Origin of the sequence: Rhizobium sp. WYCCWR10014, assembly GCF_001657485.1 — a bacterium.
Taxonomy (GTDB): domain Bacteria; phylum Pseudomonadota; class Alphaproteobacteria; order Rhizobiales; family Rhizobiaceae; genus Rhizobium.
In genome coordinates, this window is the sequence record NZ_LXFU01000046.1 from 1 (window position 1) to 56335 (window position 56335).

A 56335-nucleotide genomic window follows, 5' to 3' on the forward strand; every position below is an offset into this window, starting at 1 on the left:
GGCCGACCGCAGCGCATCCGCGCGGCCCGCAGGCAGCAGCACCGCAGCCTCTTGGGCCGCAGGCCGCCACGCCGCGGCGTGCGGCTTCGGCCGTCGCCGGAACCAGAAGGGGTGCACAGACCATCATCAGCACGGCAAGTGTCGAAAGCATGTGCGATAGGATGACCAGGATCTTCATTTCATTTCCTCCCATTGCTCGTGTCTTGTTTATGGCCTGAAGGGTTTCGGCCTTCAGGCCGGGTTTGCGGCTGCGGCCGCGTTGTGTGCTGCGAGCGTCTGCTGGGCAGCGGCTGCAACAGCGTCGTCCTTGCCGCCCGAGACCTGGACGGTCGGCACGGCGAGCTTGATGCCGTTTTCGTTGAACGCCTCATGGATCATCCGCAGAGCCCGACGCTTCAGCGTGAACTGCTGGCCGGGAAGCGTCATGACCTTCATGCGTAGCAGCAGGCCGGAATCGCCGAGGCTGTCGATCCCCTGCATCTTCAGCGGCTCGATCGTCGTCGGCTTGAACTCCGGATCCTCGAACAGCTCCAGGCCGATCTTCTTGATGATCTTGCGGGCCTTCTCGATGTCGGAATCGTAGGTGATGGTGATCGTCATCTTCTCGATCACCCAGTCGCGGCTCATATTCTGCACGGCGCCGAGCTCGCTGAAGGGCACGATATAGACCGCGCCGCGGTGATGTCTGAGCTTGATGGATCGCAAGCTGAAGGATTCGACCGTACCCTTGTAGCTGCCGCTCTGGATATACTCGCCAACCCGGAAGGCGTCGTCGAGCAGGTAGAACATCCCGCTGATCACGTCCTTGACCACCGTCTGTGCGCCGAAACCGATCGCAACACCGACCACGCCGGCGCCGGCGATCAACGGGCCGATCTCCACGCCGAGCGACGACAGTGCCATCATGATCGCGATGGCGACGAAGAGGATCATGAGGAAATTGCGAAGGATTGGCAGCAGGGTTCTGAGACGTGTACGCCGCCGCTCCCGTTCACTGCCGATTTCGAGGACGGCTTCGGTGTCGCCGAGCTTGCGATCGATCAGCACTTTCACGACACTCCAGGCGAGATCGACGACGAGCAGAATGATCCCGGCGCTGAGGAGGCCGCGAACGAGGCGCAGAAGCGGCGAATCCTGCATGGTCATCTGCGTCAGCCTGACGTCCAGAGCGTCCGCAAGCAGAACGATGGCGCCGACGATCAGCGCTGCCCTGATGCCACGCTCGACGATCACCGAGACAACGGTGCCTTTCTTGTGTCCGTCCTCTTCGGCAGCGGAAGACCGCAGAATATTGTTGACCGACGCCTTGGTGAGGGCGATTGCACCGGGCAGGGCGGCACAGACCACCGCGATCCAGAACAGCTTCATGGCTCCCACCACCCACAGCAGCCAGACGGCGACGAAGTAGACCGTCCAGAGCCAGTTCCGCGCCCGCAGGCCTATCCGGCTGGCCTGGCCGCCAGACAATCCGGACGGACGCCTCCAGACGGCTTCGATGCCGATGACGAGGAGCACGAGGCCGAGGGAATAGGCGACGAGTTGCCGGGCCGGGTCGGAAAAACCGAGGGTGCCGAGCAGGCGGATTGTCACCCAGCCAAAGGCATACCAGCCGACGAGATAACCCAGGCGTTTCGCCCAGTGGCCGGCGGCATCCTTGGTGATCGGGACGACACGGAACCGACCCTCTTCCTCTGCTCGCGGTGCCAGAAGCACGTCGAAAAGCGCGCTCGCCAGACGGAAGACGACGATCGCGAACAGGTATCCGACGACGATCTCCCTGATAACAGGCGGCCACTGGAACAGCAGGAAGAAGCCGATGCTGCCGAGGCCGAACGAAAGGACGTAACATGCCGCCCACAGAAGCCTCGCAGCCAGTGCCATCAACCTGTCGCGAACCGTGGCAAAGGGCGCGCGCGCCATCCATGAGCGCCAGCCGGCGCTGATCCACCAGAACAGCCATTGTGCGGCCAGTCCGACGGCGACGAAGGCGGCGACCAGGAAGATCGGCCGCGTCCCGCCGTTCGCCTGAATGTCCCGTTCGAGCACGGCCCCACCGCGCATCGTCTCCAGGGGAAAGGACTGGATGGCCCCGAGAAGACCGGAGGCGTGGGCACGGAATCGCATCGCGAATTCCGAGAATGAAGGGTCGGCGTTCGTGGTTTCCAAGGGCGGCTCCGCCGCGGTCTTGGCTGCTTGCGACTGCTGCTGCAGGAAACGTTGGACATCAGGATCCGAGAGCATCCCGATAAAGCGCTGGACGCTTTCCGGCTGTGGGCTCGCTGGCGTCACGCTCTGTGCCACAGCAATCGAGGCACAAAGGAGAACGGAAGCCACGGCGGCCCCCGTGAAAAGCGGTCTAAATATGCGGATCTTGGAAAGTAAGAGCATCGTCTATCCTGATCTTTATGAACCTGTCAGCTTGCCGATTCCTGGGTTATTGCCTGCATGACTCCTTCGATCGGCCTGCGGCAGTGCAGTCGGGCGCTCGTGGCTGCGTACCCACAGGACCCGTGAGGCCGCTCACCTGGCCGGCGTAATTATCTCTGGTGTCGGCATCGACGACCGCGACCGGGGCGGCAAGGATCAGGCCGGCGGCGCTGCCCGCGGCGGCCGCCGTGCTCGTCGTTGCGGCAAGGATCTTGTCCCCGAGCCCGACCTTGCTGTCGGTCAGCGTCTGGCCGTCGGAAATCCGCGCGCCGATGAGCTGGACGACTTCGGGTGATTCCGCGAATTTTCCGTGGTTCAGCCTGTCGCCCGCCTTGACCTTGGTGAGGTCGATTACCGTGATCTGGCTATCGGCAAGTTCCTTCTTGAAGGGGGCCTGCTCGGGATCGATGGCACCGAGTCTGGCGACGTCGCCCCATACCCTGCGGGATACCGCGAGCGCGCGATCGTCTCGGGAAACGAACAAGGTGAACTTCGGATGCTGCTTGCCCATGTCGACGATCTGCTGACGGAAGACATCGACATCCACGTCGGGCGAGGCCAGCATGACATTCTCGAACTTGGCAGGGAGGCGGCCGTTGCGGATCGCCATCTGACGAAGCGCTTCCAGCGCCAGCCAGTTCCCCATGGAATGCGCAAGGATCGAGACTTCCTTCACCTCCGGGTCCTTGGCGAGATACTGGAAGAGCGTCTCCAAGGCGTTGCGTGTGTAGTTGGTGCTCTCCCTGTCATAGCCATATGCGAGCAGACTGCCCCGCGACGGCCATGTCACCAACACGGGCGCGCTATGCACGCCGGAATCCTTGACGATCTGAGCGAAGCGATAGACGGAATCTTCGAAACGGTTGTTGAAGCCGTGAATGAACACCAGCACGCTGCGGTCGCGGCTCTTCCTGACAGAGGCGCTCAGCCATTTCTTGGCTTCGTCGCGTGTGATCTCCTCGGCTTTCAAGGTTGCGAAGTCCGTTGCCGGATTGGATGGAAGCCTCCTCGGCCAGGCGACTTCGCCGACCTTGCGGACGTTCGCTGGGGGAATGGAGACGGTGATGTCGGCAAAGGCAGGGGCGAGTGCGCGCTCGCCTGTGAACATTTCGCCTTGGATCGTGGAGCGGCTGCGCGTCGTGGTCACGAGCATGTCGACCTTGGTGGCGTTCGGCGCGCTATCGGCAACGGGGATGAGCACATTCTTCGGGTGGCCGCCACATCCGGCTAATGCGCAGAGCAGCAGCAGAGCCGAGATCCATTTCAGACCTGGGGAAGGGCTTGGTCGAATTCGGCCATCGCGACATTTTGTGCTCACTGCTGTTCCTCATAGTCCTGTCAAGGTCGGGCAGGCCTCGACGCCGCACGCCGCGGCGGTCGAAGTCGGCACTGGGCGAGACTATGTGAAGATGAGATGGCTTACCCGTATGATCGGGTATGTTACGGTCGGGGAGACAGGATTAGCGGGGTTGCAGATCCGAGGTGGCGGCGGTCGACGCGATTGCATCGGGATCGGGCACCGTCATCCCCGCCTTGCGAAGTCCTTCGATCAGGCGGTCGCGATCTTCAGGCTGCATGTTGCGCATTGCGAGTTCCGTTACAAGGTTCGGCAGGAAGTCAGGTCGCATGCTGACGAACACCTGGCCTTCCCGGCGGGCGTCCTCCATCATGCCAGCCTCCGCGTAGATGATGGCGGCGACAACATGGAAGAGAGGGAATTTCTGCATGTTCGCCTGCCGGATCTCCAGCACGGCGGTGTGGTTGTCGTGGAGCATGTAGGCGGCCAGGGCTCGCGTCCCGTGGTAAAAGCCGCCGCTGCCCGGATTGAGGGCGATGGCTTGGTCCAGGAGGGTTGCTCCGCGCTGCCACTGTCCGCCGATCGCCAGCCGGGTTCCGAACTCGCCCATCAGTTCGGTGTCGTTGGGGTTGGTGGCGAGCGCCTGCTCGCCCACACGAAGTGATTCAGCGAGCTGCCTGTCGAAGAACAGCGCCGTCATCAGCGCTTGAAGTCCGCGCGTATTGCTTGGATCGATCTGGGTTGCGCGCCTGGCGGCATCGAGCGCCCGCTGTATGGCTGAATCCTTGCCTGGTGTCGGATTGAACTTGTAGCGGTCCTCATCGAGATAGACGATCGACAGCATTGCCCAGGCGGTCGCGTAGCTCGGAAACCGTGCGACCGCAGCCTCGAGGCAATCCCGGACGCGCGCATGCGCTTCGGGGCTCAGTTCCGAACGATAGGCATAGAAGCGCAACGTGCATTCGTACGCGCCGAGGTCGTCCGGCGGCGGACCGGCGGAGTCGATCTGTGCCATGATCCCGTAGGGCTGGGCAATGGCAGTCGCGACCTTTCTGGCGACATCCGTCTGGATCGCAAACAGGTCTCCCGATGCGAGATCATTGTCATAGTTCTCCGACCAGAGGATTTCGCCGTCCGACGTATCCAGCAACCTGGCCGTCACACGAAGACGCTTGCCCGACGTGCGTACGCCGCCGGCAAGGAGATAGCGTGCACCGAATTCGGCCCGGATCTCCGATGCGCCCACATCCGCGGGGAGGGACTTGGACGTTTCGCGGCCGAAGACCTTGATCTCCTTGAATCGGGGCAGAATGGTCATCAGTTCCTCGGTCAGGCCAGCTGTATAGAGCTGTGCCTCTGGCCCTTCGCCGAGGTTGGCAAAGGGAGCCACCACGAGGGCAGGCCGATCGGGCGACAGGCTTGCAACGCGTTCGGCAGACGGATCGGGAGACCGCGCTCCGATCCAGTATAGCGAAGTTACCACTGCAGCAAGCGCAGCAGCCCCCGGCAACAAGACCCGCTTTGCGCGCCACCAGCGTCCGGGGCGAACCTCAGAGGGCGATGTTTCGCCAGCGTCATCGTCTCCAATGTCGACTGACGCCGGACAGGACCAGGCGAAGGTTGGAATATATCCGCCTTTGGGAATGTCGATCCTGACGGAGTCATGCTGCCCGGCGACGAGATAATAGCGCTCGAGTGATCGCCGCAGCCGTCCGGCCTCGATCCTGACCACCGGATCGTCCTGGGTGAAGCCAGGGTCCCGGCCGAATACCTCGATCGCGATCGAATAGGCTTTGATCCGGTTGCCCCGACCCTCGAGGGTTTCCGAGACGACATAGCGGAGAAACGCAGCCGCGCGACCGACCCCTGGAAATTCAGGGCTGGAGATGACACGTTCCAGTTGCTCGCTGATATCGTCGGCTTGCGGCGCCGGCCTTGAAGAAATGGGTGCGGCAGACCCCTCTGCCGGTATCGATGTCTGCATGTCTGTCCCCAATCCCCCGTGGAGTCATGTCACTGCCAGACCGTATGTTACGGTAACATACTCCACGAACCGATCGTCGTCCATGAAGATCGGGATCTGGCACACGTTGCAGTGGCGACGTCTCGAATGCCGGTAAGGAGTGGACCATGGACGAAGGCGTGACCGCAGTCCGTCGGCAGTTTCCAGCCAGGATCAAGGCGATCGACGATCTCACTGCCCGCAGTGAAGACTTTCGGGAAATCTGCAGGGACTTTGCAGACGCTCAATCGGCGCTGCAGAAATGGAACGTCTCAACCGATCCGAAACGCGACGAGCGCGTCGTCGAATACCAGGAGCTGATCGCCGAACTCTCCAAGGAGATAGAGGGCGCGCTTGACGCGTCGGTACCGCCAATCGCTCGCTGATAGGTGCGGCTAAAGCGCGTCGCAACCCTTCAGGTTCGCTCTTCGCGCTTTAGGTCTTTATTTCTACGCATGTCGTTATCGCAAAACCGCTGCACACTTTTGCGCGACATGCTTTAGCCCAGCGGCAAGCCGTCGCGAGGCGTATGTTACGGTTACCTACTTGCCTTCCATCGCCCGGTACCGACCATCGCGACAGACGTCCGGCGCTGAAACTTGCGCTTCCACGAAACGAAACGCCTCCGAAGGATATTGCCGTGGTTTCCGAAAACTTGGACGAGCCTGCCATTTCCCCAACGCCTCGGAATCCCCTCCGCAGGATAGCGCTGATCGTCCTCCTTCTGGCGCTCGTCCTGTTCGGCCTCTCCATCTTCATGGAGCGGCGGACGCCATCGACCTCGCAGGCTCAGGTCCAGGCCTATATCGTCGGTATCGCACCCGAAGTCACCGGCCGGGTGGTGGAAGTCGGCGTCGCCGACAACTCGCGCGTCGAGGCCAATCAGATTCTCTTTCGTATCGATCCCGAGCGCTACGAGCTGGCGGTCAGTGAGGCCGAGGCGAGCCTTGCAAGTGTCGGCCAGTCAATGGGCGCGTCAACGGCTGCTGTCGATGCGGCGCAGGCAAAACTCGTAACGGCGCAGGTCGATCGGGACAATCTTCGTGAACAATCTGCGCGCGCCGCAGAGCTGGAAAAGAGGGGCGTGTATTCCAAAGCGCGGGCTGAATCAACTAGGTCGGCTTTCGGTCAGTCAGAGGCGGCCGTCACCGGTGCTGAAGCTGAGCTGGCCAAGGCCAAGGAGCAGCTCGGGCCGAGCGGAAATGACAATCCGCAGCTACGGGCGGCTCTGGCAGCGCTCGAAAAGGCACGACTCGATCTGCTGCGGACCACCGTTCAGGCACCTTCGGCCGGGGTCGTGACCAACCTCCAACTTACAACCGGTAAGGTCGTGTCGGCTGGACAGTCTGCCATGACCTTTATCGATGTCGGAACGATCTGGATCACCGCCGCATTCAAGGAGAATAGCCTCGAGAAGGTCGCAGTCGGCAACCGGGCGGAAGTCCTCTTCGACGCGCTTCCCGGTCGGTTGTTTCCGGCGCAAGTCGAGAGCGTTGGTTTCGGCGTGTCGCAGGGCAGCACGGACCCGAACACCGGATTGCCGACGATCCGGAGCGATAGTGGCTGGGTCCAGGAGCCGCAGCGGTTTCCAGTCCGCCTCATCATCGAGGAGGCGCAGCGGCCCAAGGGCGGCGTACGCTACGGCTCGCAGGCGACCGTCGTCATCTATACCGGCGACAACCCAGTCACCAATGCCTGGGGGTCGCTCTGGATCCGCATCATGTCGGTGCTGACCTATGTCCGCTGAGAGGAGCCCTGCGGTCGAAGAGCAGAAACGCAAGGGGCTTCGGGTTGCGTTCGCGGTCTCCCTCGGCTTCACGCTCGCCGTCCATGCAGGGGCTATCGTGCCCTTCCTCGGTCCGCTCTTTGCCGCTCAGTTTCTGCTCGGCAGTTCGCGGCCGATGCCGCTCGGCAAGACCCTCGGCGCGGCGATGGTCATCCTGATCGCCGGGATGGCGATGATGGTTCTGACCAACGTGCTCGGCGACCGTCCGGCACCTTTCCTTCTGATTTTGGGGCTGACCTATTTCGCGTGCTTCGCCGCACAGTCCACTGGAAAGGGAGGAGCGGCGGTCTTTCTCGTGCTCGTCGTTTCGATCATCGTGCCTCTGCTCGGCATCCTGAACAAGGAACTCGCCAATTCCATCCTGTCCATCCTGGTCACCGGGGTATTGTCGGGCACGGTTCTGATGTGGTTCGCCCATGCGGTCTTTCCCGAGCCGTTCTCCCCGGAGCTCGAGGCGGTGGCGATCGACGAGCGGCCGCCGTCCCTGCTTCGGGCGTTGGCAAACACGGTCATCCTTCTGGCGTCCGTCGTGATCTGCCTGACGAGCGACGATCTGAACGCTGCGGCGGTCATTCCCATCACCGTGGCGTCGTTGCTCGGGCAGCTCGACGTTACCGCGAGCGCGCGGACGGCGATCGGGCTCGTGCTCGTCAATCTGTTCGGCGGCGTGCTCGCCTCCGTTGCCTATGCCGCGCTCTCGCTGCGCCCCAATCTCCTCTCCATCTTTCTCATCGTTCTCGTCGTCGTCCTCTTCATCGGAGGGCGCGCGGCTGCTCGCTCGAAGGACGCCCCGGTTTTTGCCGGCGCCCTGACGACATTCCTGATCCTCTTCGGCCTCGGGGTCTCGCCTCTACCGGGCAGCGCTGCAGAATCCTTCGCCACCCGCATTGTCTATGTCGCAGCGGCCTTGATCTACGCGCTGCTGTTTGCCGCCATCCTGTGGCCGCGGACAAGGGAAACGAAGAGGATATCAGCATGAGCCGTCCGTTCGCCGCGACAGATCGACCGATTGGCAATCTCGCCTCCCTGGGTGCCTGAAGGAATGGCGCTCCGGATCGGCCATGCTTGATGGAAAGGCTGGCGCAGGAGCGACACGAGTGACGTTTTTGCTGTCATTTCCTCGCCACTGGCGAGAATGTAAGTATATGTGAATATACTAAAGCCGGCAGTCTACACCATGTCTGACCGCAAGGAGGATTTGAGATGGCTAGACCTCACGCATTGTTACTCGCCACGGGCCTCTTCCTGCCTTTTGCAGGGTTCCCGTTTTCGCCACATCTGACACTGACTGCCACAGCGCAGGAGCCTGCCGCCTCCAGTCCCGTCGCGGTGGAAGACGACACGCCGGCGCCGCTGAGCGAGGACGAGCTCGAAATCCTGGTGGCGCGGATTGCGCTATATCCGGACGAACTGGTTGCGCTTGTCACGTCGGCCTCGCTCTATCCGCTGCAGGTGGTGGAAGCAGCCCGGTTTCTCGAAACCTTGAAGAAGCAACCCGGGCTCAAGCCGAAGACGACGTGGGACGGCAGCATCGTATCGCTACTGAATTATCCTCAGATCGTGACGATGATGAGCGAGGATCTGGACTGGACGCAGTCTCTCGGAGAGGCGCTCTCCTATCAGCAGAAGGACGTTCTGATCGCCATACAGCAACTGCGCGACAAAGCGGTCGCCGATGGCATCATCAAGACCGACGACAAGATCAAGGTCAGTCAGGAGAACGACAACGTGGTGATCGTCTCCGCCAGTCCTGACAAGATCTATGTTCCGCAGTATGCGCCGGAGATGCTGTATGAACCGAACTATGTGGCCGCGCCGATCGGCTACTATTCCGAGCCGTATCCGAACTACTACTATCCGACCGCCACCTTTTTCGCGGGCGTGGTGACGGGAGCGGTGTGGGCCGCTGCCGTTGACTGGAACCGCTGGGGCGTGTGGGGCGGGCGCTGGAACGGCAACGTCGATATTGATTGCAACAACTGTTTGAACAACATCAACGGCAAGGTGAATATCAACGACGTCGACTGGAAAAACGTCGACCGCAGCAAGATCAGGTTCGACAGCGCGCAGTTCAACAAGATCGACCGCAGTTCTTTCCGGACCAGTATCGAGGCGAATGCCGGTAACAAGGTCGGAGCAAGAGGCAACGATCGTGCGAACACGATCCGCAACCAGCCAGGCACAGTCAGTGTCAACGATGTCCGCAAGAGCAAGATCGATGCGGACAGGGTAAATGCCGGCCGCAACCAGGCAGGCAATACCGGAGCGGCTCTTGGGGGCGGGAAGGGAGTGCAGGCTGCGCAGAACCGCAGGCCTGAGGCAAGGACGCCGAACAGGGCTGCCGAAAACGCAAGGCCCGAGGTCAACGCCAAACGTCCGGTCGCAAAGCCGAAGCCTGCGGCACGGGTCGACAGCCGGCCCAGAAAGCCTTCGGCACTCGGTCAGGTGGACAGCGGCAGGCGCGCTCAGATGCAGTCCAGCCGCGGCAGACAGGCCATGGCCGGAGGCAACCGCGGTGGTGGCGGTGGAGAAATGCGCCGCGGCGGTGGCGGCGGCCGCCGTCGATAACCGGAAGAAGGAGGAAAGTCATGACGAAGTCAGTCAGAAACATGCTTCTGGGTTCGGTGTTCGCTTTTGCGGCTCTCGCCACCAATCCGGTTCCAGCATCTGCAGCAGAGCCATCCGATGCGACCGTCATCTCGGGATTCGCTTCGCAGAGTGATCCGCCCGTATTCGAGATGCCGGAACAGGCCGTTGACGCCTTCAAGGCGGCGCTGGCGGCCGATGATTTCGACAAGTTCGCGGCGCTGCTCGGTATCGATGCAGCGAAAGCAAAGGCAGGTGAAGGGGTGATGGACACTTATGCACAAATCCGGGAGGGCACTCAGAAGAAGATCGTCGTGAAGGATGTCGATGGCGGCAAGATCATCGAGATCGGCGACAGATTATGGCCTTTGCCATTTCCGATCGTGAAGGGCGACGATGGCAAATGGGGTTTCGACACCTATGCCGGATTCGAGGAGATCATCAATCGTCGCGTCGGCGAGAACGAATTGCAGACCATCGACACGATGCAGGCCTATGTCGACGCCCAAAAGGAATATTCTTCAGCCGACCACGACGATGACGGCGTTCTCGAATATGCCCAGAAACTGATCAGCAGCGACGGCAAAACCGACGGTCTCTATTGGTCGCCTGAGTTGGGCGAGGGGGATAGCCCGGCGGGCAACGCTCTCGAAGACAATGCCGCGCTTGATAAGGCCAAGGCCGGGGAAGGTTATTACGGCTATCGCTACAGGATCATCGACGGCCAGGGACCGAACATCGCGGGCGGAGAGTTCGACTATGTGATCAACGGCAACATGATCGCAGGATTCGCCCTTATCGCCTGGCCGATCCGATATGGCGAAACCGGCGTGCACACATTTGTCGTGAACGCGAACGGCACGGTCTACCAAGCCGATCTCGGCCGGGAAACCGAAAAAATAGCTGCTGGCGTCAGGACCTTCAACCCGGGTGACAATTGGGATGTGACTCCTGATTGAACGGGGTCTCGTGTGTTGGGAACCAAGTTTGCTCCACCTCGTTGCCGCTTCGTACCTGACAAAGATGCAAAGGAGGAAACGATGATTTCCGCAGATCAGATCCGTGAGCATATGGAAGTGCGGGCTGCCGACGGCACCCATGTCGGCTCAGTCGATCATCTCGACGGCCCGACGCGCATCAAGCTGACCAAACTCGACTCGGAGGACGGCAAGCACCACTTGATCCCGATCGATTGGGTCGATCACGTGGATGCTCACGTCCATCTGTCGAAAAACGCCCGGGATGTCCGGATGCAATGGGCTACCATCAACTGATAGCCGATCGGCTGCGGCTTCCGGCCGCAGCCTTCTTCGAACAGGATGATCGGAGCATGATGCCGTCCGGAAACCGCTCACACTTTTCGGCATCATGCTTTTAAAGGAGCCGGGAATGTCGAAGCAATTAAAGAAGGGCGATGAGGTCAGCTGGAATACCAGCCAGGGAAAGACCGAGGGCAGGGTAGTCAAGAAGCAGAGCGGTCCGACGAAGATCAAAGGCCACAGCGTGAAGGCATCGAAGGCCGAGCCGCAATATATCGTCCAGAGCGACAAGTCGGGAAAGCGCGCTGCACACAAGCCCGACGAACTCAAAAAGCTTTGACGCCGGCGGCCGTTCTGTTCGAGCAAAAGGAGATCGATATGCCAGCCAAGTCCAAGGCCCAGCAGAAAGCGGCAGGCGCCGCACTTTCGGCAAAGCGTGGCGAGACGCCGAAGAGCGAACTCAAAGGCGCCTCGAAACAGATGGTGGAATCCATGAGCGAGAAACAGCTCGAGGAATTTGCCTCAACCAAGAGGAAAGGCAAACCTCAGCACGTCTCGAAATGAGAGATGTCGAACCGCCATGTATGCCGGACGTTCCCGCCGCTTAACAGCAACGGGCCGTGAACTTGAAAGCGTGCCTCTGCCACCGGCGGCGGCTGCCTGTGAAGCAAGATTGGCGGTTCGTTCACGGTCGGTGTATGGATTTGACAATCGCTTCGAGGCAATTGCCCCTCAGCTAGAAGAGCGCATCGCGCTAAAACGGAGTCCGAGATTGGCCGTCGCTTTTACCAAGGAAGAGAGTTTCGAAACCGCTTCAGAAACCCTGCTGCCCGATCGTCCGATTTCGGCGCATCCGAACCTTGTTACGGAAGCAGGACTGAAGGCTCTCGAGCTGCGCTTCAAAGAGGCTCGCGAGGCCTATGATGGCGCGAGCACCATCGAAGACGTGAACGAACGGCGGCGGCAGACAGCCAATCCCTTGCGTGATCTTCGTTACTTAGCCGCAAGACTTCGCACCGCCCAGCTCGTGCCTTACCCCACGTCAATCGACACCGTCGCCTTCGGCAGCACAGTGACTTTCCGCCGTGACGACGGGCGCGTGCAGACCTATCGTATCGTCGGAGAGGATGAAGCCGATCCCAAGGCCGGATCGATTTCCTACGTTTCCCCGGTGGCGCGGTTGCTTATGGGCAAGGCTGTCGGCGATGTGGTGGAGACAGGCGGCCAGGAACTGGAAATCATTGCCATCGCATAGGAGAGTGCTATTCGCGTAACTCTCATTATTTTGGTACCGTTTGGTACTTTATTTATCGAACCTTTACCATCCGTGGCTAAAACGATGGCACTCCATCATCGAAAGTCATGCTCATGGTCAGCGCAATTTCCAGTTCTGCATCCACCATTTTGAGTTCAGCCGCTACAACATCGTCTTCCAGTTCGTCGGATCAGCTTGCCTCTCTCGAGGCACAGCTTGCCGAAAAGAAGGCAGCCCTGTCGGAAACGCAGGACGAGCAGGAGAAGGCCACGATCGAAAAATCCATCGATACGCTGGAAGCGAAGATTGCCAAGCTCGAAGCGAGCGAGAGCAGCCAACCTCAGGCGTCTGCTGCATCGAAGCCTGCCGGTGACGCTCCGAAAGAACTTTCCGGCGAAAGCGAGCGTATCGGCACGACGAATTTTGACGAGACCAGCGAGTTCGGCAGCCGCACGGCTTACGTCTGATAAAAGCGACCCGGTCACCGGGATGATGCTGCATTTTTGAGGGATGCATCAAAGACGGCGCTTGGCCACGGTGACGACTTCGCGTGTCAGATCCGCCAGGCGGTCGGCGGCGAGGCGATTTATCTGCCAGTAGAGCGGGACGTCGAGCGGCGTGTCGGGCACCAGCTCGACCAGCCGTCCGGATGCGAGGTGCTCGCAAGTCAGCTGGGTCGGGTTCATTCCCCAGCACATGCCCGAAAGGCTGGCCTCGACGAAGCTCTGCGGTGAAGGCAGCCAGTGGGTGGGATAATCGAGATCGCGTCCGAATGTTCGCCTGATCCAGCTGCTCTGCAGCCTGTCCTTTTGATTGAAGGTCAGCGCCGGAGCGTTGCTGATCGCCTCTGATGTCACGCCCTGCGGAAAATAGCGTGCGACGAAGTCGGGGGTTGCCGTTGCATGGTAACGCAGAACGCCGAGGGCAAAACGCCGGCATCCGCGGACCGGTTTTTCCAGGCTGGTGACGGCGGCGATCACCCGTCCGCGCTGGAGCCATTCGGCAGTATGGTCCTGGTCGTCGACGGCGACGTTCAGCAGATAGGAAGAGCTTTTGGCAAAATTCGAGATGGCTTCGACGAACCATGTCCCGAGGCTGTCGGCGTTCGTCGCGATTTGAAGCGTGACCCTTTGGCGTGGTTCGTCGGGATCGACGAGGGCCGGCAGTTGCCCGAAGAGTTCTGCTTCGAGCATGCCGACATTCTCCATATGGCGGCAGAGCCATTCTCCCTTTTCCGTCGCCGTGCACGGCGTGCCTCTGACGATGAGGACGACGCCGAGACGCTCTTCGAGCTGCTTCACGCGCTGCGAAATGGCCGAAGGAGTCACGTTCAAGGCGGTCGCAGCTCTTTCGAAGCTGCCTGTCTGGACAATAGTTGCGACGGCGCGAAGAGCGGGATAGTCGAGCATCGATTAGTTTCACTTAATCTGGGTAAGCTGGATTAATTAGCCTAATTCTCGAAATAGCGATAGCGCAACCTCACCGAAATGAGGGGCGTTGGCCGAAGCGATGAATTTTTCGATCTATGGAACCGGCCTGATGATGGGCCTCAGCCTGATCGTCGCCATCGGCGCGCAGAACGCCTTCATCCTCCGCCAGGGCTTGCGCAACGAACATGTCTTCGCAGTCTGCCTCGCCTGCGCGGTCTCGGATGCCGCGCTGATCGTGCTGGGCGTGACCAGCCTCCATCAGATCGCCAGGTTCATGCCCTGGCTTGATCCCGTCATGCGTTACGGCGGAGCAATATTTCTGGTCTCGTATGGGGCAAAAAGCCTCTATTCCGCCTTGCGGTCGTCCGCCGCACTAACTGCCGGGGAGGCCAAAACATCGAGCTTTCGGCAGACGCTGGCGACCTGCCTCGCACTCACCTGGCTCAATCCGCATGTTTATCTCGACACCGTGGTGCTGCTCGGCACGATATCGACACGATATCCGGGAGAGCAGGCTTCTTTTGCAGCAGGGGCAGTGACCGGTTCCTTCCTGTTCTTCTTTTCGCTCGGATATGGCGCGAAGCGGCTGCGGCCGATCTTCTCGAAACCCTCATCCTGGCGCATGCTGGAAACGCTCGTCGCTTTGACGATGTGGATCATAGCGTTCAAGCTGCTGGGCGGGTTGTGACCGCCGATCCGCTCACGGCGTTTCGGTGGCAGGCTCCTCGTTCGACGAGACGAATCTCAGGAATTGTTCCTGTGCGCGCGTCGGCATCCAATTGATGCGCAGGGTAAGGCCGATCGGCCGCGCGGTGTGGCTGAGGTCGAGCGGCAATGCCTTGAGGAGGCCGCGTGACAATTCCGCCTGGGCCTGCAGGTAGGAAATGCAGCCGAGATGCTCCGTTCCGTTCAGCAGTTCGCGCATCAGGATGAGCGAGCTCGACTCGACGATGCTTGTTGGCGGGTGGTCCAGGCCTTCGAACAGGGTGTCGAAATGCTGCCGGATCGGCGTGCCGCGCTGGCCGACGATCCATGGATAGGCCGCGAGTTCCTCGACCGAGAGCTCGGAGCGTGCCGTCAGCGGATGGTTGCTGCCGGCGACGACGACCAGCGTATCGTTGAACAGGAAGCGTTGCTCGACGTCACCGATCGGTGCAGGATCGCGCAACGCGCCGATCAGGAAATCGATCTCACCGCGCCTCAGGCCGGCAAGCAGATCGGCATAGGGACCTTCCAGAATGTGGATCGGCGTGTTTGGACGGAACTTCCGGAACTCGGCGATGGCTCTCGGAAGCACGAAGGAGCGCGAAAGCGGCATCGCACCGACGACGATCCGGCCCGCTTCCTCTGAAAGCGTTTCGGCGAGATCCACCTCCGCCTGCGCCAGTTCGGCGAAGGCGAGGCGTGCGGCCTGGGCGAGCGTTCCGGCGGCGCGGGTGGCGACGATGCCGTAGGAGGTCCGCTCGAACAGCGGGCGGGCGGCTTCCTCCTCGAGCTGCGTCACCGCCCGGTGAACGGTCGGTTGGGCCAGGCCGAGCCTGCGAGCGGCAAGCGTGAAGTTCTCGGCCTCGCGAACGGCAATGAGAGCCTGTAGTTGAGAGGACGTCGCGACCATGCGAAGGCGTGGGCTGAGTTCATTGAGGGCCGGATCGAGGAAGCCGAAGGCTCTTCGCACGCGCTTTGCCAGGACATCCCCTTGTGCGTTGGCGAACAGTCCTTGCGAGGTCCTGGTAAAAAGGGTTGTTCGCAGGGCGCGCTCGATCTTGGAGACTGCCTGCGTGACGGCAGGCTGTGAGAGATGGCAGACATCTGCCGCCCTGGTGACGGAATTGGTGTCGACCACTGCCAGGAAAACCCGGAGGTGGCGGAGGTTGTGCTGGACTTGCGATGCCTGAGATGCTGTCAGATTCAAGTCAAATTGCGCTCCAGAATGGCATCCGCCCGCGCTTCCAGAGAATTCTCCTCCGTGCGGATGTCCAATTCACCGATCTGCCGCTGCCAGTCGGTCGTTGCCGAGGCCATGCGGTCGGGCAGGCCGAGTTCCCTCAGTGTCGCGGCGACTTCCTGCATCTCCGCCGCCCGCCGCTTCCCATGGGCCATCATGCGTTCAAGGTTGTAAGCTGCGCGCGCGGTCCAGTCCATCCCCGGATCAGAAGCCTGGAGAGAGGCGAGCACTGCCTTCTCGACCCCGGCGCGGCGCGCGGCAAGCAGGCATTCCGCAGTCAGCGCTTCGAAACCCTTGATCATCACCGATCGGAGCATCTTGATCGAGGAGGCTTGCCCGACCTCGTCTCCCGCCGTCTCGACCTTCATGCCGAGGTCGAGGAGCACGCGTTGCGCGCGGTCTGCCTGCGATCCGGAGATCAGCAGCGGCGTTCGATGACGGGCGGGGTGGACGGGCGACATCACGGCGACGTCGACATAGATGGCGCCGGCGGCTTCGACGAGCTTGGCGGCGGCCGCCTTCGTCGCGGGGGAGCAGGAATTGCAGTCGAGATACAAGGTGTCCGTGTCGAGGAATTCGGCGACCCGGGTTGCCGCTTCCAGGGCACGGTCTGCGGTAACCAGGCTGAAGACGGCGCCGGCGTCCGTCAATGCCTGTTCCGGAATTTCGGCGCAGTCGACGCCGAGATCCGAACAGGCCTGGAGCAAATCGCCACGCAGGGATGGATCCTCCACCTTTATATCGAATGTGGAGATCCTAGCGGGGGACGCAGCGCCATTCTCGGATTTCCAGCCCGACACAAAGGCCTGCGCTGCTTCGCCGAATCCGATCGTTGCAATCGCCGACATCGGTTTTTCCCTTTCCCTATGCTGCCAGGCAGCTCGTTCCTCGACGTTAAATTGGGCAGGCAGGCGCGGTCCCGGCCGCGTCTGCCGCACGGCGACGTCTACCTTGTCGGCGGAGGCGTCGATATGTGATGCCTCGACATGAGTCTTCGAGCCCTGATCGTAACCTTAGGCTGTCCGGATGTGAGGGAAATGCCCATTTCAAAATGATCGGCGACATATAAGAAAAAGCTATAGTTCGCCGCCCGAGGGGATCAACTGAGGCTATCCTATAGCGAAAACTTATGAGATCGGCGCAATTCCAAATTGGCAAACGGCAGGCTGAGGCATGAAATCTCGTCAACTAGGAACGCGATATTCATGTCGGAAAAAAAAGGCGGCGCTCGTCATCAGCGTCCATGTTGCGGATTTCGTCTGGCGCTGCGGCGGCGCGATCGCGCTGCACGCCAAAGGAGTTACGACGTCACAGGCGCCTGTCCTTCGGAGAGTGCGGAAGTCCGGCGGTCGCGCCGCCAAATATGCGGAGGGTTTTCAATCGGTTTTCCCGCGCACGGTCGATGAGCTCTAATCGCCATGCGGAGAGATCGGAGGAGGAGATAGATGGAACCTTGTTTCGACATTGCCCACTTGGCGCATGTCGAGATGTATTCGGACAAGTTCGAAGAAAGTCTCGACTTTTTTCTGCGGGTCTACGGCCTGAGCCTTGCCGGCCAGGACGAGAATTCCGCCTATCTGAGGGCATGGGACGACTACGAGTTCCATACGCTGAAGCTGACGCGCCACCACACGACCGGCGTCGGGCACATCGCCTACCGGGCCTCTTCGCCTGAGGCGCTCGCGCGGCGGGTGAAAGCGATCGAGGCCAGCGGCTACAAGGTTCTGGGATGGGTCGACGGCGATCTCGGCCATAACAGCGCCTTCCGCTTCGAGGATCCGTTCGGGCATGTGTTCGAAATCTATTACGACACGGTCCGATACCGACCGCCCGACGGTGAAAAGCCGGCTCTGAAGAATATCGCACAGCGCTATCACGGTCGGGGATGCCACCCCCGGCGTCTCGACCATCTCAATCTTCTGGCGTCGGATGTTTCCGAGTTCAGGCGGTTCATGGAGACCTGCCTGGGGTCCCGGGTGACCGAGATGATCCAGCTCAATAACGGGCGTGTGGGCGGCTGCTGGTTCACCATCAACAACAAGGGCTACGACCTTGCATGTACCGAGGAGCATGGCCGCGGCAACGCCCGTCTTCACCACGTCACCTATGCGACGGACACGCGAGACGACATTCTGCGGGCGGCCGACATCTTTCTCGAAAACGGCGTCCACATCGAGACCGGCCCGCACAAGCACGCCATCCAGGGCACGTTCTTCCTCTACGTCTGGGAGCCGGCCGGCAATCGCGTCGAGCTTGCCAATGCCGGCGCGCGTCTCATCCTGGCGCCAGATTGGGAGCCGATCGTCTGGACCGAGGCCGATCGGAAAAAGGGGCAGGCCTGGGGGCTGAAGACGATCGAAACATTCCACACCCACGGCACGCCGCCGGCGGACAAGAACGGAGCATAAGCATGGGCATCGTCGTAGAGAACATACCGCGGGCGGAAGCTGATGTGATCGACAGGCTTGCCAAAGCCGGCGTCGCGACGGTCCACGAAGCCCAGGGGCGCAAAGGCATGCTCGCCAGCCATATGAGGCCGATCTATTCGGGTGCGCAGATCGCCGGCTCCGCCGTCACGATCTCAGCGCCGCCCGGTGACAACTGGATGATCCATGTGGCGATCGAGCAGATCCAGGCCGGCGACATCCTGGTGCTTTCGCCGACCTCGCCTTGCGACAACGGCTATTTCGGCGACCTTCTCGCCACCTCGGCGCGGGCGCGAGGTTGCCGCGGCCTCGTCATCGACGCTGGTGTCCGCGATATCAGGGATCTGACCCAGATGCAGTTTCCGGTGTGGTCCAAGGCCGTGTCCGCGCAGGGGACCGTCAAGGAAACGCTCGGTTCGGTCAACGTTCCGATCGTCTGCGCTGGCGCCTTCATCGAAGCCGGTGACATCATCGTCGCCGATGACGACGGGGTATGCGTGGTGAAGCTCAACGAGGCCGAGGAGGTTCTGACTGCTGCCGAGAAGCGGGTGGCGAACGAGGATGCCAAGCGCCGACGCCTCGCCGCCGGCGAACTCGGGCTCGATATCTATGACATGCGGCCGAAGCTCCAGGAGAAGGGGCTTAAATATGTATGAGAACGGCATTCCCTGCCTCTGGATGCGAGGCGGAACGTCGAAAGGCGCCTATTTCCTGGCCGGGGACCTGCCTGGGGATCCCGGTGAACGGGACGCCCTGCTGCTTGCCATCATGGGCTCACCGGACCCGCGGCAGATCGACGGGATCGGCGGAGCAGACCCGCTGACCTCCAAAGTCGCGGTGATCTCCGCCTCCTCCCGTGAGGATGCCGACGTTGACTATCTCTTCCTACAGGTGTTCGTCGACAAGGCGCTTGTGAGCGACGCGCAGGGGTGCGGAAACATCCTTGCCGGCGTCGGTCCGGCCGCCATCGAGCGGGGACTCGTCGAGGTGTCGGGCGCGGTCACGCCGGTCCGTATCCATATGGTGAATTCCGGCGAGGTGGCGGTCAGCAGGATCGAGACGCCGAACGGTAAGGTCAACTACCAGGGCGAGGCCGAAATCGCCGGCGTGCCGGGAAGCCATGCTGCCATACCACTGCTCTTCGTCAATATTGCCGGCTCGATGTGCGGCGCCCTTCTTCCGACAGGAAACGAGGTCGATGTCATCGACGGCATCGAGGTGACGCTGATCGACAACGGCATGCCCTGCGTGATCATGCGGGCCTCAGACTTCGGGCTTTCTGGCGAAGAAAGCCGCGACGCCCTGGAAGCAAATGAGGGCCTCAAGCAGCGTATCGAAGCCATTCGCCTCAAGGCCGGCCCGATGATGAACCTCGGCGACGTCAGTGCTGTGTCCGTTCCCAAAATGACCCTGGTGTCGGAGCCCCGAACCGGCGGATCGATCGGCACGCGCAGCTTCATCCCGCACAGGGTTCACGCCTCGGTCGGCGTGCTCGCCGCCGTCACCATTGCGACGGCGACGCGGCTCGGCCGTTCTCCGGCGCATGCGCTGGCGCATGCTTCCACAGACGGCCGTTACCGGATTGAGCATCCCACAGGTGATATGGAGGTGTTCCTTGATCTTGCCGCAGACGGCTCGGTCCAGGGAGCGGGGACGATCAGAACGGCGCGCAAGCTGTTCGACGGAAGGGTGTTTCCCAATTTGCCGGCCCGCCCGAGCCTTGGTCAAAACCGTCTCGACTGACTGGCCGTGGCGTGTCCATCTCGCGCAGACAATCTGCCAGCAGATGTGGCGGAAAGCGCCTTAGCTCCCGGAGCGCGTGCTCATGGTTCGCATCCCTGCGCCTCTGCGACTTGAATGCGGAAAGGGCCTGTACGATATTCCAGATGCTTGTTTGAGACATGTCGGGCCTCCTTTGCTGCATTTAGCTGCCGACGCGTGAAATATGAGGCTCAATTGACATTCAATCAAACAAAATGATATGGGGTTATAAATCAGAAAAATTGAAAGATGCGACGATGAGCATTCCATTTCGCCGTCCCATTCCGCTGCTTGACAACGAAGTGCTGCGTACCTTCGTGGCGATCGCCGAGACCGGCAATTTTTCGACCGCCGCAGAGGCGGTCTTCCGCACGCCATCGGCAGTGTCGATGCAGATCAAGAAGCTTGAAGAACAGCTTGGGGCAACGCTCTTTCTGCGCGACGCCCGCTCGGTATCGCTGACGCGCCACGGCGAGATGTTGCTGTCCTATGCGCGCAACATCCTGGCGCTGTCGAACGAGGCGGTGTCGCGCTTCATCATGCCGGAGCTCAGCGGCGTCGTGCGGCTCGGCGCGCCGGAGGATATCGGCGAACGGCTGCTGCCGAGCATCCTGAAGAGTTTTGCCGAAAGCTATCCCGGCATCATGGTCGACGTGACCATCGATATGAGCATCGGCCTGAAGAAGCGCATGGAGGAGCAGCGGCTCGACCTGGCCTTGATCAATTGTGCGACACGGCCGTTCCCGACGGGCGGTGAGGTGGTGTTCCGCGAGCGGCTGGTCTGGGCCGGAGCCAAGTGCGGCTCGGCGCATCGGCGCGATCCGCTGCCGATCTCGATCTGGGAAGACGGCTGCATCTGGCGCCAGGAAGCACTTTCCCAGCTTGAACGCAATAAGCGGCATTATCGCGTCGCCTATCTCAGCGGCCACACGATGGCGCAGCGCGCCGCTGTGCTTTCCGATCTCGCCATCGCGCCGTTGCCGCTGTCCTATGTCAACGAGGACATGGCGATCCTCGGGCCTCAGGAAGGGCTGCCGGAGCTCGGCGCCTTCGATATCCGCCTGCTGACCGCCTCGCAGGTATCGGGGCCGATCGAGACGGTGGCCGACAGCATTCGCGGCGCCTTTGCCGAGAGAGCGAAGGCGGTCGCCGCCTAGCTGCATCGGACAGGATTATGCGCCGATCGAAAGTGATGGCGCGTCCTATCGGACGCGGGGCTGTAGCGGTATCCTTATAGCTAGTGAACCTTTTGGTTTGTCGTGCGTTATTGGCGCGGGACGGCAATTGTCGCCGTTCGGGGTTGATTTCAAACAAGGATATCCGAGATGACGACAACGGCCAAAATTGCCGCAGCTTTTATGGTTCTTCTTGCCCTTTCCTCCTGCGGCAATACGATCCGCGGCATAGGAAAGGATACGGCAAACACCGTGAACGCCACGCAGGATGCCGGCCGCTCAGTCGACCGCGCCGCGAAGAAGTAACGACCGTTCAGGATCGCTGCTAGAATCGCCGGATCAGATGCTGACCCGGGGATCAAGTATTGGCCGGGTCCGGATCATCCTAACGAATGACCGGGGGGTATACCCTTTCCAGCCCGCCGGATCGGCTGAGGCCGGTCCGGAAGGCCTGGTAGGCGGGGTGCTGGCTGGAGCGAGCGGTTTCCGTCAGCCGGATCTGTAACCGGTCCGGCGCATGGCTTCCGAGCCAGGTTCCCAGATTTTCAAGCTTCAGCGAGTTCAGGAAACGCGATTCGGCGGCAAGATCGAGATGGCGGCGCAGGCCGTCGAGCAGGTTGTCGTCCTGGGCGGCGTTTTCCATGAGCAGCGCCAAGTAGGACTTGTCGGTCTCCGACAGCCCGGCGAGCTTTTCCGCAACGGTATCGCGGTCGGGAAAGGGAACATTGCCTGTCATCGAATCGTCCATGCTTGATCGTGTTTTGGCCGTTATAAGCTCGCCTTGACCTTCTCGGCTACATCGACTGGCACCCATTTCGTCCACAGACTTTCGTAATTGCGAAGGAAATAGATCGCGGCATCCTCGTTGCTTTCGCGGTTTTCGTCCTGCCAGGCGAGCACCTGGTTGATGGTCGCATTGTCCCATTTGCGGGTCTTGAGATAGGTTGTGACAGGTACGGCGCGGCTGGCGAAGGACCTGGTCATCAGCGTGAAGGCGCGCGAGACCGGGTAGGAGTTGAGCTCGGGCCTGACGCAGCCGGCAACCGCGGTACAGCGGTCCCATTCATTCTTGTTGTGGCCGACGCCGAAGCTCAGGCGCGTCATGTCGTATTTGCCGAGGATGGCTGTCGGGGCCCAGTAATAACCGAGCCAGCCGATCTTGTTGTCGAAGGCGCGGGCAATCGACGCATCGAGCCGTTCTGGACTGCCGGTCTCGACGAGCTCGAAGCCCTTCTTGTCGGCGGCAAGCGCCTTGAACAGGTTGGTGGTCGATATCTGGCAGCTCCAGTCGGCGGGGCAGTTGTAAACTGCGCCTTTCGATGGGTCGTCCTCGGCGGGGAAGAGTTCGGGATGTTTCAGCGCGTCCTCGACCGAGCGGATGTCGGGGTGGGCGTCGGCGATAAATTTCGGAATCCACCAACCCTCGACGGCGCCGTCGGCCAGGATTTCGGCCCCCTGTACCAGCCGGCCGCTGTTGACGGCCTGATCGAGCAGGGACCTGACGGAATTGATCCAGTATTCCGAGGCGATGTCGGGGATGCCTTTCTCATTCATCGAGGCGAAGGTCGGCAGGGTGTCGCCATCGACGATGGTGACGGAGCAGCCGTAGCCCTTTTCCAGGATGATCTTGTCGAAACTCGCCGCAATGCCTGCCGAGGCCCATTTCATTTCGGCGATCGAAACGCTGCCGCATTCGGCGGCTTCGGCCGGCGCGGCGGTAGAAAGAGCCGCGGCAAAGACGGCCGGAATCAGAAACGTCTTCATCGTCATTCCCCGAATTCTTCTTAGGCGGACGTGCAGCAGGCTCTGAAATTCACCGACAAATCTCTCCGGCACCCGAAGGGAAAATGCCTGCCGGGCGATACCGCAACAGGCTTTCCGGTTCATGGGCAGGCCATGTTCAACAATGGCGCGTTATGACGGAGCCTACGCGTTCGCTCGCAGAAATCAACCATCTTCTGCTCATGGTTGCGTGACTAAATTATTGAATTCGAAGAATTTATGTCAGCATTCCGAAATTGGCGCCCTCGGACGAAAAGCACGCTCTTGGCGATCGGCGGCGGATCTTCGGCAGAAATTTCGGCCAGAATGTCAAAAAAGATCAAAATTAACATTTGCGTAAGCCTTCAATAACTCTCCGGTAAGAATGTGCCGTTATCAGTTGGGTCGTGGCAGCAATGACCGCCGCTTCTCCGGTTCAGGTAGTGCGTACCGGAGAAAGCGAGCTTCGTCGTGTAAGGGCGAAGACGCCTGAGTTTTCGGCAAACCGCGCAGAGGCAAGGCCATGCGCGGTTTTCGCGTTTACGTGGGACCGTGACTGGGGCCAAGTCTTGACCTGGGCAAAGTCTTGACCGGGCCAAGTCTTGACCCGGGATTACCGCCCATTGTAGGCCTCGCCTGAACGAGAGGCGAATGCGGGCCACCATGGCAAGAGCGATCATGCTGCAGGGAACCGGCTCCGATGTCGGCAAGACGGTTCTGGTCGCAGGGCTCTGCCGGCTGGCGGCCAATCGCGGGCTGACGGTCCGGCCGTTCAAGCCGCAGAACATGTCGAACAATGCGGCGGTCGCCGATGACGGCGGCGAGATTGGCCGGGCGCAGTGGCTGCAGTCGCTGGCCGCGCGCACGCCATCCTCGGTGCACATGAACCCGGTGCTGCTTAAGCCGCAATCGGAAAATGGCAGCCAGATCATCGTCCAGGGCAGGGTGTTTGGCCAGGCGAAGGGGCGCGACTACCAGCGGCTGAAGCCTGAGCTGCTCGGCGCCGTGCTCGAAAGTTTCGAAAAGGTGGCTGCGGGGGCCGACCTCGTTATCGTCGAGGGTGCGGGATCGCCGGCCGAGATCAATCTCAGGCCCGGCGATATCGCCAATATGGGCTTTGCGACGCGGGCCGACGTGCCCGTCGTGCTCGTCGGCGATATCGACCGCGGTGGCGTCATCGCTTCACTTGTGGGCACGCATGCGATCCTCGACGAGGGCGACCGCGCAATGATCTCGGGCTATATCATCAACAAGTTCCGCGGCGATGTCTCGCTATTTGACGACGGAATCCGCGCCATCGAGGGCTTTACCGGCTGGCCGTGCTTCGGCGTCGTGCCGTGGCTGCCGGGTGCGGGACGCCTGCCGGCCGAAGATTCGGTCGTGCTCGAGCGGCTGGCGAGGGGCGGGACGGGCGCCCTGAAAATCGCCGTGCCGGTGCTGCCGCGTATCGCCAATTTCGACGATCTCGATCCGCTGAGGACCGAGCCGGATGTCGAGCTGGTGTTCGTGCGATCAGGCGAGCGGATGCCTGCCGATGCGAGCCTCGTTGTGCTTCCCGGCTCGAAATCGACGATATCGGATCTCGCCGACTTCAGGGCTGAAGGCTGGGACCGCGATCTCCAGGCGCATGTCAGGCGCGGCGGCCGGGTGATCGGCATCTGCGGCGGCTACCAGATGCTCGGCCGGACGGTGCACGATCCGCTCGGCATCGAGGGCGGGACGCTCGATACGCCGGGGCTTGGGCTGCTCGACATCGAGACCGAGATGGCGCCGGAGAAGACCGTGCGCAACAGCCAGGCTCGCTCGACCGAATATGACGCGCCGCTTGCCGGCTACCAGATCCATCTTGGCATCACCCGCGGCCCGGATTGCGATCGGCCTTCGGCGATCATCGACGGCGCGCCCGACGGCGCGCTTTCGGCCAACGGCCGGATTATGGGCACCTATCTGCACGGCCTCTTCGGCAGCGACATCTACCGCGCCCGGCTGCTTCAAAGCTTCGGCCTATCAGGCGAGCGGAGGAATTACCGCGAGAGCGTCGAGCAGGCGCTCGACGAGATCGCCGGGGAATTGGAACGTCATCTCGATCCGCGCTGGCTGGCCGGGCTGCTCGGTTAGGTATTCGACTATTGCCAAATTAGTTGACTGAGTCCATTAGTTGTCGCGGCGGACCCGGTTGAGAGCGACGAAAACTATGAGCGTATTGGACAGATTTTCACTGGTAGGTCAGGTGGCGCTGGTGACCGGCGGTGGCCGTGGTCTGGGCTTCGAGATGGCCCGCGCCCTGGCCGAGGCCGGCGCGCATGTCATTGTCAACGGACGCACGGCGGCGACGCTGGAAGGCGCCGTCAGGACCATCCGGGCCGCGGGTGGCACGGCGGAGGCCGCCGCATTCGATATCGCCGACCGCGACGCACAGCGTGCTGCGATGGCCGATATCGGCAAAATCCATGGCCGTCTCGATATTCTGATCAACAATGTCGGCGCCCGCGACAGGCGGCCGCTGGCCGAATTCGACGATGATGCGATCATCGAGCTGCTGCGCACCGACCTGGCGGCGGCCATGACTCTGTCGCGGGACGCTGCCGTGTTGATGAAGCGACGCAATCACGGCCGCCTGATCGCGGTGACCTCGATCAGCGGCCATGTCGTCATGCCCGGGGACTGCGTCTATCCGGCAGCAAAGCAGGGCCTGACCGGACTGATGCGCGGCATGGCGGTCGAATTCGGCCCGCATGGGATCACCAGCAATGCGATTGCGCCCGGCTGGTTTGCCACCGAGACGAACGCGGCGATGGCTGCGAACGAGGAATTGATGCCCTTCGTGCGCCAGCGCATCCCTGTTCAGCGCTGGGGACGCCCCGAGGAGATCGCCGGCGCGGCGCTCTTTCTTGCAAGCGACGCCGCTTCGTTCGTCAACGGTCACGTGCTGACGGTGGACGGCGGCATGACAGTCAGGATGTGAGATATCCGCAAGCGCTGCGGCACCGTCTTTCATTTCTGCGGCACCCTCCAGTGCTTCTCGTCGGAGCCGAATGACGGTATCGGCAGCTATCATTTGCTCTCAGCCTGCCTTGTGGTCGTCGTTGCTGGAGTCCATGGCTAGAAATATCTACGTGACTCGACTATTGGTTGATTTGGCAACGCCCCGGTTGGTCATCGCCGTCCATTGCCCGATTTCCGACCATAAACTGCGTCGGTCATTTGGAGGTTCGGAAATTAACAATCATATTCAGTGGCTTATAGAACATGGAATCACAGCTGAGCATATCGCCGAGCTGATAGCCGGATTGTGTGATCGGTTGATCGCGGATGGCTTTCCGATCTGGCGGGGAAGCATTTCAATGCCGTCTATTCATCCCATGTATGGCGGCGTCTCGGCCAATTTCGTGCGCGGCGGTGCGACCACGATCGAGAATGCCGAATATGGCACTGCGGGAGTGCTGAATTTCGAGAAGACCCCGATCTATTTTCTTTTGGGCCGGGGCGAAACGTCAGGTCGCTGGAACATCGCTAACGGTGAGGGTGTCGATGACTACCCGCAGCTTGCGGAATTCGCGCATGGCGGCGGCACGGATCACCTGGTCAGCCTGCTGGAATTCCCGAAGGAGGCTGCACTGCGCGGGGTCAGTCTGTCTCTCACAAGCGACAGGCCGGGCGGATTTTCTGATGATCAACTGGCGATCGTCGCGAGGCTCTTCCCAGCGCTGGGGCTGGCTTGCTACCGCATCGCGGCGTCGAAAACCGCTGCGGATATCCTCGCCGTCTACACGGGCGCCAAAACAAGCGTACGGATCCTTGCAGGCGATATCCAGAGAGGAAAGGGTGGCTCCATCAATGCTGCGATCCTGCTTGCGGACCTGAGAAACTTCACGGCGTTGACCGAAGTCTATCAGCCAGGCGAAATCGCCGGGTTTCTGGACGAACATTTCGAGCTGATCGGCCGGCATGTCGAGGAGAATTCCGGCGAGATCCTCAAGTTCATGGGCGACAGCGTGCTGGCGATCTTTCCGACCGATGCCGAAGACCCGCAAAAGGCGTGCATGGCCGCACTGGCTTCGGCAAGGAATATTCTGGAAGCCAACAAGGTGCTGAACGGTGAGCGGAGGAGCGCTGGAGGTCCTGACATCGGCGTCGATGTCGTGCTGCATCTCGGCGAGGTCTTCTATGGAAATATCGGCGCGCGCGGCAGGCTTGATTTCACGGTGATCGGCAGCGCCGTCAACGAGGCCTCACGGCTTGAAAAGCTCTGCGGCACGCTTGAGCAAGAGCTGCTGATGTCGGAGAGCTTCGCGACCACCTGCGCCGTGGCCTGCGAGTATCTGGGTTCGTTTGAATTGCGTGGCGTTTCGAAGCGGGCCGACGTGTTCAAGCTCGCCAACACCGTATCTTGAAGCGCCGATCCGGCGGCGCGACGGCGCTCAGATCTCGCCTGAGACCTCGCGGCGGCGGCGGTCGAGTTCTTCGCTGTAGCGGCGTAGCGTATAGCTTTCGCTGAGCTGGCCGATCACCTTGCGTTCGATCAGGTTGTTGACGACGGCGAGCGCTTCGCTTTCGCTCTTGTCGAAGATCGCCGCCGCCTGCCTGGCATTCATCTGCGGCTGCAGGAAGTCGTTGCGGTAGTGGATGAAATCGGAAAGCGTCTTGCCCTCGTCCTGGGCGTCGGTCGGGTTGGCGTAGATCTCCGGCACCAGCACAAGGCCTGCATATTTGTCGCTCTCCTCGACGAGGATGACGCGCTGGGTCGAGCCAATCGGGAAGGCCTGCTTGAATTCCTCTAGAGAGATGCCCGCCCTTGCCGTCTTGACGTCGGCGCGCATCAGCTTGTCGACCGTCAGGTTGCGGATCCAGCCGACATCATGGGCGCTGCGGATGCTTTCGCCGCGCAGGTGGAAGCGCCATGTGGCGAAGGAGTAACCGAAGGTCGAACGGACGACGAGCGAGGAGGTGATGACGGCGGCAAGCACCAGCGCGGTGATCGGAAAATCGCCGGTGATTTCGAGCGCCAGGAACGTCATGGTCAGCGGTCCGCCGATGACGGCGACGGCGAGCGAACTCATGCCGACCACGGCATAGATGACGGGCGTCAGCGTCGCATCGGCGAAATAGGGGCCGCAATAGGCAAAGAGTTTGCCGAGCAGGGCGCCCATGAACAGCGAGGCGAAGAACAGCCCACCTCTGAAGCCGGAGCCGATCGAGATCGCCGAGGCGACGGATTTCAAGAGGAAGAGGCCGATCAGCGTCGGGATCGCCACCTCATGGGAAAGGTTGAGATGCAGCGCGCCGTGGCCGGCCGAGAGCACCTGCGGCGAGATCATCGCCAACAGCCCGACGATGATGCCGCCGAGCGCCGGGCGGAAGGGTGGGGCGATTGAACTCTTGCGCGCCAGCTCCTCGACAAAGGCGACGCCCTGCATGATCAGGATGCCGACACCGGCGCAGAAAGCACCGAGCAGCAGCGCCGGGATATAATCGGCCGGCACGACCGAGCCGAAGCTACCGATATCGATGGTGAAATCGCTGCCGGCGAGCAGCCGTGCGATCAGGGTGGAGACAAGGGCGGAGACGACGACCGGGGTCAGCGACACGATCGTATAGGTGCCGATGATCAGCTCGAAGGCATAGAAGGCACCAGTCAACGGTGCGTTGAAGGCGGCGGCGATGGCGCCGGCCGCGCCGCAGCCAACGAGGGTGCGCAGGTCCGACCGGCGAAGCTGCAGCTTCAGGCCGAATTTCGAGGCGAGGCCGGCGGCAAGCTGGGTATAGCCGGCCTCCAGGCCGACGGAGGCGCCGAAACCGTTGGAGATCAGGTTTTGCACGGCAACGATGATGCTGTCGGTCAAGGACAGGCGGCCGCCATGCAGCGCATTGGCCTCGATCGGGTCGACCATCGGCTTCTTGCGTCGTTTCGCCAGCACGAAAAGCAGCAGACCGAGCAGGGCGCCGCCGATGACCGGGGCGGTGAGCAGCAGCAGCTTGTTCTCGATCTCGGAGGAGCTCAACCGTTCGCTGTCGGCGATGCCGAAGACCAGCTGATGCAGCTCGTTGGAGACGTAGCTCATGCCGGTGACGGCGAGACCCGAGATGATGCCGACGACGGCGCCCGCCAGCGACAGGCCGACCTCGCTACGGCGGGTCAGCGCCCGCAGGCGTCCCGGATCGAAGAAAACACGCAGCGCACGAAAACGGCGCCGATCCAATTTCATAAGCATGGCTAGACAACTAGGCGGGGAGAGGGCCGGTCAAGGGCAGAGATGGTCGCGCAGTCCGCATGCGACGCAATTGCGGCGAAAAGCCGGCGGCGGGGATAAATTTTTATGACGTAAGTCTATGATAAATGACGATATTTTAGGTAGAGTAAGTCGTGTTGGCGGAATTGGTTCCTCTGGCCGGCCATTGCCCCGTCGCCAAGGCCGGTTGACTTCACCTCTGAGCTTGCCTAACCATCCCTCAACGGATGGTCGCCCGACCATCCTGACATAACGGATGGTTCCGGATCGGTGTTACGCCCTTCCGGATGAAAAGGGAATGTGACGGGGCGGACCCAAGCCGGGCGCCTTCATCACAGCCGACCCCGCGACTGTAGAGCGGTCAGGGTCGTCCATCCGGCGTGAAGCCTTTTCTGCCGACAGCCTGCAATCCTGCAGGCGGGTGGGGCGGACGACATGCCGGAAAAGCCACTGGATATGCATGGTGATCAACCGGGGTCGGACGCCTCTCAAGTCTACGAATCGTCCACCTTTTCACTGATGCAGCCGGGAAGGCGAGGATGATCCGCTGGCACGATCAGGGCGACCGGTTTCCGGTCTGCCCCGATCGCGGCCGATAACCGCGAGCCAGGAGACCTGCCATGCGTGCCGGGCGAGAAGCCCACACCTGGGCACTATGCCCGTTGCCAGCACGGAGGTTGTCTTGGCTGAACGATTGAATTCAGCGCGGCCTGGTGCGGCGCACGCCACGCCTCCAAGCAGCTCTGCAAGAGGAGTGCTTTCGGCCGCTTATGTCGAATGCTGGGTACCCCCCTCTGTCCTGCCGGACATCTCCCCCACAAGGAGGGAGATCCGCAAGCAGCACGACCGTCGTTCTACATCAATTGTTTGGAGAAAAGCTCTCGGCGATTCAATCTCCCCCCTTGTGGGGGAGATGTCCGGCAGGACAGAGGGGGGTGTCCCATCAGTAGCCGAGAAAGGTGCACTCGGAACAGGCCACGGCTACGCACTCTCCCTGAGGGGCGTTTGAGTATGACCGCCACCTTCATCCTCGGCGGCGGACGTTCCGGCAAATCCCGGTTCGCCGAAGACCTCGTGACGGCGACGGGCCTAGACCGCCACTATCTCGCGACCGGGCGGGCATGGGACGAGGAGATGCAGGCGCGCATCACGCAACACAAGGCCGATCGCGGTCCGTTCTGGACGACGCATGAGGAGCCGCTCGATCTGGTCGGCAAGCTTACCGCCATCGACGGCGAAGGGCGCATCGTGCTGATCGATTGCCTGACGCTGTGGGTCACCAATCTGATGATGGAGAAGCGTGAGATGGCGGCGGAATTTGCCGCACTTGCCGATTTCCTGCCCGCCGCGAAGGCGCGGCTCGTTTTCGTTTCCAACGAGGTCGGTTTCGGCATTGTGCCGGATAATCGTATGGCGCGGGATTTTCGCGATCATGCCGGCCGGCTGCACCAATCGATCGCAGCGAAGGCCGCCGAAGTCTATTTTATCGCGGCAGGCCTGCCGCTGAAAATGAAGGGTTAAGTCCATGAACCAGCAGAAGATTCCCGCAACCGTCATCACCGGCTTCCTCGGTGCCGGCAAAACGACGATGATCCGAAACCTGCTGACCAATGCCGGCGGCAAGAAGATTGCGCTGATTATCAACGAATTCGGCGATCTCGGCGTCGACGGGGACGTGCTGAAGGGCTGCGGTGCAGACAACTGCACCGAGGACGACATTATCGAGCTCACCAATGGCTGCATCTGCTGCACGGTCGCGGACGACTTCATCCCGACGATGACGAAGCTGCTCGAACGCGAACAGCGGCCCGACCATATCGTCATCGAAACCTCGGGCCTTGCTTTGCCGCAACCGCTGGTCGCCGCCTTCAACTGGCCCGACATTCGCACCCAGGTGACTGTCGACGGTGTCATCACGGTGGTCGATAGTGCTGCCGTTGCCGCCGGCCGTTTCGCCGACGACCATGATGCGGTCGATGCGCGCCGTGCCGAGGATGAATCGCTCGATCACGAAAGCCCGATCGAGGAGCTGTTCGAGGACCAGCTGACCTGCGCCGACCTGATCGTGCTCAACAAGACCGACTTGATCGACGCTGCCGGCCTTATCAGGGTGCGCGACGAAGTCGCCTCCCGCACGGTACGCAAGCCGGTGATGATCGAGGCGCGGAATGGCGAGGTCTCGGCTGGCATCCTGCTCGGCCTTGGCATCGGCACGGAGGACGATGTCGCCAATCGCAAGTCGCATCACGAGCTGGAGCATGAAGACGGTGCGCCGCACGACCATGACGAATTCGACAGCTTCGTCGTCGATCTCGGACCCATTGAGGATCCCGCCGGCTTCGTCGAAGCGCTGAAGGGCATCATTGCCGCCCATGACGTGCTGCGCCTCAAGGGTTTCGTCGATGTCTCGGGCAAGCCGATGCGCCTCCAGATCCAGGCCGTCGGCAGCCGCATCGACCATTATTTCGACCGCGCCTGGGGCGTGAGCGAAAAGCGCGCCACGCGCCTTGTCGTCATCGGCCTGCACGAAATGGATCAGGACGCGGTGAGGGCGGCGATCGAAGCGCTGGCGTAACCCGATGCATCTGCTTCTGGCCCAGCAGGGAACGATCAGCGATGGCGAGGAGGCAATCGACCTCGGGCAGACGCCGGGCGATATCCTGTTCCTGTCGGCGGCCGACAGCGAGCTTGCCGCGATCGCAACCGCCCATCGCGAGCGCGGGGCGGCACCTTCGCTGAGGCTCGCCAGCTTGATGAGCCTCAAGCATCCGATGTCGGTCGACACCTATGTCGAGCGCACGGCGCGGCATGCCAAGCTGATCATCGTCCGCGCACTCGGCGGCGCCAGCTACTTTCATTATGCGCTGGAGGCGCTGCATGCGGCTGCGGCCCGCGCAGGGGCACTGATTGCGGTGCTGCCTGGTGACGCCAGGCCGGATGCGGGGCTGGTTCCTTTTTCCAATGTTGATCTCGACGATCTCAACGCGCTCTGGGCCTATCTGATCGAGGGCGGCGATGCTAATGCGCGGGCGTTTCTCGATTATGCCGGGGCCATGCTGTCGGGCACAGAGAAGCCGGCGCCGGCGGTGCCTTTGATGAAAGCGGGGATCTGGTGGCCGGGGCGGGGACTGATCGGAGTTGAGGAGTGGCGGCGGGTTGTTGCTGCGGAGATGTCTTCGCGTGTGGCTGCCCCTTCGTCCGTCGCGCTAGGAATACCCCCCTCTGTCCTGCCGGACATCTCCCCCACAAGCGGGGAGATCGGCAAGTCGCTTGGGCTTCCCATGAGAGAAACGTTTGAAGATGCCGCACCTTCTGCCGAGGAAATGGAACGAGGCCTCTCATCCCTGATCTCCCCCCTTGTGGGGGAGATGTCCGGCAGGACAGAGGGGGGTACTGCGAACTCGACGCAACAGGCATCTCCGACAGTCGCCATCAGCTTCTACCGCGCCCTCGTTCAAAGCGGCGAGACCGGGCCGATCGAAGCTCTGATCGAAGCGCTGATGGCACTCGGCCTCCGCCCGCTGCCGGTCTTTGCCTATAGCCTCAAGGATTCCATCTCCACAGGCATTCTCGAAAGCGTGTTTTCGACGCTGAAACCTGATGTCGTCATCAATACGACCGGCTTTGCCGTCTCCGCACCGGGTGCAAACCGGCAGCCGACGGTGCTGGAGGCGCATGAGGCGATCGTGCTGCAGGCGATCCTGTCGGCCTCGTCGAGGGAGGCATGGCTCTCTTCCTCACAAGGCCTGTCGGCGCGCGATCTCGGCATGAACGTGGCGCTGCCTGAAGTCGATGGCCGGGTGCTGGCGCGGGCGGTCTCCTTCAAGACGGCGGCGCGCTACGATGCTGCCGTCGAGATGAATATTGTCGCCAGCGAACCGGATGCTGGCCGGGTACGTTACACCGCGAAGCTTGCCGCCAATTGGGCGCGGCTGCGGAAGACTTCCGCCGGCGACCGGCGCATTGCGCTCGTCATGGCGAACTATCCGAACCGCGACGGTCGGCTCGGCAACGGCGTCGGTTTGGATACGCCGGCCGGCACCATCGAGGTGTTGAAGGCTATGCGGGCGGCGGGGTATCCCCTGGCCGAGATTCCCACCGACGGCGATGCGCTGATCCGCTACCTGATGGAAGGGCCGACCAATTCCGGTTCCGACGGAAAGATCATCCGCGAGACGCTTTCCCTGAGTCGCTACAACAGCTTCCTGGAATCTCTTCCGAATAAGATTCAGGATGAGGTGAGAGCCCGCTGGGGCAATCCCGAAGACGATCCGTATTTTCGCGAGGGCGTCTTCGCCCTATCTTTTGCGCGCTTCGGCGAGGTGCTCGTCGGCATCCAGCCGGCGCGCGGCTATAATATCGATCCGAAAGAAAGTTATCATTCGCCGGATCTGGTGCCGCCGCACGGTTATCTCGCTTTCTATGCTTGCCTGCGCTGCGAGTTCGGCGCCCATGCGATCATCCACATGGGCAAACACGGCAATCTTGAATGGCTGCCGGGCAAGGCGCTGGCGCTGTCGGAGACATGTTATCCGGAAGCGATTCTCGGGCCGCTGCCGCATCTCTATCCCTTCATCGTCAACGATCCGGGCGAGGGCACGCAAGCCAAGCGCCGAAGTGCGGCCGTCATCATCGACCACCTGACGCCGCCTTTGACGCGGGCCGAGAGCTACGGGCCGCTGAAGGATCTGGAGGCGCTGGTCGACGAATATTACGAGGCCTCCGGCGGCGATCCCCGCCGCATTCGTCTGCTCAGCCGTCAGATCCTCGATCTCGTGACCGATATCGGCCTCGACAGGGATGCAGGCATCGCCAAGGGCGAAAGCGAGGGCGAGGCGTTGAAAAAGCTCGACGCCTATCTCTGCGACCTCAAGGAAATGCAGATCCGCGACGGGCTGCATGTTTTCGGCGTGTCGCCCGAGGGGCGGTTGCTGACGGACCTGACCGTGGCTTTGGCGCGGGTGCCGCGCGGGCTGGGTGAGGGTGGGGATGCGAGCTTGCAGCGGGCGATTGCGGTGGATACGTTCGTAAACCCCTCCCCAACCCCTCCCCACAAGGGGGAGGGACTTGCTGGGCGCACCATCTCAACATCAGCTTTGGTCGCAGAGGTTGCCGCAAGCGCAGCGGTAAGCCCCTCCCACCTGTGGGGAGGGGTTGGGGAGGGGTCTTCTTTCGATCCCCTCGACACCGACATGGCAGCCGTTTGGACCGGTCCACGTCCTCATATCCTCGCAGATATTCTCGATGCCCCATGGCGAACGAACGGCGACACCGTCGAGCGCATCGAACTGCTCGCCGCAAAATTGGTTTCCGGCGAGATCGACTGCCCAGCGGACTGGAAGGCAACGCACGCGGTACTCTTCGAGATCCAAACCCGCCTCAAACCCTCCATCCTCGCCTGCGGCCCCGCTGAGATCGCGGGTCTGCTCGCTGGCCTCGACGGTCGCTTCGTCGCACCCGGACCCTCCGGTGCACCAACACGCGGGCGGCCCGATGTGCTGCCCACCGGCCGCAATTTCTATTCGGTCGACAGCCGCGCCGTGCCGACGCCGGCCGCCTACGAACTCGGAAAAAAATCGGCGGAACTGCTGGTGCGCCGCTATGTGCAGGATCATGGCGAGTGGCCTGTCTCCTTCGGGTTGACGGCCTGGGGCACGTCAAACATGCGCACCGGCGGCGACGATATCGCCCAGGCGCTGGCGCTGATCGGCGTCAAGCCGCTCTGGGACATGAGCTCGCGCCGTGTCACCGGCTACGAGATCATTCCGCCGGCGATGCTCGGGCGGCCGCGCGTCGACGTGACGCTCCGCATTTCCGGCTTCTTCCGCGATGCCTTTCCCGAGCAGATCGCGCTATTCGACAAGGCGATCCGTGCCGTCGGCGCGCTTGAAGAGGACGAGGCCGACAATCCGATCGCAACGCGCATGTGCGGCGAGGCGGCAAGGCTTGGCGCCGCCGGCCTCGACGAAGTCTCGGCAAAGCGCCGGGCGGGCTATCGCGTCTTCGGTTCGAAGCCTGGTGCCTATGGTGCCGGGCTGCAGGCGCTGATCGACGAAAAGGGCTGGGAGCGGCGCGCCGATCTCGCCGAGGCCTATCTCGTTTGGGGCAGCTATGCCTATGGCGCCGGGGAGGAGGGCAGGGCCGAACGCAGCCTGTTCGAGGAGCGGCTGCGCTCGGTGCAGGCTGTGATCCAGAACCAGGACAATCGCGAGCACGATCTGCTCGACAGCGACGACTACTACCAGTTCGAGGGCGGCATGACCGCCGCTGCCGAGCAACTCACTGGTGCGCGTCCTTCGATCTATCATAACGACCATTCCAGGCCGGAAAAGCCGGTGATCCGCTCGCTGGAGGAGGAGATCGGCCGGGTTGTGCGCGGCCGCGTCGTCAATCCGAAATGGATCGCGGGCGTCATGCGCCACGGCTACAAGGGCGCCGCCGAGATCGCCGCCACCGTCGATTATCTCTTCGCCTTTTCGGCGACGACGGGCGCAGTTGGCGAACATCATTTCGAGGCGGTCTACCAAGCCTTCGTCGTCGATCCCAGTGTCGCCGGCTTCATGGTCGAGAAGAACCCGGCGGCATTCGACGAGATGAGAGAGCGGCTGCTTGAGGCGATCGACCGCAGCCTCTGGACGCCGCGCAGCAATTCGGCCCGATTCGAGCTTAATCAAAGAACGAGAGCATGATGTCGTCCGAAAAGCGCTTACACTTTTCGGCATCATTCTCTAGCCGCCAGACAACAGAATGAGGTGAACCAATGAGCGACGAGACCACGAACAGCGAGATCGGAGAAGCCGGGAGCGGCAAGGACGATGCGCGCCACGCCGAGAAGATGGCGAAGAAGAAGGCCGCGCGCGACAAAATCATGGCGACCAAGACCGATGGCAAAGGCCTGATCATCGTCCACACCGGCAAGGGCAAGGGGAAGTCGTCGGCCGCCTTCGGCATGATCTTCCGCCACATCGCCCACGGCAAGCCCTCGGCTGTCGTGCAGTTCATCAAGGGTGCGATGTGGACCGGCGAACGCGACCTGATCGAGAAGCATTTCTCCGACCTCTGCCAGTTCCACACGATGGGCGAGGGTTTCACCTGGGAAACGCAGGACCGCGCCCGCGATGTCGCCGCAGCCTCTGCCGCCTGGGAAAAGGCCAAGGAGCTGATCCGCGATGAAAGCAACTCCATGGTGCTGCTCGACGAGATCAACATCGCGCTGCGCTATGACTATCTCGACATTAACGATGTCGTCGCTTTCCTGAAGAGCGAGAAGCCCGCCATGACCCATGTCGTGCTGACCGGGCGCAACGCCAAGGAAGAACTGATCGAAATCGCCGATCTGGTGACTGAGATGGAGCTCGTCAAGCATCCCTTCCGCTCCGGCATCAAGGGCCAGCCGGGCGTGGAGTTCTGAGAGGGTCAGTTGAGCGCGAGGCTGCGCAGGATGGCAGCCGTTTCCTCATCCGCCGGAAAGAAAGATTCGACTGCGAGTTCCGACAAAGTGATGTCGACGGGCGTGCCGAAGATCGTCGTTGTCGAGATTAGGGAAAGCAAGCCGGCCTTGGTCCCAAGCTGAAGGGGAACGGCGATGCCGGCATAGTCGGTGTGGACCTCGTCAGCGGTTTTAGGCGCTGGATAGGACAACAACTCCTTTAAAAGCTTGTCCAACATTGGATCGCCCGAAGCCGAGAACTGTTGGCGCAGCCTGCCGATAAGGTGGGCGCGCCACTCGGAAAGGTTTTTGATATGGGGGGCCAATCCTTGTGGATGCAGGCTGAGGCGCAGTACGTTGACGGGTGCCGTGAGCAGAGACTGGTCGGCAACGGCTGAGAGCAACGGAGCGATGGCCGCATTGGCCGCGATGAGTGTCCAATGTCGGTCGACGGCGATTGCTGGGAAGGGCTCGTGCCCTTTCAGCACGATGTCGATGGCGCGACGGGCCGGTTCCATTGCGGGATCGTCGAGCGCGCGTTCGGCAAAAACAGGAGCGAAACCCGCCGCGAGCAGCAGCGGGTTCCGATCGCGAAGGGGCACATCGAGCCGTTCGGCAAGATGCAGCAGCATGTCGCGGCTCGGTGTCGAGCGCCCGCTCTCGATGAAGCTCAGATGCCGCTGCGAGATCTCCGCCTCCAGCGCGAGCTCGAGCTGGCTCATGCGGCGGCGCTGTCGCCATTCGCGCAGATGGTCTCCAAGCGAGCGGGCGGTCGGCGTCATCAGGCGGCTTCCGGCAGCAAATCTATGAACCCGCGGACGGATTTCAGCTTGCCGCCCTCGAGCTCAGCGAAATCCGTGCCCTTGATCAACGCTTCGCCTTCTTCCGGACCAAGGCCCCAGGAGAAGCGCAGGTTGTCGCCGTAGCCGTCGGCCGCCCCGATCAGGGCGAAGCGGAAGCCGGGGAAGCGGCTTTGCACGGCCTCGACCAGCGAATTGATCTGCTCATGGCCCTCGCCGCGCATCAGTGGGTCGATATAGGTCGCGGCTTCGCTCCAGCTCTCGGCGATGAGAGCGCGGCGGCGAGCGGCATCCGTCTCATTCCAGATGGCGAGATAGCGCTCTGCGTTGGTGTTTGCTTCGTTCATCGGGTCATCTCCTTCTGATCGCCCATCAGTTCCAGGCAGCCCGATCATGCGGGAAGGCGGTGCACCTTATCAATTACGCCAGAGGTAATGGAAGATGGTCGAGGGTTTGGGTCAGACGCCGAGCCACAGGCGCAGCGGATTTGCCGGGTCGGCGAGCAGCTTTACCGCAAGGGCGACGCAGACGATCACAAGCAGCGGCTGATGGGCTTTGCGCCGATGCGTATGGCAAGCCGCGAGCCCAGTTGAGCGCCGAGGAATTGGCAGACACCCATCAACAGGCCGATCTTCCAGAGTATCGCGCGATATCGGGCAAGGTGGTATTCCGGGCAGGGATTTCGGACGGCCTTGTTGCATTTGCCGTCCCAAGCTGCAATGGCTGCAAGGACATGGGCAGGGCGTATTTGACGGTTTCCATGAGCGATATCTCTTTCGATACGGCGAGGCGCCATGTGCTCGGCCTCGGCTGCGAGCGCGGGATGTCGCCTGCCGAGATGCTGGCGCTTGCGATCGAGGCGCTCGACTTAGCAGATATCGGCGCGGCGGAACTCGCAGCCATTGCCTCGATCGACAGCCGAAGACTGGAGCCGGCGATCCTTGCGATTGCCGCGCATTTTTCCGTGCCTGCCGTCTTCTTCGACGCGCTGCGGCTGGAAGCGGAGACGCCGCGGCTCGCGAATCCCTCTGCAATCGTCTTTGCCCGCGTTGGCTGCCATGGCGTCGCCGAGGCCGCTGCGCTGGCGGCTGCGGGGCCGGATGCCGAGCTTGCTGTCGCCAAGATCAAATCTGCGCATGCGACGGCGGCAGTCGCCCGCATCCTGTTGCAGAATGGCTGATGGGCGTTATGGTGGCGGCATTTCGTAGCGCGGTGCGGCGCCATCGCGAAGACAGCATATAAAGGAACATTCATGCATAAGGTCATCTATGACACCGACCCTGGCGTCGACGACGCCATGGCGCTTCTCTTCCTGCATCGTCATCCCGAGATCGACCTTCTCGGTATCACCACGGTCTTCGGTAACGCCTCGGTCGAGACGACGACGCGCAATGCGCTCTTCCTCAAGCGCGAATGGAATATTCCGGCACCCGTTTCCAAAGGCGCCAGCGTTACCATCGATTCCTCGCGCGCGGAGCGGCCATGGCCGGCCATGGTGCATGGCGAGAACGGCCTCGGCGATATCGACGTGCCCGAGACGATCGACCTGCCGCTCGATCCGCGCCCGGCGCATCGCTTTATCATCGACACGGTGCGCGCCCATCCGGGCGAAGTGCGACTCGTCGCCGTTGGCCGAATGACCAATCTGGCGCTGGCGCTGAAGGAAGACCCCGAGATTGCGACGCTGGCCAAGGACGTCGTCATCATGGGCGGCAATTTTTATGTGCCGGGCAATGTCTCGCCGGTCGCCGAGGCCAATATCCACGGTGATCCTGAGGCTGCCGACATCGTCATGACCGCGCCCTGGAAGGTGGCAGTGATCGGCCTCGACGTCACCGCGGTCACCACGATGAGCCGCAGCTATCTCGGCGAGATGGCGGCTAGGGGTGACAAGGCGGTCAAGCAGCTCGATGCACTCTCGCAGTCCTACATCGATTTCTACAAGCACGCGGTTGAAGACGGCATGATGGTGCATGACAGCTGCGCCTGCGTCTATGTCGTGGTGCCGGAGCTCTTCTCGTCAATATCGGGTGCGGTGCGTGTCGTCTGCGGCGGCATCGCCGATGGCCAGACGATCGTCAGGCCAGATGGGCGGCGTTTTCCGCCTGATGGCGCTTGGGATGGCTTACCGAGCCAGGTGGTCTGCACCGGGATTGAGTCGGAGAGGGTCCTGGACCTCATCCGCAATACGCTGCTTGTGGCCTGACACGCTTGAAGGCCGGCAGCATCGCGGCCGGCCTTCTGGATATATTGCAATATATTCATCGCGTTGTGCGGGTTCTCCGAGGATTTGAATCCGGCACTTCACAAAGTGAGTCATGGTCATCTCAGCAACTTCAAGTGAGGTGATAGGCGCGGCGTTGACCTTGCCCTTTGCGGGGCCTAGATCAGCAGGATGATCGATGCCGCATTCTCCCATCTTCCGGCGCTTGAGCCGGGCAGTGTCTGGCTCGTCGGCGCCGGTCCCGGCGATCCCGGGCTTTTGACACTGCTCGCCGCCAAGGGGCTTTCCGAGGCCGACGTCATCGTCCACGACGCGCTGGTCAACGAGGAATGCCTGGCGCTGGCGCGGCCGGAAACGCTGGTGGAATATGCCGGTAAACGCGGCGGCAAGCCTTCGGCGAAGCAGCGCGACATTTCGTTGCGGCTGGTGGAGCTTGCGCGCACCGGCAAGCGAGTGCTGCGGCTGAAGGGCGGTGATCCCTTCGTCTTCGGCCGCGGCGGCGAGGAGGCGCTGACGCTGGTCGAGCACAATATTCCCTTCCGCATCGTGCCCGGCATCACCGCCGGTATCGGGGGGCTCGCCTATGCCGGCATCCCGGTGACGCATCGCGACATCAACCATGCCGTGACCTTCCTCACCGGCCATGATTCCTCCGGCATCGTGCCTGATCGGATCAACTGGGATGCGATCGGCCGGGGCTCGCCCGTCATCGTTATGTACATGGCGATGAAGCATATCGCCGAGATCAGCGCCCGGCTGATCGCCGCGGGACGGCTGGCGGCGGAACCCGTCGCCTTCGTCTGCAATGCGGCCACTGGCCGGCAACAGGTGCTGGAAACGACGCTCGGGGAGGCGACCGAGGCCGTCGCTGTCTCCGGGCTGGAGCCGCCGGCGGTGGTCGTCGTCGGTGAGGTGGTCCGGCTCCGAGCCTCGCTCGACTGGCTTGGTGCGCTGGCGGGGCGGCGCCTGGAACCCGATCCATTCCGCCGGTCCGGCAAGGTGCTGATATGAGCGGCCTCCTGATCGCAGCCCCTTCCTCCGGCGCCGGCAAGACGACGGTAACGCTCGGGCTGCTCCGAGCGCTTCGCCGGCGCGGCATCGCGGTCGCGCCCGGCAAGGCCGGCCCTGACTATATCGATCCCGCCTTCCATGCGGCAGCGAGCGGCACGCTCTGTCTGAATTTCGATCCCTGGGCGATGCGCCCGGAACTGATCTCGGCCAATGCGGCCCTTCACCGCTCCGGTGACCGCATCCTCGTCATCGAGGCGATGATGGGGCTTTTCGACGGGGCGGCCGACGGAAGGGGAACGGCGGCCGATCTTGCCGCCCAGCTGGGGCTTTCCGTGGTGTTGGTCGTCGATGCCTCGCGCATGTCGCAGTCGGTGGCGGCGCTGGTTACTGGTTTTGCTGGTTTCCGTGCCGATGTGCGCGTCGCCGGCGTCATCCTCAACAAGGTCGGCAGCGACCGGCACGAGGCGATGCTGCGGCAGGCGCTCGAAGCTATCCGTATGCCTGTCATCGCCGTCATCAGCAGCGACAAGGCGCTTTCCCTGCCGGAGCGGCATCTCGGCCTCGTCCAGGCCGGCGAACACGCAACCCTCGACAATTTCATCGACCATGCGGCGGATGCCGTGTCGGAGGAATGTAATTTTGAATTCCTGCTGCGCATCGCCAGGCAGGGGCTCAACCGGCCGTCGGCCGCTAATATCGACCGGTTGCCGCCGTTGGGTGCCCGCATCGCCGTGGCGCGCGATGTCGCCTTTGCCTTTTCCTACGAGCATATGCTGCTCGGCTGGCGCCGCCGGGGTGCTGCGATTTCCTTTTTCTCGCCGCTCGCCGACGAGGCGCCGGCTGGTGATGCCGATGCGATCTATCTGCCCGGCGGTTATCCCGAGCTGCATGCCGGGCGGTTGGCAGAGGCGCAGAATTTCCGCGCCGGCATGCTCGATGCGGCAGCGCGCGACATCCGGATCTATGGCGAATGCGGCGGCTACATGGTCCTTGGCGAGGGTCTGATCGATGCGAAGGGGCATCGCCACGAAATGCTCGGCCTGCTGCCCGTCGTCACCACCTATGCCGAGCGAAAGCGCCATCTCGGCTATCGCCGTGTTGTGCCGCTCGACGGCGCCTTCTTTGCGCGGATGATGACGGCCCATGAATTCCACTATTCCAGCGTCGTCTCCGAGGGCGAGGGCAAGCGGCTTTTTCAGGTGCAGGATGCGCTCGGAACCGATCTGGGTGCCGCCGGTCTCAGGCGCGACCAGGTGGCAGGCTCCTACATGCACCTGATCGATCTTGCCGGAGCCGCCGCATGAGCGCACCGATTGTCCACGGCGGCGGCATCACCGCGGCTGCCGCTGCCTTCGGCGGTAGCCCGGAAGATTGGCTCGATCTTTCCACGGGCATCAATCCGTGCCCCATCGCCCTGCCTGACATTCCGGCAATGGCCTGGCATCGCTTGCCGGACCGGCATCTCATCGATGAGGCAAGGCGTGCGGCGCGCGACTACTATGGCAGCGGTGAGATCCTGCCGCTGCCGGTGCCAGGTACGCAGTCGGTCATCCAGCTTCTGCCGCGCCTCGTCGAGGCGGGTAGGCTGGTTGGCGGCACGGACAACAGGATCGCGGTGACGGACAACAGGGTTGCCGTGACGGACGACAGGGTCGCCGTGACGGACAACAGGGTTGCCGTGGTGTCGCCGACCTATGGCGAGTATGCGCGCGCCTTCGCCTCGGCCGGTCTTGGCGTCGATGCGGTCGACGATATTGCCGTGATCGGAGCCGGACATCGGCTGGCTGTCGTCGTCAATCCGAACAATCCTGATGGGTTGATATGGCCGGCCGAAACGCTGATTGCCCTGCACGACAGGATGAAGGCTGCAGGCGAGTTTCTCGTCGTCGACGAAGCCTTTGGCGATACCGATCCGGCGCTCAGCCTTGCATCCCGTGCGCCGCAGCTTTCCAACCTCATCATCTTCCGCTCCTTCGGCAAGTTCTTCGGGCTTGCCGGCTTGCGGCTCGGTTTTGTGATTGCGCGCAGCGATATTCTCGCGCGTCTCGAGGACTGGCTCGGCCCCTGGGCAGTCTCCGGCCCGGCCCTTTCGATTGCAGATTCGCTGCTGCGCTCGGACGTTTCTCCGATCCGCGGCCGCATCGATGAGCGCAGCACCGGCCTGCATGCGGTGCTGAAGGGCGCCGGGTTGCAGATTTCCGGAGGGACGGCACTCTTCACCCTTGTCGCCGATGCGAGAGCCGGCGACATTTACACGCATCTCTGCCGCCATCATATTCTCGTCCGCAAGTTCGACTATGCGCCGGAGTGGCTGCGTTTCGGGCTGCCGCCCGATCCGGCGGCAGACAGGCGGCTTGGCGAAGCCCTTCAGAGATTTGAACGATGACGATCGACGAAAACCTTCTCGTGCTGCTTCTGGCACTGCTGCTCGACCGGATCGCCGGCGATCCGCAATGGCTGTGGACACGGGTGCCGCATCCCGTCGTCATGTTCGGCGCGGCGATCTCCTATGCCGACCGGCAGCTCAACCCGGCGAGCCTCACGGGATCGCAACGCCGAATGAACGGTATCGCCGCTATCCTGGCGCTGCTTCTTTTGGCGGTGGCCGCAGGCTTCGTGTTCAATCGTTTCTTCGCGCTGTTCGGCCTTGTTGGCATCTTGCTGGAGACCGGGCTGGTGGCGATCTTCCTGGCGCAGAAAAGCCTTGCCGATCACGTCGCGGCCGTCGCCGTCGCCTTACGAGACGAGGGGCTTGCCGGCGGGCGGAGCGCCGTTTCCCGCATCGTCGGACGCGATCCCGAGACGCTGGACGAGCCAGCCGTCTGCCGCGCGGCGATCGAAAGCCTTGCCGAGAATTTCTCCGACGGTGTCGTGGCGCCGGCGCTCTGGTATGTCGTCTTAGGCCTGCCGGGGCTCTTCGCCTACAAGATGCTGAACACGGCGGATTCGATGATCGGCCATAAGTCGGAAAAATACATCGACTTCGGCTGGGCGGCCGCCCGGCTCGACGATGTCGCCAACTGGCCGGCCGCGCGCCTCTCCATCCTGCTGATTGCCGCCGGAGCCTGGATCCGGCGGGGAACAAGCGCCGGCCGTGAGGCGATCCGCGTGGCGATGCGCGACGGGGCCTTGCACCGCTCGCCGAATTCCGGCCGGCCGGAGGCGGCCATGGCGGGCGCGCTGAACGTCCAGCTCGCCGGGCCACGCATCTATGGCGGCGTCATCGTGCGTGAACCGATGATCAACGACACCGGCCGCGACGTGGCGACCTCGGGCGACATCGAGGACGGCGTATCGGTATTTTATGCCAGCTGCATGGTGCTCGCCGGTGTTACGTTCGGGCTGTTTTTGTGTTTTCTGTAGGGTTGTGCCGTGTATGCCCCCAGTGGACAGGCCAGGCTCAAACGTTTATTCCGACCGCCTCATATCTCCATCAGACCGGAAGCAGAGCGATGACAGTTCAGGTTGAATTACCGTGCCCGAAGTGCAAGAGCACCAAGATGAAGTTCGAGCGGCCCGAGATCCGGGAGACCGACATCATCACCTGTGCGGCCTGCGGGCATAATCTCGGCACGATGGCCTCGATCCGCGAGAAGATGAACAAGGCCTACCAAACGCTCAATCAGGCTGGGGCGAAGCGCAAGCTTCAATAAGCCTGTGGCGCACCCGCTTGCTGCCATGCCGTTAAAATTGTGATTACCATTCGGATTAAAGCAATCTAATAAGTATTGCCGTAGTCTCTCTTTCGTGAGGGCGCAATTAAGCTGCGCGAGTTCGAAGAGGGGTTATGATGAAGACGATTTTGGCGGCTGCGGCCGCAAGTTTATTGCTGCAGTTTTCTCCCGTTGCCGCTCACGCAGCAACGCTGGTCGCCAATATCAGCATCGGCAAGCAGACAATGACTGTTTCCGAGAACGGCTTCGTCAAGTATCGCTGGAAGGTTTCGACCGCGCGCAACGGCTATGTCACGCCGACCGGTTCGTGGAGCGCCAAGTGGCTGTCGCGCGATCATCGCTCGCGCAAATACGACAATGCGCCGATGCCGTACGCCGTGTTCTTCAACGGCGGTTATGCCGTTCACGCCACCTTCGACCTGAAACGCCTGGGTCGGCCGGCCTCGCATGGCTGTGTTCGCCTGCACCCCGACAATGCCGCGCAGTTCTTCTCGCTGGCGCGACAGGCCGGCCTTGCCAATACCCGCGTGGTCATTACGCGCTAATCTAGGATCAGCAAATCGACAGCTGATCCCTTTTATGCGCTGATCATCCGCTCCAGCTCATCCATGTCGGGGACGATGATATGCCGGAAGTTCTCGATGCGAATGACGCCGCTCTTGCGCAGTCTGGTCATCTGGCGGCTGACGGTTTCGATCGTCAGACCGAGGAAATCGGCGATCTCGGCGCGGGATAACGGCAGGTCGAAGGCGGTGCTTGTGGCCGTTTGCGGTTCGGCATGGGTGGCGATGAGGTGGAGTAAGCTTGCGACCTTCTCCTCGGCGGTGCGCCGGCCGAGCGTCAGCATCCATTCGCGCGCGGCATCCAGCTCCTTCAGCGCCTGATCGTGCAGGCTGCGCTGCAGTTCCGGCGTCTCCGATATCATGCGGTCGAGCAGGTTGCGGGGGAAGACGCAGATTTCGGCATCGGTCGCAGCCTCGGCCGACAGCGTGCTTTCGCGCACGAAAGGCCTGCCGACGAAATCGGGAGCGAATTGCAGACCGACGATCTGCTGGCGCCCGTCCGGCATCACCTTGCAGAGTTTCACGACCCCGCGCATGATGTTCGAATAGTAAGAGTTTTCCGACCCTTGTGCGATGATCTCGCTGCCAGCATCGACCTTGCGGCGCAGCGAGTGGCGGCCGAGGTCCTTCAACTGACCGCTCGATAGAACGCCGCAGACGACGCCGTGCCGTGCCTGGCAGGAACGGCACGCGACGGGGATGCCAACCTCAAGAACCCCACTATGTGCGACGTCCATATCCTGATCCCTTCGAAATCCGCGTGTGCCGGGCGTAGCTGCGCATGCCGGGCATGCCCGGGCATACCGTAGACGATTACGCCGCGATTGCGGGTTCGGCTATCCCGATTTCTTCCAGCGCGGCTTGATGATTATCAATTTTGGCCGGATAGCGATTTGATCCAGATCAAAGTTTGCGTGCCCTGGCTGTTTGGACGTGCGGCGTCGAGACGAGGCCGTCTGCGGGTTTGATTCGGACGGCTTCTTCGCCCTCGCCGGCGAGACGGGTTTTCTGCAGCGGCGACGTCACGCGCCTTGGGTGAGGGCAAAGGCCGGCATTCCATTGCTGTTTAGGCAACACCCAGCCGGCAAATTGCCGCAACGCCGGGACGAAAGCATTGGCTTTTGAAATGGATTTGCCTATGAGGGGGTTTAAATCGTCATTTCATGAGGTACAGCGCGTGACCGCTACATTCGATAAAGTTGCCGACATTATTGCAGAAACCAGTGAGATCGACCGCGCGACGATCACTCCGGAGAGCCATACGATCGACGACCTCGGTATCGACAGCCTCGATTTCCTCGACATCGTCTTTGCGATCGACAAGGAATTCGGCATCAAGATCCCGCTCGAAAAGTGGACGCAGGAAGTCAACGAAGGCAAGGTTTCCACCGAAGAATACTTCGTGCTGAAGAACCTCTGCGCCAAGATCGACGAGCTCAAAGCAGCCAAGGCCTGAGCGATATAACAGTCTTTTTTGAACGCCCTGCCGCCCTGAATATGGCGGCCGGGCGGTTTCGTTCCTAACTAGTGCGTGCCGCCCAAAAGTGCGCAGCGGTTTTGGGCGGCACGCATAAAAACAAAGACCTAAAGTGCGAACCAGATGCGCTTTAGGCGTCACCGGCGGGCGGATCTGGCCTGTCGGGCCGGAGGATCCGAATGCTGCTGGAATATTTCCAGATGATTGACCGCGTCGAAGCGGTGGACCTGAAGAAGGGCACGCTTAAGGCGCGATCCGTCGTACCGGCGAAGAGCCCTGTCTTCGAGGGTCATTTTCCCGGCATGCCGCTCGTTCCCGGCGTGCTCTTGATCGAGACCATGGCGCAGGCCTCCGGCATGTTGGTGCTTGCCGTCACCAATTTTGCCGCCATGCCCTTCCTGATGACAGTCGACGGCGCCAAGATGCGCACCTTCGTCGAACCGGAAGCCGTGCTCGACATCGAGGCGGTGCTCGAGCATGACGGTTCGGGTTTCGCGGTCACCAAGGCTAAAATCACCAGCGGTGGTAAGAAGGTCTGCGATGCGCAGCTGAAATTGCGCACCATGCCGTTTTCCGAGGTGCCGCTCGGCGATATCGTGAAGAAACGTGCCGGCGAGATCGGGCTTCTCGAAGCGATCGCGGCGCAGGGAGTGATTGGATGAGCAAGGCTGCAAACGACGTCGTCATCTCGGGCATCGGCATAGTCACCTGTCAGGGCGTCGGCAAGGATGCGCATATCGCGCTGCTTTCGGCCGCCAGTGCGCCGAAAGCGATCGTCGAGACCGAGAAGTTCAAGCCCTATCCGGTGCACCCGCTGCCCGAGATCGACTGGTCGCAGCAGATCGCCAAACGCGGTGATCAGCGCCAGATGGAGAACTGGCAGCGCATCGGCGTCTTCGCCGCTGGCCTTGCGCTCGATGATGCCGGTTTCAAGGATGATATCGAAGCCTGCGGCACAATGGACATGATCGTCGCGGCCGGCGGCGGCGAGCGCGACATCAATGTCGACACACTGATCGTCGACGAAGCGCTGAGGCGTAATGACCGCGAGCTGCTGCTCAACGAGAAGCTGACGACCGAGTTGAGGCCAACGCTGTTCCTCGCCCAGCTTTCCAACCTGCTCGCCGGCAATATCTCGATCGTGCACAAGGTCACCGGTTCGTCGCGCACCTTCATGGGCGAGGAGGCGGCCGGCATCTCTGCCGTCGAGACCGCCTTCTACCGCATCAAATCAGGCGAATCCTCGCATGCGCTCGTTGGAGGCGCCTTTGCCGCCGAGCGGCCCGATATGATTCTGCTCACCGAAGCGATCGGCGCCCATGCGCGCGGCGACTGGGTGCCGCTCTGGTCGCGCAGGCCCAGTGACGGTGGCGGCATGATCACCGGTTCGGCAGGCGCCTTCCTGGTGCTGGAATCGCGCAAGCATGCTAGAGCCCGCGGCGCCCATATCTATGCGGTCATCGACGCGGTCGAGGGTGACCGCGGCAACCGCAATTCCGGCAATCTCGAAGTCCGGCTGGAGCGGCTTTTGGCGCCGGCCGCCGGGCTTGCGGCCGAAAGCACGGCGATCTTTTCCGGATCGACCGGCATGCATGATTTGGCCGCCCGTGAGCGGGCGGTGCTCGAACATCAATTGCCGGACGTTGCGATCCGCGGCTTCGGCGGTGTCACCGGCCATACGATCGAGACGCAGTTCACGCTGGGTCTTGCGCTCGCAGCCCTTGCCGTCGACGGCAAGGCCAAGGTTCCGCCCTTCGATGCCGCTCATGAGGCGCCGATGCGGTCAGGCACTACCGCCGCCGTCGTGACCACGGTCGGACACCAGCGCGGCGAGGGCGTCGCCGTTCTTTCCGCAGATGCGTGAGGAGTGAGAGATATGACAGCTTCCGCTTACCAGGATCATCTCGGCCGTCCGATCGTCGCCGTAACCGGCATGGGCATCATCACTTCGCTCGGCCAGGGCCTCAGTGACAACTGGGCAGCCCTTACTTCCGGCACCTCGGGCATCCACGAGATCAACCGCTTCCCGACCGAGGGCCTGTCGACGCGGATCGCCGGCACCGTCGATTTCATCGGCATCCCGGTGCCGAACGCCGTCGAACGCTCCTATGCCTTCGCCCGCGAAACGACGATCGAGGCGCTTGCCGATGCCGGCCTTTCCGGCGATTTCAATGGCCCGCTCTTCCTCGCCGCCCCGCCGATTGAGCCGGAATGGAGCGCGCGCTTCGAGCTTGCCGACCGTTCGCCGGCCTCCGACCATCCGGGTGATGCCTATGAGCGCTTCCTGACGGCGCTGCGCCAGCGTCCGGACCCAGCCTTCCATGAGGCGGCCCTGTTCGGCGCGATTTCCGAGCGCCTTGCCGACCGGTTCGGCACGCGCGGCCTTCCCGTGACGCTGTCGACAGCCTGTGCCTCCGGCGTCACGGCGATCCAGCTAGGCATCGAGGCAATCCGCCAGGGCCGCACGGATCGCGCGCTGACGGTCGCGACCGACGGATCGCTGAGTGCCGAAGCGCTGATCCGCTTCTCGTTGCTGTCAGCTCTTTCGACACAGAACGATCCGCCGACCAAGGCTTCCAAGCCGTTCAGCAAGGATCGCGACGGCTTCGTCATCGCCGAAGGTGCAGCGACGCTGGTGCTGGAATCGCTGGAATCAGCAGTCGCTCGCGGCGCCAAGGTGCTCGGCATCATGAAAGGTGCCGGCGACAAGGCTGACAGCTTCCACCGCACCCGGTCGTCGCCGGATGGCGGCCCGGCAATTGCGACGATCCGCGCGGCCCTTGCCGATGCCGGCATCGACGAGAGCGGCATCGGCTACATCAATGCGCACGGCACCTCGACGCCTGAGAACGACAAGATGGAGTATGGCGCGATGTCGGCTGTGTTCGGCGAGCGGCTCATCGGCGGCATCCCGGTGTCGTCGAACAAGTCGATGATCGGCCATACGCTGACGGCGGCGGGAGCCGTCGAGGCGGTGTTCTCGCTGCAGACGATGTTGACCGGGACGCTGCCGCCGACCATCAACTACAACAATCCCGATCCGTCGATTGTTCTTGATGTCGTCCCGAACAAGAAGCGGGAAGCCCAGGTTTCGGCCGTGCTTTCCAACTCCTTCGGCTTCGGCGGGCAGAATGCCAGCCTTGTCATGGCGCTCGAACCGGCTTAAGCGGTTCCCGACAATTTCAAGACAAGAAAAACGCCTTCCAGGCGAGGGATTTTGCCATGCGCGCTTTGCAACTGATCGACGACCGCAAGCTTGAGATCACCGATCTGCCGGAACCGGACGCTCCTAGTGCCGGCGAGGTGACGCTGCGCGTCAAGGCGGTGGCGCTCAACCATATCGATGTCTGGGGCTGGCGCGGCATGGCATTCGCCAAGCGCAAGATGCCGTTGGTTATCGGTGCGGAAGCCTCGGGCGTCGTCGAGGCGATCGGGCCGGGCGTCGCCAACGTGCTGCCGGGCCAGCTCGTTTCCATCTACGGCGCGCGCACCTGCGGCCTCTGCCGCCCCTGCCGCGAAGGCCGCGACAATCTCTGCGAACATGTCTCCGGCGTGCACGGCTTCCATCTCGACGGCTTCGCGCAGGAGAAGGTCAACCTGCCGGCGCGCCTGCTGGTGCCGGCCCCTCCCGGCGTCGACGCGATCGGCGCGGCGCTTGCTCCGGTCACCTTCGGCACGGTCGAGCACATGCTGTTCGACAATGCCAAGCTCGAACCCGGCGAGACGATCCTCGTCCATGCCGGCGGCTCCGGCATCGGCACGGCGGCGATCCAGCTCGCCAAGAAGATCGGCTGCACCGTCATCACCACGGTCGGTTCGGACGACAAGATCGAGAAGGCCAAGGCGCTCGGCGCCGATCACGTCATCAACTACCGCACCGACCGCTTCGAAGGCGTGGTGCGCAAGCTCACCAAGAAGAAGGGCGTCGACGTCGTCTTCGAACATGTGGGCAAGGATACCTGGGCCGGTTCGATGCTCTGCATGAAGCGCGGCGGGCGGCTCGTCACCTGCGGCTCGACCTCGGGTGTTTCCACAGAGATGAACCTGATGATGCTGTTCCAGCAGCAGCTGAAGCTCTTCGGCTCCTTCGGCTGCCGCATGGAGAATATGGCCAATGCGATGCAGAAGATGGGCCGCGGGCTCGTCCACCCCGTCATCGATACCGAGGTCAGCTTCAGCGATATCGACCGGGCACTGGAGCGGATGGAATCGCGCCAGATCTTTGGCAAGATCATCCTGAAGATGGATTGACCGCGTGAAGCTGTTCATCACCCGGATCGTTCTGGCGCTCAGGCACTTCCAGCAGTGGCTGGTGGCGCAGGTGATGTTCGGCTTCCTGAATTTCCTGAAGCTGTTTCCGGCCGATGGCGCGATCCGCTTTGCCGACAGGATGATGCGCCGCCTCGGCCGGCTGACCAGCCGCCATAGACTGATGCTGACCAATCTGCGCAACGCCTTTCCTGAGAAGAGCGAGGCCGAAATCGAGGAGATTGCGCTCGCCAGTTGGGGCAATATGGGCCGGCTTGCTGCGGAATACGTCTTCCTCGACCAGCTGTTCGACTATGATCCCGAAAAGTCGGAGCCGGGCAGGGTGGAGGTGTCGGGCGTCCCGATCTTCCTCGACCTGCGCGACAATCCGCGCCCCTTCATCGTCTTTACCGGCCATACCGCCAACTTCGAGCTGCTGCCGGTGGCGGGCGCCGCCTTCGGGCTCGACGTCACCGTGCTCTTTCGGCCGCCGAACAATCCTTATGTCGCCAAGATGGTGTTCGACTTCCGGAGCGCCCGCATGGGCAAGCTGGTGCCCTCGCATGCAGGCTCGTCCTTCGCGCTCGCCCGTCAGCTGGAAGCAGGCCAGGGGGTGGGCGTGCTGGTGGACCAGAAATTCCGCAAGGGGCTGAAGGGCACTTTCTTCGGGCGCGACGTCAAGACCAATCCGCTGCTGCCGAAGCTGGTGCGCCAGTTCGACTGCGAAGTCTATCCGGCGCGCTGCATCCGTCTGCCCGGAAATCGCTACCGGCTGGAAATCGAGCCGCGGCTGGACATGCCGCGCGACGCCAAGGGCAATCTCGACCTGCCGGCGGCCGCCCAGCTGCTCAACGACAAGGTGGAAAGCTGGGTGCGGGAATATCCGGAACAGTGGCTCTGGTATCACGACCGCTGGCAGATCAAGCAGACGCTCGCGCCATAGAATAGGATGCTCCAGAATAATAGTTGGAGCATGATGTCGCCCGAAAACCGCTCACACTTTTCGGCATCATACTCTAAAAAAGGTCCACCCCCATTTATCAGCGGTGAAAAGCGGCAGGTGCTCTCGGATTGAAACTGAGGGCACTTCATGTTACCCGTCACCACCAAGACGCGAATAATGTCTACCGGAAGGCGCATTTTTGGGAAATGCAGCCATGTGAGGTTTCGGGCTCGTCTCTTGGGACAATGGGAGTGGGAGGCGTCTTGCTGGAGCTTTTTCGAGCTTTTTCTTTGCGTTGCGTGCAAATCGAGGAAGCCATACGCCTGGGCGACGACCAGCGCGTCACGGCGCTCGACCGTCACGTCGAGCCGCTGGTCGAGGCAATCCTCGCCTGCCGGGCAGCCAATCTGCTCGAAGTCTACATGCAGCTGCAGTTCGTGAGCCACCTGATCAGCCAGGATGCCGACGACAGCGCCAGTGTCACGGAGCACACGTCGGTGCTTTCCTATCTGCTCGACCGCTATTTCGGCGCGCATGGGCCGGACTGGCGCGTGCCTTTGCCGCAGGATGTGCGCATCGAGCCGCCGCCGGCCTATGTGCCGGATACCGACAATGGCCAGTTCCTCAACGCGGTGATCCTCGAAAGCCTGCCGGACCGCGTGGCGGTGCTGACAAGGGACTATCGTTATCTCTATTCCAATCCAGCCAACAGCGCCCATCTCAACAGGAAGCCGATGGAACTCATCGGCCGCCACCTTTCCGAATTCATCGGCGAGGAGCGGTTTGCCGAATGCGCCAAGCATAAGCTCGACGCCTGTTTTGCCGGCGAACAGATCGACTATTCCTATGAGCGCTCGGCCGGCAGCGGCGAATCGCGGCAGGTGCGCTGTCGCATGTCGCCGCTGCGCGATGCGGGCGGTGCGGTGATCGGCGCCCTGCTCGTCATGGAAGATCTCGATCGGCGTCGCAAGCTGCCTGATCCCGGTCGGCAGCCTTAGGCAGCCTGACCAACTCGGCTGCCTTGGGTCGTCTGGCTAAGCCGCCGCCCAGACGGCGAGCTCGTAACCATCGCGGTCGAGGAAGTGGAAGCGACGGCCGCCGGGAAAATCGGTGATCGGCCGGCAGATCGTGCCGCCGGCTCTTTCGACTGAGGTCAGCACTTCTTCCAGATCACTGGCATAGACGACGACCAGCGGGCCGCCGCCCGGCCGCACCGGTCCGAAATCGGAAAAGCCGCCCTTCAGCCGGCCATCGTCGAATTCGCAATAATTGGGGCCGTAATCGGTGAAGCGCCAGCCGAAGGCGGAGCCGTAAAAGGCTTTGGCGGCGGCAATGTCGGCGACGTTGAATTCGACATAGTCGATGCGGCGATCGTGGTTTTCTGTCTTCTCGACCATCTATCTCTCCATCAGGGCTTTCAGCATGGCGAGATCCTTCTCGACATGGGCGGCATCGGCGGAAAACTGCGCGTCGGTCATGCCGGGCAGACGCAGCAGCGTGAACATGACCTCGCAGCCATCGCCGTTCGGCACGATGCGCAGGGCATTATAGACCCTGAGGCCGGATTCGATCGTCACCGTATGGTCGATCACGCCGAATTCATTGGCAGGCACGAAGCTCACCCTGATTTTTCCGAGAGCGCCATCGGCGATCCAGTCGGCACCGTCCGGATCGAGCCCGGTCGCAAGGCCGGAGGCCCAGAGCGGCATGTTCTCCGGCTTGCCGGCGAATTCATAGACGTCGCGCCAATCGCGCTCGATCGACCGGTGGATAATTTTCGCGGGCATTGTCGTCATGACTTGCAGATCCCTGTCATTTGGTTTCGTCAAAATAACAAACCGGCCGGCAGCGTCTTGAACAAAACGGTCAGTCGTCTCTCGTCCCTATACTGAGCTGGTCGAATATGATGGCGGGCGTCAGCGTCGAAAGCTCGCCGACCTCGCGTGTCATGTGGGGCTGGTCGGCAAAGCCCGCTTCGAGCGCAAGGCGGGCAAGCGGCATCGTACCCGACTTGCGGCAGAGGTCGAGGAAACGCTGGAACCGGCGAATCCGTTCCAGCGTCTTTGCGCCGTAGCCGAAATGGTGGTGACAGCGACGGCGCAGCTGCCTTTCGCTCATGCCGAGGTGCTCGAGCAGGCCGGATGCCGGGCGACCGCCGTCGGCGGCGGCGAAGATCATGGCGGCGTCGCGGGCGGGCTCCTCCGCATCGCGCGCGGTCTCTTCGAGCAGGCGGCCAAACAGCGCCGCCGCGTCCGAGGGGTCGGGACAATTCGCAAGCCGCGCTTCGAATTCGGCGGTATCCTTCCGGCCGATGTCGGCAAGGGGTATCGAGCAGCCGACCAGCGCCGAAAGCGGCGTCTTCAGCCAGGGTGCTGCAGCGCCAGGCGCAAAACGTGCGCCGATGACAGTCGCGCCCGGTCGGATGACGGGAAAGGCCGCCGTCCTGTCGGGACCGGCGACAACCAGCCGACCGTCGATCCAGAGGAGATCGCAATAACCGTCAGGCACGATCGCCACCATTGCCGGCGGTCCGTCATGAAGCGCATGCGACCAGAGGCGGCTGAAATGGCGTCGCAGCGTCGGCGCCGGTACATATTCGCGGTAGCGACCGGCGCGGGCCGGCAGGAGAGCCATCTCTTTTCGTCTTCCCGATGCCAATGCGATATCTCCCGAGGTACTGATGATAACATGAGATAGGGCGTCGCGGGCGGGGCGCACGAAAAACCTAGGGCTTCCGGAATGTGTGCCAGCCGGCGGGTTGTCGGACAAGCGGGGATATTGCAGGCCTCATTTCATTGGCTTTTGCGAACCGATTAGACCCTTGCGAGACTTGCCGTTTGACCGAGACAGTGCCACAACACCGATCCAAATGACACATCGGAGGTTTGTCGTGGAAAAGGCAGAAATCGGACTGATCGGCCTTGCGGTCATGGGCTCCAATCTGGCGCTCAACATCGCGGAGAAAGGCAATAAAATCGCGGTCTTCAACCGCACGCCGGAGAAAACCGACGAATTCTACGAAAGCGCCGGCGATCTGAAGAAGCAGATCATTCCCTGCAAGACCATCGAGGAATTCGTCGATGCGATCCGGCCGCCGCGCCCGATCATCATCATGATCAAGGCGGGCGATCCCGTCGACCAGCAGATGGAGCTGCTGCGCCGGCATCTCTCCAAGGGCGACATCATGATCGATGCCGGTAACGCCAATTTCCGCGACACCGTCGCCCGCTTCGACCGGCTGAAGAATACCGATCTGACCTTCATCGGCATGGGTGTTTCCGGCGGCGAGGAAGGTGCGCGCCATGGCCCGTCGATCATGGTCGGCGGCACCGAAGAATCCTGGAAGCGCGTCGAGAAGGTGCTGACATCGATTGCCGCCCGCTACAATGACGAGCCCTGCGTCGCCTGGCTCGGCAATGACGGTGCCGGCCATTTCGTCAAGACCATCCACAACGGCATTGAATATGCCGACATGCAGATGATCGCCGAAATCTACGGCATCCTGCGCGATGGTCTCGGCAAGAGCGCCTCCGAAATCTCCGGCATCTTCGGCGAATGGAACAAGGGCCGGCTGAACTCCTACCTGATCGAAATCTCCGAGAAGGTGCTTGCGGCCACTGATCCGGTTTCCGGCGGGCCGATGGTCGACATGATCCTCGACAAGGCAGGCCAAAAAGGTACCGGCAAGTGGTCGGCGATAGAGGCGCAGAACATGGGCATTCCGGCAACAGCGATCGAAGCCGCGGTCGCCGCCCGCAGCCTCTCTTCGATGAAGTCGCAGCGCGAAGCCGCTGAAAAGATCTTCGGCACGCAGGCTGTGTCCTTCCCGATCGCTTACGGCCCCGAGCTCAACAAGGATCTCGAACTAGCGCTGTTTGCCGCCAAGATCGGTGCCTATGCGCAGGGCTTCGCGGTGATGGCGGAAGCATCGCGCGAGTTCAACTGGTCGCTGCCGATGCCGACGATTGCCAGGATCTGGCGTGCCGGCTGCATCATCCGCTCGCAGTTCCTCGACGAGATCACCTCGGCCTTCACCAAGGCGCCGGATGCTGCAAACCTGATCGTCACGCCGGCCTTCTCCGACATGGTCAAGGAATCGATCCCGGCGCTTCGCCGCGTCGTCGGTGCTGCGATTGCCGCCGGCCTGCCGGTTCCGGCACTGACCTCGGCGCTGACCTATTTCGACGCCTACCGCCAGGGCAGGGGAACGGCAAATCTCATCCAGGCACAGCGCGACTTCTTCGGCGCCCACGGCTTCGACCGTCTGGACGGCAAGGATTTCCACCACGGCCCCTGGGGGAGCGGTGCCTCGACCTTCTGAGGTTTTCCGATTTTCAAGGAGAGGCCCGGCCACAGTGCCGGGTCTTTTGCTGAGATGCCGCGGCCGAGAACCCGGAGATCCAAGTGACGAGCATTCGGATAGCCGCCGCGCAGACTGCGGAATTTCGGGAGAATGTTGGGGCGGCCTTGGATTATGCGGTTAGGGTCGCGGCGCTCGCCGAGGCTGATGGCGTGGCCCTGCTGGTCTTTCCAGAAGGTTTTCTGCAGGGCTACCTGACCGATGAACGATCGGCGCGGCGTGTTGCCCTCGATCTCGCATCGGCCGAGTTCGCGGCGGTCCTGGAT

Annotated in this window: 55 protein-coding genes, 2 pseudogenes and 1 riboswitch (1 of these 58 cut by a window edge); of the genes and pseudogenes, 40 read left to right on the plus strand and 17 right to left on the minus strand. The window is 62.1% G+C overall.

The window, feature by feature from the left end:
* Positions 1-231: 231 nt before the first annotated feature.
* The 3 genes from A6U98_RS25175 to A6U98_RS25185 form a co-directional block, all read right to left on the minus strand.
* Positions 232-2388, minus strand: coding sequence for a mechanosensitive ion channel family protein (locus A6U98_RS25175; protein ID WP_064653744.1), 2157 nt, complete (start codon positions 2386-2388; stop codon positions 232-234).
* Positions 2389-2434: 46 nt separating this feature from the next.
* On the minus strand, positions 2435-3745 hold the full coding sequence (locus A6U98_RS25180; RefSeq protein ID WP_064653745.1) for an alpha/beta hydrolase: 1311 nt from the start codon (positions 3743-3745) through the stop codon (positions 2435-2437).
* A 142-nt stretch (positions 3746-3887) separates the two neighbouring features.
* Positions 3888-5708 (minus strand): hypothetical protein, encoded by a 1821-nt coding sequence (locus tag A6U98_RS25185; RefSeq protein WP_064653746.1) that lies wholly within the window; start codon positions 5706-5708, stop codon positions 3888-3890.
* 146 nt (positions 5709-5854) lie between these two features.
* Between A6U98_RS25185 and A6U98_RS25190 the strand changes: the two genes are divergently transcribed.
* The 10 genes from A6U98_RS25190 to A6U98_RS25235 all read left to right on the plus strand — a co-directional run bounded on the left by A6U98_RS25190 (position 5855) and on the right by A6U98_RS25235 (position 13079).
* Positions 5855-6112: a hypothetical protein gene (locus tag A6U98_RS25190; RefSeq protein ID WP_064653747.1), complete on the plus strand. Its 258-nt coding sequence runs from the start codon at positions 5855-5857 to the stop codon at positions 6110-6112.
* A gap of 254 nt (positions 6113-6366) precedes the next feature.
* Positions 6367-7473 carry an HlyD family secretion protein gene (locus A6U98_RS25195; RefSeq protein ID WP_064653748.1) on the plus strand — a complete coding sequence of 369 codons (1107 nt, stop codon included), beginning with the start codon at positions 6367-6369 and terminating at the stop codon, positions 7471-7473.
* Positions 7463-8491: a DUF2955 domain-containing protein gene (locus A6U98_RS25200; RefSeq protein ID WP_064653749.1), complete on the plus strand. Its 1029-nt coding sequence runs from the start codon at positions 7463-7465 to the stop codon at positions 8489-8491. Before A6U98_RS25195 ends, A6U98_RS25200 begins: the two co-directional genes overlap by 11 nt.
* Positions 8492-8715: 224 nt before the next feature.
* Positions 8716-10080, plus strand: coding sequence for a DUF3300 domain-containing protein (locus tag A6U98_RS25205; protein ID WP_064653750.1), 1365 nt, complete (start codon positions 8716-8718; stop codon positions 10078-10080).
* Positions 10081-10100: 20 nt separating this feature from the next.
* Positions 10101-11057: a DUF2950 domain-containing protein gene (locus A6U98_RS25210; RefSeq protein ID WP_064653751.1), complete on the plus strand. Its 957-nt coding sequence runs from the start codon at positions 10101-10103 to the stop codon at positions 11055-11057.
* Between the two features lie 81 nt (positions 11058-11138).
* The gene (locus A6U98_RS25215) at positions 11139-11372 is read left to right on the plus strand and encodes a DUF2171 domain-containing protein (RefSeq protein ID WP_003560207.1); all 234 of its coding nucleotides are present in this window, start codon (positions 11139-11141) and stop codon (positions 11370-11372) included.
* 115 nt (positions 11373-11487) lie between these two features.
* Entirely contained in the window at positions 11488-11697 is a 210-nt protein-coding gene (locus A6U98_RS25220; RefSeq protein WP_064653752.1) for a DUF2945 domain-containing protein, read from the plus strand.
* Positions 11698-11735: 38 nt separating this feature from the next.
* Positions 11736-11921, plus strand: a complete 186-nt coding sequence (locus A6U98_RS25225) for a DUF3008 family protein (protein WP_003560205.1) — start codon at positions 11736-11738, stop codon at positions 11919-11921.
* 208 nt (positions 11922-12129) lie between these two features.
* On the plus strand, positions 12130-12612 hold the full coding sequence (gene greA, locus A6U98_RS25230) for a transcription elongation factor GreA (protein WP_064653753.1): 483 nt from the start codon (positions 12130-12132) through the stop codon (positions 12610-12612).
* 107 nt (positions 12613-12719) lie between these two features.
* Positions 12720-13079, plus strand: a complete 360-nt coding sequence (locus A6U98_RS25235; protein ID WP_064653754.1) for a hypothetical protein — start codon at positions 12720-12722, stop codon at positions 13077-13079.
* Between the two features lie 48 nt (positions 13080-13127).
* On the opposite strand, the gene A6U98_RS25240 is transcribed toward A6U98_RS25235, so the two are convergent.
* Positions 13128-14021: a LysR family transcriptional regulator ArgP gene (locus tag A6U98_RS25240; protein ID WP_064653755.1), complete on the minus strand. Its 894-nt coding sequence runs from the start codon at positions 14019-14021 to the stop codon at positions 13128-13130.
* A gap of 100 nt (positions 14022-14121) precedes the next feature.
* Here A6U98_RS25240 and A6U98_RS25245 point away from each other — a divergent pair, with 100 nt between their 5' ends.
* Entirely contained in the window at positions 14122-14730 is a 609-nt protein-coding gene (locus tag A6U98_RS25245) for a LysE/ArgO family amino acid transporter (RefSeq protein ID WP_064653874.1), read from the plus strand.
* 12 nt (positions 14731-14742) lie between these two features.
* On the opposite strand, the gene A6U98_RS25250 is transcribed toward A6U98_RS25245, so the two are convergent.
* Positions 14743-15954: a LysR family transcriptional regulator gene (locus A6U98_RS25250; RefSeq protein WP_064653756.1), complete on the minus strand. Its 1212-nt coding sequence runs from the start codon at positions 15952-15954 to the stop codon at positions 14743-14745.
* On the minus strand, positions 15951-16835 hold the full coding sequence (locus A6U98_RS25255) for a DUF1932 domain-containing protein (protein ID WP_064653757.1): 885 nt from the start codon (positions 16833-16835) through the stop codon (positions 15951-15953). Before A6U98_RS25255 ends, A6U98_RS25250 begins: the two co-directional genes overlap by 4 nt.
* Positions 16836-17432: 597 nt before the next feature.
* Here A6U98_RS25255 and A6U98_RS25260 point away from each other — a divergent pair.
* The 3 genes from A6U98_RS25260 to A6U98_RS25270 are packed head-to-tail and all read left to right on the plus strand — an operon-like array spanning position 17433 to position 20156.
* Positions 17433-18395 (plus strand): VOC family protein, encoded by a 963-nt coding sequence (locus tag A6U98_RS25260; RefSeq protein ID WP_064653758.1) that lies wholly within the window; start codon positions 17433-17435, stop codon positions 18393-18395.
* 2 nt (positions 18396-18397) lie between these two features.
* The gene (locus A6U98_RS25265) at positions 18398-19069 is read left to right on the plus strand and encodes a 4-carboxy-4-hydroxy-2-oxoadipate aldolase/oxaloacetate decarboxylase (RefSeq protein WP_064653759.1); all 672 of its coding nucleotides are present in this window, start codon (positions 18398-18400) and stop codon (positions 19067-19069) included.
* Positions 19062-20156, plus strand: a complete 1095-nt coding sequence (locus tag A6U98_RS25270) for a 4-oxalomesaconate tautomerase (protein WP_064653760.1) — start codon at positions 19062-19064, stop codon at positions 20154-20156. Before A6U98_RS25265 ends, A6U98_RS25270 begins: the two co-directional genes overlap by 8 nt.
* Here A6U98_RS25270 and A6U98_RS37830 read toward each other — a convergent pair.
* Complete coding sequence (locus A6U98_RS37830) at positions 20071-20316, minus strand: hypothetical protein (RefSeq protein WP_082933987.1); 246 nt, start codon at positions 20314-20316, stop codon at positions 20071-20073. The genes A6U98_RS25270 and A6U98_RS37830 overlap by 86 nt on opposite strands.
* A gap of 73 nt (positions 20317-20389) precedes the next feature.
* On the opposite strand from A6U98_RS37830, the gene A6U98_RS25275 reads away from it, so the two are divergent.
* A complete protein-coding gene (locus A6U98_RS25275) occupies positions 20390-21331 on the plus strand; it encodes a LysR family transcriptional regulator (protein WP_017960848.1) in 942 nt (313 codons plus the stop codon).
* A 168-nt stretch (positions 21332-21499) separates the two neighbouring features.
* On the plus strand, positions 21500-21655 hold the full coding sequence (locus A6U98_RS25280; protein WP_003560194.1) for a hypothetical protein: 156 nt from the start codon (positions 21500-21502) through the stop codon (positions 21653-21655).
* Positions 21656-21734: 79 nt separating this feature from the next.
* Here A6U98_RS25280 and A6U98_RS25285 read toward each other — a convergent pair whose 3' ends face one another.
* Positions 21735-22097, minus strand: coding sequence for a hypothetical protein (locus A6U98_RS25285; RefSeq protein WP_184500177.1), 363 nt, complete (start codon positions 22095-22097; stop codon positions 21735-21737).
* A gap of 20 nt (positions 22098-22117) precedes the next feature.
* Positions 22118-23119 carry a glycine betaine ABC transporter substrate-binding protein gene (locus A6U98_RS25290; protein ID WP_197496441.1) on the minus strand — a complete coding sequence of 334 codons (1002 nt, stop codon included), beginning with the start codon at positions 23117-23119 and terminating at the stop codon, positions 22118-22120.
* Positions 23120-23773: 654 nt separating this feature from the next.
* Between A6U98_RS25290 and A6U98_RS25295 the strand changes: the two genes are divergently transcribed.
* The 3 genes and pseudogenes from A6U98_RS25295 (at position 23774) to A6U98_RS25305 (ending at position 27504) form a co-directional block, all read left to right on the plus strand.
* On the plus strand, positions 23774-25228 hold the full coding sequence (locus tag A6U98_RS25295) for a cobyric acid synthase (protein WP_064653876.1): 1455 nt from the start codon (positions 23774-23776) through the stop codon (positions 25226-25228).
* Positions 25229-25304: 76 nt separating this feature from the next.
* A complete protein-coding gene (locus tag A6U98_RS25300; RefSeq protein WP_064653762.1) occupies positions 25305-26075 on the plus strand; it encodes an SDR family oxidoreductase in 771 nt (256 codons plus the stop codon).
* Positions 26076-26245: 170 nt separating this feature from the next.
* A pseudogene (locus A6U98_RS25305) lies at positions 26246-27504 on the plus strand (adenylate/guanylate cyclase domain-containing protein).
* A 27-nt stretch (positions 27505-27531) separates the two neighbouring features.
* Here A6U98_RS25305 and A6U98_RS25310 read toward each other — a convergent pair.
* On the minus strand, positions 27532-29322 hold the full coding sequence (locus A6U98_RS25310) for a chloride channel protein (protein WP_064653763.1): 1791 nt from the start codon (positions 29320-29322) through the stop codon (positions 27532-27534).
* A 258-nt stretch (positions 29323-29580) separates the two neighbouring features.
* Positions 29581-29978: riboswitch (cobalamin riboswitch) on the plus strand.
* 373 nt (positions 29979-30351) lie between these two features.
* Between A6U98_RS25310 and cobU the strand changes: the two genes are divergently transcribed.
* The 4 genes from cobU (at position 30352) to cobO (ending at position 36751) form a co-directional block, all read left to right on the plus strand.
* Positions 30352-30861, plus strand: coding sequence for a bifunctional adenosylcobinamide kinase/adenosylcobinamide-phosphate guanylyltransferase (gene cobU, locus A6U98_RS25315; protein ID WP_064653764.1), 510 nt, complete (start codon positions 30352-30354; stop codon positions 30859-30861).
* Positions 30862-30865: 4 nt separating this feature from the next.
* Positions 30866-31915 (plus strand): cobalamin biosynthesis protein CobW, encoded by a 1050-nt coding sequence (cobW, locus tag A6U98_RS25320; RefSeq protein WP_064653765.1) that lies wholly within the window; start codon positions 30866-30868, stop codon positions 31913-31915.
* A 4-nt stretch (positions 31916-31919) separates the two neighbouring features.
* Positions 31920-36029: a cobaltochelatase subunit CobN gene (gene cobN / locus A6U98_RS25325; protein ID WP_064653766.1), complete on the plus strand. Its 4110-nt coding sequence runs from the start codon at positions 31920-31922 to the stop codon at positions 36027-36029.
* Positions 36030-36100: 71 nt separating this feature from the next.
* Positions 36101-36751: a cob(I)yrinic acid a,c-diamide adenosyltransferase gene (gene cobO, locus A6U98_RS25330; RefSeq protein WP_064653767.1), complete on the plus strand. Its 651-nt coding sequence runs from the start codon at positions 36101-36103 to the stop codon at positions 36749-36751.
* Positions 36752-36756: 5 nt separating this feature from the next.
* Here the strand turns inward: cobO and A6U98_RS25335 are convergent, their stop codons facing one another.
* The 3 genes and pseudogenes from A6U98_RS25335 to A6U98_RS36295 all read right to left on the minus strand — a co-directional run.
* Positions 36757-37551, minus strand: a complete 795-nt coding sequence (locus A6U98_RS25335) for a helix-turn-helix transcriptional regulator (RefSeq protein ID WP_064653768.1) — start codon at positions 37549-37551, stop codon at positions 36757-36759.
* A complete protein-coding gene (locus A6U98_RS25340) occupies positions 37551-37964 on the minus strand; it encodes a nuclear transport factor 2 family protein (protein ID WP_197496442.1) in 414 nt (137 codons plus the stop codon). Before A6U98_RS25340 ends, A6U98_RS25335 begins: the two co-directional genes overlap by 1 nt.
* Before the next feature lie 63 nt (positions 37965-38027).
* Positions 38028-38215 (minus strand): annotated as a pseudogene (locus tag A6U98_RS36295) (hypothetical protein); the annotation flags it as partial.
* A gap of 114 nt (positions 38216-38329) precedes the next feature.
* Between A6U98_RS36295 and A6U98_RS25345 the strand changes: the two are divergent.
* The 8 genes from A6U98_RS25345 (at position 38330) to A6U98_RS25380 (ending at position 45023) form a co-directional block, all read left to right on the plus strand.
* Positions 38330-38749 carry a cobalamin biosynthesis protein gene (locus A6U98_RS25345; protein WP_064653878.1) on the plus strand — a complete coding sequence of 140 codons (420 nt, stop codon included), beginning with the start codon at positions 38330-38332 and terminating at the stop codon, positions 38747-38749.
* Between the two features lie 72 nt (positions 38750-38821).
* Positions 38822-39775, plus strand: a complete 954-nt coding sequence (locus tag A6U98_RS25350) for a nucleoside hydrolase (RefSeq protein WP_064653770.1) — start codon at positions 38822-38824, stop codon at positions 39773-39775.
* A gap of 189 nt (positions 39776-39964) precedes the next feature.
* Positions 39965-40804 carry a uroporphyrinogen-III C-methyltransferase gene (gene cobA, locus A6U98_RS25355; RefSeq protein ID WP_064653771.1) on the plus strand — a complete coding sequence of 280 codons (840 nt, stop codon included), beginning with the start codon at positions 39965-39967 and terminating at the stop codon, positions 40802-40804.
* Entirely contained in the window at positions 40801-42108 is a 1308-nt protein-coding gene (locus tag A6U98_RS25360) for a cobyrinate a,c-diamide synthase (protein WP_064653772.1), read from the plus strand. Before cobA ends, A6U98_RS25360 begins: the two co-directional genes overlap by 4 nt.
* A complete protein-coding gene (locus tag A6U98_RS25365) occupies positions 42105-43190 on the plus strand; it encodes a threonine-phosphate decarboxylase (protein ID WP_064653773.1) in 1086 nt (361 codons plus the stop codon). Before A6U98_RS25360 ends, A6U98_RS25365 begins: the two co-directional genes overlap by 4 nt.
* Complete coding sequence (gene cbiB, locus A6U98_RS25370; RefSeq protein ID WP_064653774.1) at positions 43187-44167, plus strand: adenosylcobinamide-phosphate synthase CbiB; 981 nt, start codon at positions 43187-43189, stop codon at positions 44165-44167. Before A6U98_RS25365 ends, cbiB begins: the two co-directional genes overlap by 4 nt.
* A gap of 89 nt (positions 44168-44256) precedes the next feature.
* Positions 44257-44457, plus strand: a complete 201-nt coding sequence (locus A6U98_RS25375; protein ID WP_064653775.1) for a hypothetical protein — start codon at positions 44257-44259, stop codon at positions 44455-44457.
* A gap of 134 nt (positions 44458-44591) precedes the next feature.
* Positions 44592-45023, plus strand: coding sequence for a L,D-transpeptidase (locus A6U98_RS25380; RefSeq protein WP_184500192.1), 432 nt, complete (start codon positions 44592-44594; stop codon positions 45021-45023).
* Between the two features lie 32 nt (positions 45024-45055).
* On the opposite strand, the gene A6U98_RS25385 is transcribed toward A6U98_RS25380, so the two are convergent.
* The gene (locus A6U98_RS25385) at positions 45056-45778 is read right to left on the minus strand and encodes a Crp/Fnr family transcriptional regulator (protein WP_064653776.1); all 723 of its coding nucleotides are present in this window, start codon (positions 45776-45778) and stop codon (positions 45056-45058) included.
* A gap of 440 nt (positions 45779-46218) precedes the next feature.
* Here A6U98_RS25385 and A6U98_RS25390 point away from each other — a divergent pair, with 440 nt between their 5' ends.
* From A6U98_RS25390 to A6U98_RS25420, 7 genes are all read left to right on the plus strand, one after another.
* Positions 46219-46497, plus strand: coding sequence for an acyl carrier protein (locus tag A6U98_RS25390; RefSeq protein WP_003540486.1), 279 nt, complete (start codon positions 46219-46221; stop codon positions 46495-46497).
* 200 nt (positions 46498-46697) lie between these two features.
* A complete protein-coding gene (locus A6U98_RS25395) occupies positions 46698-47180 on the plus strand; it encodes a 3-hydroxyacyl-ACP dehydratase FabZ family protein (RefSeq protein ID WP_003540474.1) in 483 nt (160 codons plus the stop codon).
* Complete coding sequence (locus A6U98_RS25400) at positions 47177-48382, plus strand: beta-ketoacyl-ACP synthase (protein ID WP_064653777.1); 1206 nt, start codon at positions 47177-47179, stop codon at positions 48380-48382. The genes A6U98_RS25395 and A6U98_RS25400 overlap by 4 nt, the downstream gene beginning before the upstream one ends.
* Before the next feature lie 12 nt (positions 48383-48394).
* Complete coding sequence (locus A6U98_RS25405) at positions 48395-49684, plus strand: beta-ketoacyl-ACP synthase (protein ID WP_064653778.1); 1290 nt, start codon at positions 48395-48397, stop codon at positions 49682-49684.
* A gap of 56 nt (positions 49685-49740) precedes the next feature.
* On the plus strand, positions 49741-50769 hold the full coding sequence (locus A6U98_RS25410; protein WP_064653779.1) for a zinc-binding dehydrogenase: 1029 nt from the start codon (positions 49741-49743) through the stop codon (positions 50767-50769).
* Positions 50770-50773: 4 nt separating this feature from the next.
* Positions 50774-51709 carry a lipid A biosynthesis lauroyl acyltransferase gene (locus tag A6U98_RS25415; protein ID WP_064653780.1) on the plus strand — a complete coding sequence of 312 codons (936 nt, stop codon included), beginning with the start codon at positions 50774-50776 and terminating at the stop codon, positions 51707-51709.
* Positions 51710-51972: 263 nt separating this feature from the next.
* Positions 51973-52707 (plus strand): PAS domain-containing protein, encoded by a 735-nt coding sequence (locus tag A6U98_RS25420; protein ID WP_197496443.1) that lies wholly within the window; start codon positions 51973-51975, stop codon positions 52705-52707.
* A gap of 36 nt (positions 52708-52743) precedes the next feature.
* On the opposite strand, the gene A6U98_RS25425 is transcribed toward A6U98_RS25420, so the two are convergent.
* From A6U98_RS25425 to A6U98_RS25435, 3 genes are all read right to left on the minus strand, one after another.
* Positions 52744-53106 carry a VOC family protein gene (locus A6U98_RS25425; protein WP_064653782.1) on the minus strand — a complete coding sequence of 121 codons (363 nt, stop codon included), beginning with the start codon at positions 53104-53106 and terminating at the stop codon, positions 52744-52746.
* Positions 53107-53505 carry a polyketide cyclase gene (locus A6U98_RS25430; RefSeq protein ID WP_020050326.1) on the minus strand — a complete coding sequence of 133 codons (399 nt, stop codon included), beginning with the start codon at positions 53503-53505 and terminating at the stop codon, positions 53107-53109. It lies immediately after the preceding gene.
* 70 nt (positions 53506-53575) lie between these two features.
* Positions 53576-54367, minus strand: coding sequence for a helix-turn-helix domain-containing protein (locus A6U98_RS25435; protein WP_064653783.1), 792 nt, complete (start codon positions 54365-54367; stop codon positions 53576-53578).
* 211 nt (positions 54368-54578) lie between these two features.
* On the opposite strand from A6U98_RS25435, the gene gndA reads away from it, so the two are divergent.
* Complete coding sequence (gndA, locus tag A6U98_RS25440) at positions 54579-56030, plus strand: NADP-dependent phosphogluconate dehydrogenase (RefSeq protein ID WP_197496444.1); 1452 nt, start codon at positions 54579-54581, stop codon at positions 56028-56030.
* A gap of 83 nt (positions 56031-56113) precedes the next feature.
* Positions 56114-56335, plus strand: partial view of a carbon-nitrogen hydrolase family protein gene (locus tag A6U98_RS25445; protein WP_064653785.1) — the start only. 564 nt of this gene lie beyond the right edge of the window; 222 of the gene's 786 nt are visible here — the first part of the coding sequence; it begins with the start codon at positions 56114-56116; its stop codon lies off the right edge, out of view.

Coding starts and splice junctions, on each gene's coding strand:
- A6U98_RS25425 (WP_064653782.1), bottom strand. CDS start 53,106: ATGGTCGAGAAGACAGAAAACCACGATCGCCGCATCGACTATGTCGAA.
- A6U98_RS25430 (WP_020050326.1), bottom strand. CDS start 53,505: ATGACGACAATGCCCGCGAAAATTATCCACCGGTCGATCGAGCGCGAT.
- A6U98_RS25335 (WP_064653768.1), bottom strand. CDS start 37,551: ATGACGCCGACCGCCCGCTCGCTTGGAGACCATCTGCGCGAATGGCGA.
- A6U98_RS25220 (WP_064653752.1), top strand. CDS start 11,488: ATGTCGAAGCAATTAAAGAAGGGCGATGAGGTCAGCTGGAATACCAGC.
- A6U98_RS25300 (WP_064653762.1), top strand. CDS start 25,305: ATGAGCGTATTGGACAGATTTTCACTGGTAGGTCAGGTGGCGCTGGTG.
- A6U98_RS25210 (WP_064653751.1), top strand. CDS start 10,101: ATGACGAAGTCAGTCAGAAACATGCTTCTGGGTTCGGTGTTCGCTTTT.
- A6U98_RS25345 (WP_064653878.1), top strand. CDS start 38,330: ATGAGCGATATCTCTTTCGATACGGCGAGGCGCCATGTGCTCGGCCTC.
- A6U98_RS25175 (WP_064653744.1), bottom strand. CDS start 2,388: ATGCTCTTACTTTCCAAGATCCGCATATTTAGACCGCTTTTCACGGGG.
- A6U98_RS25365 (WP_064653773.1), top strand. CDS start 42,105: ATGAGCGCACCGATTGTCCACGGCGGCGGCATCACCGCGGCTGCCGCT.
- cobW (WP_064653765.1), top strand. CDS start 30,866: ATGAACCAGCAGAAGATTCCCGCAACCGTCATCACCGGCTTCCTCGGT.
- A6U98_RS25245 (WP_064653874.1), top strand. CDS start 14,122: ATGAATTTTTCGATCTATGGAACCGGCCTGATGATGGGCCTCAGCCTG.
- A6U98_RS25295 (WP_064653876.1), top strand. CDS start 23,774: ATGGCAAGAGCGATCATGCTGCAGGGAACCGGCTCCGATGTCGGCAAG.
- A6U98_RS25270 (WP_064653760.1), top strand. CDS start 19,062: ATGTATGAGAACGGCATTCCCTGCCTCTGGATGCGAGGCGGAACGTCG.
- A6U98_RS25215 (WP_003560207.1), top strand. CDS start 11,139: ATGATTTCCGCAGATCAGATCCGTGAGCATATGGAAGTGCGGGCTGCC.
- A6U98_RS25225 (WP_003560205.1), top strand. CDS start 11,736: ATGCCAGCCAAGTCCAAGGCCCAGCAGAAAGCGGCAGGCGCCGCACTT.
- A6U98_RS25405 (WP_064653778.1), top strand. CDS start 48,395: ATGACAGCTTCCGCTTACCAGGATCATCTCGGCCGTCCGATCGTCGCC.
- A6U98_RS25400 (WP_064653777.1), top strand. CDS start 47,177: ATGAGCAAGGCTGCAAACGACGTCGTCATCTCGGGCATCGGCATAGTC.
- gndA (WP_197496444.1), top strand. CDS start 54,579: ATGACACATCGGAGGTTTGTCGTGGAAAAGGCAGAAATCGGACTGATC.
- A6U98_RS25375 (WP_064653775.1), top strand. CDS start 44,257: ATGACAGTTCAGGTTGAATTACCGTGCCCGAAGTGCAAGAGCACCAAG.
- A6U98_RS25410 (WP_064653779.1), top strand. CDS start 49,741: ATGCGCGCTTTGCAACTGATCGACGACCGCAAGCTTGAGATCACCGAT.
- A6U98_RS25395 (WP_003540474.1), top strand. CDS start 46,698: ATGCTGCTGGAATATTTCCAGATGATTGACCGCGTCGAAGCGGTGGAC.
- A6U98_RS25255 (WP_064653757.1), bottom strand. CDS start 16,835: ATGTCGGCGATTGCAACGATCGGATTCGGCGAAGCAGCGCAGGCCTTT.
- A6U98_RS25350 (WP_064653770.1), top strand. CDS start 38,822: ATGCATAAGGTCATCTATGACACCGACCCTGGCGTCGACGACGCCATG.
- A6U98_RS25310 (WP_064653763.1), bottom strand. CDS start 29,322: ATGCTTATGAAATTGGATCGGCGCCGTTTTCGTGCGCTGCGTGTTTTC.
- A6U98_RS25275 (WP_017960848.1), top strand. CDS start 20,390: ATGATATGGGGTTATAAATCAGAAAAATTGAAAGATGCGACGATGAGC.
- A6U98_RS25380 (WP_184500192.1), top strand. CDS start 44,592: ATGATGAAGACGATTTTGGCGGCTGCGGCCGCAAGTTTATTGCTGCAG.
- A6U98_RS25260 (WP_064653758.1), top strand. CDS start 17,433: ATGGAACCTTGTTTCGACATTGCCCACTTGGCGCATGTCGAGATGTAT.
- A6U98_RS25280 (WP_003560194.1), top strand. CDS start 21,500: ATGACGACAACGGCCAAAATTGCCGCAGCTTTTATGGTTCTTCTTGCC.
- A6U98_RS25240 (WP_064653755.1), bottom strand. CDS start 14,021: ATGCTCGACTATCCCGCTCTTCGCGCCGTCGCAACTATTGTCCAGACA.
- A6U98_RS37830 (WP_082933987.1), bottom strand. CDS start 20,316: ATGTCTCAAACAAGCATCTGGAATATCGTACAGGCCCTTTCCGCATTC.
- A6U98_RS25265 (WP_064653759.1), top strand. CDS start 18,398: ATGGGCATCGTCGTAGAGAACATACCGCGGGCGGAAGCTGATGTGATC.
- A6U98_RS25290 (WP_197496441.1), bottom strand. CDS start 23,119: ATGACGATGAAGACGTTTCTGATTCCGGCCGTCTTTGCCGCGGCTCTT.
- A6U98_RS25235 (WP_064653754.1), top strand. CDS start 12,720: ATGCTCATGGTCAGCGCAATTTCCAGTTCTGCATCCACCATTTTGAGT.
- A6U98_RS25340 (WP_197496442.1), bottom strand. CDS start 37,964: ATGATCGGGCTGCCTGGAACTGATGGGCGATCAGAAGGAGATGACCCG.
- cobO (WP_064653767.1), top strand. CDS start 36,101: ATGAGCGACGAGACCACGAACAGCGAGATCGGAGAAGCCGGGAGCGGC.
- A6U98_RS25360 (WP_064653772.1), top strand. CDS start 40,801: ATGAGCGGCCTCCTGATCGCAGCCCCTTCCTCCGGCGCCGGCAAGACG.
- cobU (WP_064653764.1), top strand. CDS start 30,352: ATGACCGCCACCTTCATCCTCGGCGGCGGACGTTCCGGCAAATCCCGG.
- A6U98_RS25190 (WP_064653747.1), top strand. CDS start 5,855: ATGGACGAAGGCGTGACCGCAGTCCGTCGGCAGTTTCCAGCCAGGATC.
- A6U98_RS25200 (WP_064653749.1), top strand. CDS start 7,463: ATGTCCGCTGAGAGGAGCCCTGCGGTCGAAGAGCAGAAACGCAAGGGG.
- cobA (WP_064653771.1), top strand. CDS start 39,965: ATGATCGATGCCGCATTCTCCCATCTTCCGGCGCTTGAGCCGGGCAGT.
- A6U98_RS25205 (WP_064653750.1), top strand. CDS start 8,716: ATGGCTAGACCTCACGCATTGTTACTCGCCACGGGCCTCTTCCTGCCT.
- A6U98_RS25185 (WP_064653746.1), bottom strand. CDS start 5,708: ATGCAGACATCGATACCGGCAGAGGGGTCTGCCGCACCCATTTCTTCA.
- A6U98_RS25385 (WP_064653776.1), bottom strand. CDS start 45,778: ATGGACGTCGCACATAGTGGGGTTCTTGAGGTTGGCATCCCCGTCGCG.
- A6U98_RS25285 (WP_184500177.1), bottom strand. CDS start 22,097: ATGGACGATTCGATGACAGGCAATGTTCCCTTTCCCGACCGCGATACC.
- cobN (WP_064653766.1), top strand. CDS start 31,920: ATGCATCTGCTTCTGGCCCAGCAGGGAACGATCAGCGATGGCGAGGAG.
- cbiB (WP_064653774.1), top strand. CDS start 43,187: ATGACGATCGACGAAAACCTTCTCGTGCTGCTTCTGGCACTGCTGCTC.